52 protein-coding genes and 2 pseudogenes (2 of these 54 cut by a window edge) are annotated in these 57,671 nt (G+C 46.7%); 21 read left to right on the forward strand and 33 right to left on the reverse strand.

What is annotated here, in order from left to right; genetic code table 11:
* Positions 1 to 455: the 3' portion of a GH36-type glycosyl hydrolase domain-containing protein gene (locus tag LCF57_RS08660; RefSeq protein ID WP_226000329.1), read on the forward strand. Its footprint begins 2,986 nt before the window's first position; 455 of the gene's 3,441 nt are visible here — the last part of the coding sequence; the start codon falls outside the window, past its left edge; it ends in the stop codon at positions 453 to 455.
* Positions 456 to 589: 134 nt separating this feature from the next.
* On the forward strand, positions 590 to 1,594 hold the full coding sequence (locus LCF57_RS08665; RefSeq protein WP_226000330.1) for a LacI family DNA-binding transcriptional regulator: 1,005 nt from the start codon (positions 590 to 592) through the stop codon (positions 1,592 to 1,594).
* A gap of 60 nt (positions 1,595 to 1,654) precedes the next feature.
* Here the strand turns inward: LCF57_RS08665 and LCF57_RS08670 are convergent, their stop codons facing one another.
* The 6 genes from LCF57_RS08670 to LCF57_RS08695 all read right to left on the reverse strand — a co-directional run bounded on the left by LCF57_RS08670 (position 1,655) and on the right by LCF57_RS08695 (position 6,417).
* A complete protein-coding gene (locus tag LCF57_RS08670) occupies positions 1,655 to 2,332 on the reverse strand; it encodes a hypothetical protein (RefSeq protein ID WP_226000331.1) in 678 nt (225 codons plus the stop codon).
* 92 nt (positions 2,333 to 2,424) lie between these two features.
* Positions 2,425 to 3,645 (reverse strand): stalk domain-containing protein, encoded by a 1,221-nt coding sequence (locus LCF57_RS08675; protein ID WP_226000332.1) that lies wholly within the window; start codon positions 3,643 to 3,645, stop codon positions 2,425 to 2,427.
* Between the two features lie 359 nt (positions 3,646 to 4,004).
* The gene (locus LCF57_RS08680) at positions 4,005 to 4,490 is read right to left on the reverse strand and encodes a CcdC protein domain-containing protein (protein WP_226000333.1); all 486 of its coding nucleotides are present in this window, start codon (positions 4,488 to 4,490) and stop codon (positions 4,005 to 4,007) included.
* A 39-nt stretch (positions 4,491 to 4,529) separates the two neighbouring features.
* Positions 4,530 to 5,297 (reverse strand): ABC-2 transporter permease, encoded by a 768-nt coding sequence (locus LCF57_RS08685; protein ID WP_226000334.1) that lies wholly within the window; start codon positions 5,295 to 5,297, stop codon positions 4,530 to 4,532.
* Positions 5,294 to 6,007, reverse strand: coding sequence for an ABC transporter ATP-binding protein (locus tag LCF57_RS08690; protein WP_226000335.1), 714 nt, complete (start codon positions 6,005 to 6,007; stop codon positions 5,294 to 5,296). The genes LCF57_RS08685 and LCF57_RS08690 overlap by 4 nt, the downstream gene beginning before the upstream one ends.
* A complete protein-coding gene (locus LCF57_RS08695; RefSeq protein WP_226000336.1) occupies positions 6,004 to 6,417 on the reverse strand; it encodes a GntR family transcriptional regulator in 414 nt (137 codons plus the stop codon). The genes LCF57_RS08690 and LCF57_RS08695 overlap by 4 nt, the downstream gene beginning before the upstream one ends.
* Before the next feature lie 212 nt (positions 6,418 to 6,629).
* Between LCF57_RS08695 and LCF57_RS08700 the strand changes: the two genes are divergently transcribed.
* Positions 6,630 to 7,214: a hypothetical protein gene (locus LCF57_RS08700; protein WP_226000337.1), complete on the forward strand. Its 585-nt coding sequence runs from the start codon at positions 6,630 to 6,632 to the stop codon at positions 7,212 to 7,214.
* 203 nt (positions 7,215 to 7,417) lie between these two features.
* Positions 7,418 to 7,804: pseudogene (locus LCF57_RS08705) on the forward strand (N-acetyltransferase family protein); the annotation flags it as partial.
* A 2-nt stretch (positions 7,805 to 7,806) separates the two neighbouring features.
* Here LCF57_RS08705 and LCF57_RS08710 read toward each other — a convergent pair.
* Positions 7,807 to 8,136, reverse strand: coding sequence for a hypothetical protein (locus LCF57_RS08710; protein WP_226000338.1), 330 nt, complete (start codon positions 8,134 to 8,136; stop codon positions 7,807 to 7,809).
* A 187-nt stretch (positions 8,137 to 8,323) separates the two neighbouring features.
* Between LCF57_RS08710 and LCF57_RS08715 the strand changes: the two genes are divergently transcribed.
* Positions 8,324 to 9,148 carry an alpha/beta fold hydrolase gene (locus tag LCF57_RS08715; protein WP_226000339.1) on the forward strand — a complete coding sequence of 275 codons (825 nt, stop codon included), beginning with the start codon at positions 8,324 to 8,326 and terminating at the stop codon, positions 9,146 to 9,148.
* Between the two features lie 119 nt (positions 9,149 to 9,267).
* On the opposite strand, the gene LCF57_RS08720 is transcribed toward LCF57_RS08715, so the two are convergent.
* From LCF57_RS08720 to LCF57_RS08730, 3 genes are all read right to left on the reverse strand, one after another.
* Positions 9,268 to 9,483 carry a cold-shock protein gene (locus LCF57_RS08720; protein ID WP_007428291.1) on the reverse strand — a complete coding sequence of 72 codons (216 nt, stop codon included), beginning with the start codon at positions 9,481 to 9,483 and terminating at the stop codon, positions 9,268 to 9,270.
* Between the two features lie 131 nt (positions 9,484 to 9,614).
* The gene (locus tag LCF57_RS08725; RefSeq protein WP_007428290.1) at positions 9,615 to 9,815 is read right to left on the reverse strand and encodes a cold-shock protein; all 201 of its coding nucleotides are present in this window, start codon (positions 9,813 to 9,815) and stop codon (positions 9,615 to 9,617) included.
* 396 nt (positions 9,816 to 10,211) lie between these two features.
* Complete coding sequence (locus tag LCF57_RS08730; RefSeq protein WP_226000340.1) at positions 10,212 to 12,647, reverse strand: family 43 glycosylhydrolase; 2,436 nt, start codon at positions 12,645 to 12,647, stop codon at positions 10,212 to 10,214.
* Positions 12,648 to 13,046: 399 nt separating this feature from the next.
* Between LCF57_RS08730 and LCF57_RS08735 the strand changes: the two genes are divergently transcribed.
* The 8 genes from LCF57_RS08735 to LCF57_RS08765 all read left to right on the forward strand — a co-directional run bounded on the left by LCF57_RS08735 (position 13,047) and on the right by LCF57_RS08765 (position 19,396).
* Positions 13,047 to 13,391 carry a DUF805 domain-containing protein gene (locus LCF57_RS08735; protein ID WP_152380172.1) on the forward strand — a complete coding sequence of 115 codons (345 nt, stop codon included), beginning with the start codon at positions 13,047 to 13,049 and terminating at the stop codon, positions 13,389 to 13,391.
* 159 nt (positions 13,392 to 13,550) lie between these two features.
* The gene (locus tag LCF57_RS08740) at positions 13,551 to 15,146 is read left to right on the forward strand and encodes a spore germination protein (RefSeq protein ID WP_226000341.1); all 1,596 of its coding nucleotides are present in this window, start codon (positions 13,551 to 13,553) and stop codon (positions 15,144 to 15,146) included.
* Between the two features lie 40 nt (positions 15,147 to 15,186).
* On the forward strand, positions 15,187 to 16,392 hold the full coding sequence (locus tag LCF57_RS08745; RefSeq protein ID WP_226000342.1) for a Ger(x)C family spore germination protein: 1,206 nt from the start codon (positions 15,187 to 15,189) through the stop codon (positions 16,390 to 16,392).
* A 57-nt stretch (positions 16,393 to 16,449) separates the two neighbouring features.
* Positions 16,450 to 16,701: a hypothetical protein gene (locus LCF57_RS08750; RefSeq protein ID WP_226000343.1), complete on the forward strand. Its 252-nt coding sequence runs from the start codon at positions 16,450 to 16,452 to the stop codon at positions 16,699 to 16,701.
* Between the two features lie 15 nt (positions 16,702 to 16,716).
* Positions 16,717 to 16,893 (forward strand): GerAB/ArcD/ProY family transporter, encoded by a 177-nt coding sequence (locus tag LCF57_RS27850; protein ID WP_318840642.1) that lies wholly within the window; start codon positions 16,717 to 16,719, stop codon positions 16,891 to 16,893.
* Positions 16,893 to 17,618 carry a GerAB/ArcD/ProY family transporter gene (locus tag LCF57_RS08755; RefSeq protein WP_318840643.1) on the forward strand — a complete coding sequence of 242 codons (726 nt, stop codon included), beginning with the start codon at positions 16,893 to 16,895 and terminating at the stop codon, positions 17,616 to 17,618. The genes LCF57_RS27850 and LCF57_RS08755 overlap by 1 nt, the downstream gene beginning before the upstream one ends.
* Positions 17,619 to 17,635: 17 nt before the next feature.
* Positions 17,636 to 18,757, forward strand: coding sequence for an endospore germination permease (locus tag LCF57_RS08760; protein ID WP_318840644.1), 1,122 nt, complete (start codon positions 17,636 to 17,638; stop codon positions 18,755 to 18,757).
* Positions 18,758 to 18,997: 240 nt separating this feature from the next.
* Positions 18,998 to 19,396: a hypothetical protein gene (locus LCF57_RS08765; protein WP_226000344.1), complete on the forward strand. Its 399-nt coding sequence runs from the start codon at positions 18,998 to 19,000 to the stop codon at positions 19,394 to 19,396.
* Positions 19,397 to 19,474: 78 nt separating this feature from the next.
* Here the strand turns inward: LCF57_RS08765 and pyk are convergent, their stop codons facing one another.
* Entirely contained in the window at positions 19,475 to 20,890 is a 1,416-nt protein-coding gene (pyk, locus tag LCF57_RS08770; RefSeq protein ID WP_226000345.1) for a pyruvate kinase, read from the reverse strand.
* A 202-nt stretch (positions 20,891 to 21,092) separates the two neighbouring features.
* Between pyk and LCF57_RS08775 the strand changes: the two genes are divergently transcribed.
* Positions 21,093 to 21,881: a helix-turn-helix domain-containing protein gene (locus LCF57_RS08775; protein WP_152380168.1), complete on the forward strand. Its 789-nt coding sequence runs from the start codon at positions 21,093 to 21,095 to the stop codon at positions 21,879 to 21,881.
* A gap of 170 nt (positions 21,882 to 22,051) precedes the next feature.
* Here LCF57_RS08775 and LCF57_RS08780 read toward each other — a convergent pair whose 3' ends face one another.
* From LCF57_RS08780 to LCF57_RS08800, 5 genes are all read right to left on the reverse strand, one after another.
* Positions 22,052 to 23,470 carry a sucrose-specific PTS transporter subunit IIBC gene (locus LCF57_RS08780; protein ID WP_226000346.1) on the reverse strand — a complete coding sequence of 473 codons (1,419 nt, stop codon included), beginning with the start codon at positions 23,468 to 23,470 and terminating at the stop codon, positions 22,052 to 22,054.
* Between the two features lie 65 nt (positions 23,471 to 23,535).
* A complete protein-coding gene (locus LCF57_RS08785; protein WP_226000347.1) occupies positions 23,536 to 25,014 on the reverse strand; it encodes a glycoside hydrolase family 32 protein in 1,479 nt (492 codons plus the stop codon).
* 148 nt (positions 25,015 to 25,162) lie between these two features.
* Complete coding sequence (locus tag LCF57_RS08790; RefSeq protein WP_226000348.1) at positions 25,163 to 26,185, reverse strand: LacI family DNA-binding transcriptional regulator; 1,023 nt, start codon at positions 26,183 to 26,185, stop codon at positions 25,163 to 25,165.
* 169 nt (positions 26,186 to 26,354) lie between these two features.
* Positions 26,355 to 27,197 carry an aldo/keto reductase gene (locus LCF57_RS08795; RefSeq protein ID WP_226000349.1) on the reverse strand — a complete coding sequence of 281 codons (843 nt, stop codon included), beginning with the start codon at positions 27,195 to 27,197 and terminating at the stop codon, positions 26,355 to 26,357.
* Between the two features lie 31 nt (positions 27,198 to 27,228).
* Entirely contained in the window at positions 27,229 to 28,425 is a 1,197-nt protein-coding gene (locus tag LCF57_RS08800) for an MFS transporter (RefSeq protein WP_226000350.1), read from the reverse strand.
* A gap of 188 nt (positions 28,426 to 28,613) precedes the next feature.
* Here LCF57_RS08800 and LCF57_RS08805 point away from each other — a divergent pair, with 188 nt between their 5' ends.
* Positions 28,614 to 28,979 carry a winged helix-turn-helix transcriptional regulator gene (locus LCF57_RS08805; protein ID WP_226000351.1) on the forward strand — a complete coding sequence of 122 codons (366 nt, stop codon included), beginning with the start codon at positions 28,614 to 28,616 and terminating at the stop codon, positions 28,977 to 28,979.
* A 94-nt stretch (positions 28,980 to 29,073) separates the two neighbouring features.
* Here the strand turns inward: LCF57_RS08805 and adhP are convergent, their stop codons facing one another.
* On the reverse strand, positions 29,074 to 30,090 hold the full coding sequence (gene adhP / locus LCF57_RS08810) for an alcohol dehydrogenase AdhP (RefSeq protein ID WP_226000352.1): 1,017 nt from the start codon (positions 30,088 to 30,090) through the stop codon (positions 29,074 to 29,076).
* Between the two features lie 217 nt (positions 30,091 to 30,307).
* Between adhP and LCF57_RS08815 the strand changes: the two genes are divergently transcribed.
* A complete protein-coding gene (locus LCF57_RS08815; RefSeq protein WP_226000353.1) occupies positions 30,308 to 31,144 on the forward strand; it encodes a carbonic anhydrase in 837 nt (278 codons plus the stop codon).
* Between the two features lie 71 nt (positions 31,145 to 31,215).
* On the opposite strand, the gene LCF57_RS08820 is transcribed toward LCF57_RS08815, so the two are convergent.
* On the reverse strand, positions 31,216 to 32,502 hold the full coding sequence (locus LCF57_RS08820) for a Gfo/Idh/MocA family oxidoreductase (RefSeq protein WP_226000354.1): 1,287 nt from the start codon (positions 32,500 to 32,502) through the stop codon (positions 31,216 to 31,218).
* Between the two features lie 138 nt (positions 32,503 to 32,640).
* Here LCF57_RS08820 and LCF57_RS08825 point away from each other — a divergent pair, with 138 nt between their 5' ends.
* Positions 32,641 to 33,498: a helix-turn-helix transcriptional regulator gene (locus tag LCF57_RS08825; protein ID WP_226000355.1), complete on the forward strand. Its 858-nt coding sequence runs from the start codon at positions 32,641 to 32,643 to the stop codon at positions 33,496 to 33,498.
* On the opposite strand, the gene LCF57_RS08830 is transcribed toward LCF57_RS08825, so the two are convergent.
* From LCF57_RS08830 to LCF57_RS08880, 11 genes and pseudogenes are all read right to left on the reverse strand, one after another.
* Positions 33,488 to 34,318, reverse strand: coding sequence for a carbohydrate ABC transporter permease (locus tag LCF57_RS08830; protein ID WP_226000356.1), 831 nt, complete (start codon positions 34,316 to 34,318; stop codon positions 33,488 to 33,490). The genes LCF57_RS08825 and LCF57_RS08830 overlap by 11 nt on opposite strands.
* Positions 34,308 to 35,180, reverse strand: a complete 873-nt coding sequence (locus LCF57_RS08835; protein WP_226000357.1) for a carbohydrate ABC transporter permease — start codon at positions 35,178 to 35,180, stop codon at positions 34,308 to 34,310. The genes LCF57_RS08830 and LCF57_RS08835 overlap by 11 nt, the downstream gene beginning before the upstream one ends.
* 40 nt (positions 35,181 to 35,220) lie before the next feature.
* Positions 35,221 to 36,519: an ABC transporter substrate-binding protein gene (locus LCF57_RS08840; protein WP_226000358.1), complete on the reverse strand. Its 1,299-nt coding sequence runs from the start codon at positions 36,517 to 36,519 to the stop codon at positions 35,221 to 35,223.
* 239 nt (positions 36,520 to 36,758) lie between these two features.
* Positions 36,759 to 39,431 (reverse strand): pyruvate, phosphate dikinase, encoded by a 2,673-nt coding sequence (ppdK, locus tag LCF57_RS08845; RefSeq protein WP_226000359.1) that lies wholly within the window; start codon positions 39,429 to 39,431, stop codon positions 36,759 to 36,761.
* A gap of 295 nt (positions 39,432 to 39,726) precedes the next feature.
* Positions 39,727 to 40,284 (reverse strand): GNAT family N-acetyltransferase, encoded by a 558-nt coding sequence (locus LCF57_RS08850; RefSeq protein WP_226000360.1) that lies wholly within the window; start codon positions 40,282 to 40,284, stop codon positions 39,727 to 39,729.
* Positions 40,285 to 40,513: 229 nt separating this feature from the next.
* Positions 40,514 to 44,581 carry an S-layer homology domain-containing protein gene (locus LCF57_RS08855; protein WP_226000361.1) on the reverse strand — a complete coding sequence of 1,356 codons (4,068 nt, stop codon included), beginning with the start codon at positions 44,579 to 44,581 and terminating at the stop codon, positions 40,514 to 40,516.
* A 557-nt stretch (positions 44,582 to 45,138) separates the two neighbouring features.
* Positions 45,139 to 45,587: pseudogene (locus tag LCF57_RS08860) on the reverse strand (hypothetical protein).
* 68 nt (positions 45,588 to 45,655) lie between these two features.
* The gene (locus LCF57_RS08865) at positions 45,656 to 45,937 is read right to left on the reverse strand and encodes a hypothetical protein (RefSeq protein ID WP_226000362.1); all 282 of its coding nucleotides are present in this window, start codon (positions 45,935 to 45,937) and stop codon (positions 45,656 to 45,658) included.
* Between the two features lie 85 nt (positions 45,938 to 46,022).
* Positions 46,023 to 46,385, reverse strand: a complete 363-nt coding sequence (locus LCF57_RS08870) for a DUF1304 domain-containing protein (protein WP_226000363.1) — start codon at positions 46,383 to 46,385, stop codon at positions 46,023 to 46,025.
* 132 nt (positions 46,386 to 46,517) lie between these two features.
* Entirely contained in the window at positions 46,518 to 48,029 is a 1,512-nt protein-coding gene (locus LCF57_RS08875) for a PAS domain-containing methyl-accepting chemotaxis protein (RefSeq protein WP_226000364.1), read from the reverse strand.
* A 235-nt stretch (positions 48,030 to 48,264) separates the two neighbouring features.
* Positions 48,265 to 49,527, reverse strand: coding sequence for a cation:dicarboxylate symporter family transporter (locus LCF57_RS08880; protein ID WP_318840646.1), 1,263 nt, complete (start codon positions 49,525 to 49,527; stop codon positions 48,265 to 48,267).
* A 210-nt stretch (positions 49,528 to 49,737) separates the two neighbouring features.
* Here LCF57_RS08880 and LCF57_RS08885 point away from each other — a divergent pair, with 210 nt between their 5' ends.
* A complete protein-coding gene (locus LCF57_RS08885; protein ID WP_226000365.1) occupies positions 49,738 to 51,042 on the forward strand; it encodes a sensor histidine kinase in 1,305 nt (434 codons plus the stop codon).
* 4 nt (positions 51,043 to 51,046) lie between these two features.
* A complete protein-coding gene (locus LCF57_RS08890) occupies positions 51,047 to 51,976 on the forward strand; it encodes a response regulator (protein WP_025719678.1) in 930 nt (309 codons plus the stop codon).
* Positions 51,977 to 52,041: 65 nt separating this feature from the next.
* Here LCF57_RS08890 and LCF57_RS08895 read toward each other — a convergent pair whose 3' ends face one another.
* A complete protein-coding gene (locus LCF57_RS08895; RefSeq protein ID WP_226000366.1) occupies positions 52,042 to 52,560 on the reverse strand; it encodes a MarR family transcriptional regulator in 519 nt (172 codons plus the stop codon).
* A 76-nt stretch (positions 52,561 to 52,636) separates the two neighbouring features.
* Positions 52,637 to 54,157 (reverse strand): monooxygenase, encoded by a 1,521-nt coding sequence (locus LCF57_RS08900; RefSeq protein ID WP_226000367.1) that lies wholly within the window; start codon positions 54,155 to 54,157, stop codon positions 52,637 to 52,639.
* Between the two features lie 310 nt (positions 54,158 to 54,467).
* Between LCF57_RS08900 and LCF57_RS08905 the strand changes: the two genes are divergently transcribed.
* Positions 54,468 to 54,965 (forward strand): DinB family protein, encoded by a 498-nt coding sequence (locus LCF57_RS08905; protein ID WP_226000368.1) that lies wholly within the window; start codon positions 54,468 to 54,470, stop codon positions 54,963 to 54,965.
* Between the two features lie 260 nt (positions 54,966 to 55,225).
* Positions 55,226 to 56,425, forward strand: a complete 1,200-nt coding sequence (locus LCF57_RS08910) for an MFS transporter (protein WP_226000369.1) — start codon at positions 55,226 to 55,228, stop codon at positions 56,423 to 56,425.
* A 43-nt stretch (positions 56,426 to 56,468) separates the two neighbouring features.
* On the opposite strand, the gene LCF57_RS08915 is transcribed toward LCF57_RS08910, so the two are convergent.
* Entirely contained in the window at positions 56,469 to 57,290 is an 822-nt protein-coding gene (locus tag LCF57_RS08915) for an endonuclease/exonuclease/phosphatase family protein (protein WP_226000370.1), read from the reverse strand.
* A 5-nt stretch (positions 57,291 to 57,295) separates the two neighbouring features.
* Positions 57,296 to 57,671 carry the final stretch of a PTS transporter subunit IIBC gene (locus LCF57_RS08920; RefSeq protein WP_226000371.1) on the reverse strand. It continues 1,316 nt past the right edge of the window, so the window shows 376 of its 1,692 coding nt (coding positions 1,317–1,692); its start codon lies beyond the right edge, outside the window; its stop codon occupies positions 57,296 to 57,298.

Below are 57,671 nucleotides of genomic sequence, written 5' to 3' on the forward strand. Positions count from 1 at the left end.
ATGCCTATTTCAGCAGCTCGGACGGCAAATTCAATACCCGCTATGAGGCACAGGAACGGTTTAGTGAACTGCGTGAAGGAGCTGTACCTGTCAAAGGCGGCTGGAGAATTTACTCCAGCGGTCCGGGAATCTACATGAATCAGCTCATTTCGAATGTTCTGGGTATTCGTCAGTCGGGTGAGGACCTGATTTTGGACCCTGTACTGCCGGACCATCTTGACGGATTGGAATTTAAATTTTCCTTTGCCGGGAAACCGATCACCTTTGTTTACCGCCTGCTGCAAGAGCATCATAACGGTGAGCAAGGCCGTGCAGTATTGAACGGAACGCCACTGGAGAGTGAGCCCGCCGACGATAATCGCTACCGCTCCGGTGCCATACGCATCAAGCGTGACACCTTCGAGCAAGCGCTAGCAGATCATGATGGTGTACACCGTCTGGAGATTATTTTATAAATCAGGCATAGGCAACAAAGCGATGGCGATCTTGCGGGATCGCCCTTTGCTGCTTACCTGCGGGGCTACGATATTTCAAATAGATTTGTGGTTAATAACGAAAAAATAGAGACGGACGAAAAGGAGGTGACGATGTGGTCAGCATTAAAGACATAGCCAAACAGGCGGGCGTTTCCATATCCACCGTTTCATATGCTTTGAATGGCAGCGATAAGGTAACGGAAGAGACTTGCGCACGTATTCTGGCGATTGCCAAAGAGCTTAACTATGTGCCAAATGCCGCCGCACGTAATCTCAAGAAAAGGCAAACCAAAATTATTGGCGTTTTCCTGACTGATTTTCGTGGAGACGTTTATGGAGATTTACTGTATGGCATCAAGGAAATTTTGAACCGTAAAGAATATGACCTCATCGTATGCAGCGGCAAGCAGTCACACCGCATGCTGCCGGAGCGCATGATCGACGGTGCCATCGTGCTGGATCAGACGTTTGATAGTGAGGAACTGCTGAGCTACGCAGAGCGGGGACATAAAATTGTCGTACTAGACCGTGAGCTGAGTCACCCTAACATTAATCAGGTGCTGCTGGATAACAAAGCAGGTGCCGCACTCGCTGTAGAGCATCTATTAGAATTGGGACACCGCAAGCTGTATGTTGTCACTGGACCAGACGGTTCTTACGATTCATGGCAACGGATGCAGGCGGTCAAGCAAACCATTGAACGGAGCGGCATCGCCGAAATGGTCGAAATTCGTGGCGATTTTGAGAAATCGGGCGGCGAGCAGGCGGCTGAGATGATTTTGCAGCAGCATGTCAGTCCGGATTCGGGACCTGTAGCCGTCTTTTGCCTCAATGATGAAATGGCCGTAGGTTTTTACAATCGAATGGCTCAGTCAGAGCTAACGATCGGCAAGGATATTCATATCGTCGGCTTTGATAATATCGAGCTGACACAATATATTCAGCCCCGCCTGACTACTATTGATTACTCCAAGCGCAAATGGGGCGCTGTGGCTGCCGAGCAGGTTCTCAAAATCATTGCAGGGGAAGACGTGGACCATGAACGTTTGTATGTTACGCTTGTCCAAAGAGAATCCGCAGGTGCAGTATGTATCCCCCAAGATCAGCAGAATATGTAATGAAAAGAACTTCCACAGCCCCAGAATGCGGGTGGGAAGTTCTTTGGGTTATGCTCTCATTTAACCTAACAATTCCTCAATCAAATTCTTCAACGACCGTAAAGGATTGTCTATCGTTTGCCCCGTCTCCAGCTCTACCCGCAATGCAGCATCAACCATAGATAACTGCGCCACAGCCAGCCTTCCGCCTGGATCGACCTCCTTCAGCTCACGCAGTGAACGAACCAGCAATTCCGTATACTCGTCTTTGCGTCCTTGCATGATCAGCTCAAAAGCGTGCTCCACTACTTTGATCTCTATCAATGAGGAAATATCCGGCTTGCCTAACAGATCAGCCTTATGATAAAGACGCTTCATCGTTCCCTTTACGGTAGCCGGATTCGTGAATACTAGGGTCCGTGGCAGCGGATCATCGCATATCTCGTGAAAAAAAGGATCATCCAGCGCGATGATCGGTGTAGGTAGGGTCAGTTGAGCCTGTTCCGCCAAAACGATATAATTCGTGCACGTAATCAAAATAACGTCTACACCGCTTTGAGCTATCCATTCCAGCTGCTCTTCTGCCTTGCGACTGGCATCGGCCGTAGAAAAATGTGGATCCGATGACACCCGGTTCATGAGTCCAGGGTCCACAAAATGCTCCAATTCTACTTCATAAGAAGCAAAAGCCTGTTCCACATAAGCTATGTTCGAGTAATGCGCGTGCAAGCAGCCTACACGTTGCTTAAAGCCTTCCATCGTCCAACCCCCTGTTATCATGTTTGCATCATTTTAACAGGGACAGGCTGGTTGGGAAAGCGTCTCAACCTTGCCATGCTACAAGCGTATGTTTAAAACTTTCCGTTCGTATTTTTCCACTCTGCTTTAGCTGGAACATCCTGAACTACATCCCAATGCTCTGCGACTTTGCCGTTCTCTACACGGAACAGATCATAGACACCAGCCGAGCTTCCGTTTGGCGATTTGATTTCACTCACAACCAGCACGAAGTTGCCTTCTCCAATGACCATATGGACCTGATCATATCCAAAGGAAGCTCCCTGACTTCCCGCTGCGGAGAATGCTTGCTTCAGATTGGATACACCGTCACCAAAAAGAGGATTATGTTGAATGTATTGATCACCATTATAATAGCTTTCCAATGCAGCACGATTCTTGCCAACCAGCACATCATCCACAAATTTGCGGATTAACGTTTTGTTTGTCTCGGTTTGATTGCGATCTGTAATTTGTGTTGTTCCGTCAATCATGGTATGTCCGCTTGGATTAGCTAGGGCGGAGTCCTGAATATTGTCCCAATGCTCAACGATTTTGCCATTGCTATCGAAACGGAAAATATCAAAGACAATGCTTGATTTACCTGCGATGGACTCTTTATAATGAACCGCTACATAGTTGCCATCCTGAAGGACTCTTTGGATTTCAACCTGTGCATTAGCTCCCTTAAGTTGGCTAATCAATTGCAGCAAGCCATCTCTCCCGTTGGGAACGCTCAGATTGTGTTGAATGTACTGATCCTTGCTGATCCAGGTCTCGGCCGCTTTCGTATCTCCGGTTTCAAAGCTTTTCAGGATTTCTACGACCTTATCCTTATTGCTGACCCCGATTTGCACCGTTTGGCTGGCCGGGTCCCAAGTCACTTGCTTGCCCCACGCTTCTTTGACGACATCCACCGGAACATAAGTTACCCCTTGTTTAGTCAAGATGGTCGAGGTGGATAGCGGTACCTTAATCCCGTTGATTTGCGCTTCCGGGCTGCCTGATACCAGCACAACCGTCGCCTGGTCATAACGAATGGTCGTACTTTGACGCGCCGTATTGAACGTAATATGCTTGGCATCCAGCGGAATGCCTAAACTGGAAGCCAATTGTCTCAAGGGAATTAAAACCTGCTTATTTCTCACGATAGGCGCAATTTTATAAACCTCTTTTTTGCCATCTACCCAAACCTGGATACCTGTAGCGGGTTTCACCTCGGCTGCCAAGGCAGGTACAGCAGAAGATAGCACGAGCAGCCCAGCGAGCGCGGCAGTAACCGTATGTTTTTTCATGAATGTAAGCCCCTCTCATCTTGTAAAATAAAATGTAGAAAAAGTAATTTTATGTAACTATTATAGTTACAGCTAGTCACAAAAAGTAACCCTTCCCCGCCTACCTTATCTTTAAACCCCGTTTAAATCTTTTGAAACCTTAATATCCCTCCTTTCAAACTTTTATACGTGCGGTCGTTAAACAGCAAGCCACAACCTTAGAATAAAGGATATGGGGAACAATAACAATGTATGATAACTTGCTGACAAATGAATTTATGATGAAGCTGCGCGAAGCGGGTCCGATCGCCAAGCAAATGTATGCTTGTAAACAGGAGACCCGCTTCTTTACATAGCTATATCGTTATATAGTTATTGCGTTATATCGATAACGTTCTCCGAAACTTGATGAAGCTCCCAATTCGCCAGATTGAGATATATACCAGCGCCATCGTAATCGCCAGCATGCTAATTTCGCTCGTACCCAAACTGCTGAGATACTGGGTCAAAACGACGCGAATCAAAATAATGGCGATAATAATGTATTTAAAATATTGATTCGGCTTGGGATAAATAAGACCGTCATCCCGTCTTTCATACGCCGTATGCAGCAAAATGACATAACCAAACAGAGCCCCTAACAGACCGGCGACCAGCAGCTCCCAAAAGGCGGGAAGCGTATGCGTCTGGCCGGGAATATGCATTAATTGATATACGGATATCATCATAACCGGAAATGCGATAAACAAGGGAAGCAGGATCCGGATTCCGTTTCCTTTTACCGGTCCCCCTCTTCTTTTGGTTCTGAGCCAGATCATCAGCCCCACCAAAACAGCCATCAATACATATATGAATATCGTCGTCATGGTGAAATTCCTTTCTAATTATATAGTAATTTGTCTATGCTAAATCGACAGTTTTTTCTCCAACAAATAAGCGTTCAGGCGGATTAATACATATGCAGCAATCCAGCTGATCAACGCCGCAACCGGGAAATGCCAGGTAAAAGGAAACCACTGTCCGTTCTGAACATGGTCAAACTGCTCATAAATCCGCTGATCGCCTGACCAATAAAAGACACTCCCTCCACCCATCAAAAGAATCCACAGTATCGGGTTAATCGGCCGCAAAGTACTGTATTTGGTACTGGCCGTCAGTAGACCCAGCGCAATGACAAACGGTGTGAAAGCGATAATCATCACAAACCAGTTCAATCCGGCTATGATAAAGGATGCTGCATCCGCAAACGTATAAGGCTGTATAGTTGATGAGATAAACAGCGCGTACAGAGAACCGGCCACAAACAGGAACAGTATCACGACAATGGTTTGTAAAATAGCAGCAATCCATTTGGCGCTAATCAGCCACATGCGCGGATAGGGAAGGGTCAGCCACCACCCGTAGGTGTCATTTTCCCATTCTCTTCTCAGACTTCCCACACCCATGAAAATGATCATGTATGGCAAGCCCAGGGTGACATACCACAGCCTTGTCAATTCGAGTTGGTTGTGAAGCGCGAAGTATAAGGAAATAGCGAAAGCCGCAAGTAAAAATAGTGAGAAATACACAAGTCTCCACGATCTGGGCAGGCGATTGCCGCTCTGCTTTCTCCAGCTTCCTTTATTTCGAAATTCATGGCATACCAAATCTTTGAACAGCCCGGATGAATTCACGCCTTCCACTCCTTTTTGTACAAATTGCGGAACACCTGATTCAGCGAGCCATGCTCTGCACGCAGATCATCCGAATCACCGGACCATATTACCCGTCCGCGGTCCATCATGACCGTGTAATCAAATAAGCCTTCCACTTCCTGAATATCATGCGTGCTAATGAGTATCGACTGCTGCCGATCCTCCAAATAATCAATAATTCCGGCTACAATCGCCTCTCTGGAAAGGACGTCAATACCCGCAAACGGTTCATCCAGGATCATGAGCGGAACCTCACGCGCCAGACACAAAATCAGCAGCACACGTGCCTCCTGTCCGCGACTCAGCCCAGTCATTTTTAGCTCCAGCTCGACATCCATATGAGCAGCAAGCTTATGCGCATCCTTTATATTGAAGCCAGGCAAAAAGGACACTCCCCACTCCAGCGTCTGCTGAACCGTATGATTGGGATACCAACGGGCCCGGTCAGGAAGATAGGAAATGCCACGGTTGGTTTCCCAGCCGGGCTTTTGCCCTAACACGTGAAGCTCGCCCCCGTCCGGTCGAATCAATCCAGTGATCGCACGAAACAAGCTTGATTTCCCGCAACCATTGGGTCCAAGCACTCCTACAATGCGTCCTGCCGGAATGACCACATCCAAGTGGTCCAGTGCTTTTTTATTTTCATATCGCTTTGTCAGATGACTCGCAACCACAATAGATTCCGTCATGCCCTTTCGCCTCCTTTCTCATCATTTCCGCTCTGCTTGCTACTTATATACTGCTGTACATCCTCCCAGGACAGTCCCAGACTGCTCATTTGTCCGAGAAATTGATCGATATATGTCCTAGCCAGCTGCTCTCGAAAGCTGTTAATCCGCTCACTGGACGACGTGACATAGGTGCCCAGTCCGCGTCGCTTCTCTGTCAGTCCGTCCCGCTCCAGCTCCTGATATGCCCGCATCACAGTATTCGGATTCATGCGCAATTCCTGTGCCAGGTCACGAACAGACGGCATTTTACTTCCCATTTCAATCTCCCCTTTGGCGATGGAGCTTCGTACCTGATTCAATACTTGTTCATATAATGGTTGGCTAAAGTCAATTAAAAAACGGAACGAGCCAACCCGTTGTTCTTCCATGGGTGTTTCCCCCTAATCGGCTGCATCTATCGTGCCTGTAGTGTATTATATCACTTAATACACGTAATACAAGTTTATTTTAGTTGAAATTTCAGTCATGCCGTCCAATTTTCATTCAGTAAATCCTCAGCTTGCGCTCAGACAGCATTCAAGTTGATACCTTATGATGATTCCGTACCAAACAAACCATAACCGAAAGGTGGAAAATGAAGATGAAGATCAGCAAGAAAGCGATTGTGGCAGGAACGATGGCATTGGCATTTTTAGGAGGCGGAGCAATGTACTCCACTGGTGCAGCCTATGCTGCTTCAACTACACCTGAGAAGGCTCCAATTGTAGACAAAACTCAAGCACCTAAAGGTAACCCTGGCGACGCTAACGGCCCTGCCATCGTAGGAGGAAATTTTGCTGAGAACAAAGCTCTTCTGAAAGTATTGAAATTGTCCTCCAGCGAGTTGAATACACAGTTGAAATCAGGCAAGACACTCGCTGCAATTGCTAAAGCACAAGGCGTGAGCGTGAATTCCGTTATTGATGTAGTGGTCTCTGATATGAAAGCAAAGCTGTCTACGGAAAAACAAAACGGCAAGATTTCAGCCACCGAATATAATCAGCGCGTCTCTAATCTGAAGCAGATGATTACAGATATGGTGAACGGCGTTAAACCGTCCAAGCCACCAGTGGAAGCAGGTAAACCAGATGCAGCCAAAGCTCCTGCTAAAGCTGATGTAGCTAAAACTCCTGTTAAAGCTGAAGCTAACAAAGCTCCAGTTTTCCAAAAAGGTTTAGCTCAATAATTCACATTTATAAGAACCATTTGTTACTCAAGCATTGCCACTCCATGTAAATAAATTTCCATCCGGCTTCCCTGTACGGATCGAAAAAATTATGAGCCTGTCCTTTGCCGCCATACAGCAGCAAGGGGCAGGCTTGTGGTTCGTGTACACCAGGCAATATGTGGTAGACTAAACAAAAAGGAGTCCGCTATGAAAATAAACCAGTATTTTTAGTCGCAGTAGTTCGTGATAAAATTGTTGGTTTTTCAAGATGTGAAGGCTATGTTCTCAGCAGATTCGCTCATAAAGTAGAATTTGGCGTGTGCGTACTAAAGGATTATTGGGGTTATGGAATGGGGACAAATCTTTTAAGAAGGTCTATCTCCTGGGCTGACTCCAATGACATCAAGAAAATGACTCTACAGGTTTTGGAAGCGAATGATAAAGCCATTGAACTTTATAAAAAGCATGGATTTGAAATCGAGGGTATATTAAAAAACGATAAATTTCTTTTGGATGGTAAGTATTACAACACCGTTATTATGGGGAGATTTCCCAAAGATAAAAGATCCTGCTCTTCAGGATCTTTTATCTTTGGATCACCATATTGAACCTAGTAGCGATAATTATCATAATAATTACGATGATGCTGATCACGCGGTGGCTGAGCTGCGGTAATCATCAAAAAGATGCCTGAAAGCAAATGCATCAGCCAGCCCACAATCGGAATCCATCCAACAACCGAGGTCACAATTCCCAAGATCGATCCATAAAAGGACTCCCTGTTAGTCACCGAAAGCACTAATGTAACGATATGGAAAATCAACATAAAGAACAATACGGTATAAGCAGAATTTACGACGATCAGCCCGCCTAAAACGGGAATGGCCAGAAACAGCTCCAACCCGCCTGTAATCCATTTTAAAGTTTTTGATGGTGTCATTGTTCCACTCTCCCGTTGCTGTCTCATCCCATCATTATATCTTATCCCTATGCAGGATGACATACATTTTTTAACAATTATATGTTCATCTAGCGACTGTCTTATCCCTTTTTCGAATGGGCTGAGCCCTAACTACATATATGTGAGAGAGAACGAAATTTCGTGATTTCTAAAGGGGTGAACAGATTTGGGATATTATATCGAGGTGGAGCGTGGCGTCAAGCTATACGTTGAGGATATAGGAGAGGGCGTCCCTGTGCTGATGGTACACGGCTGGCCGCTGGATCATCGAATGTACGAATATCAAGCTGCCCTTTTGCCTGCCTATGGATACCGCTGTATTCAGGTAGATCTTAGAGGGTTCGGCAAATCGGATCGACCATGGCACGGCTACGACTATGACCGGCTGGCTGATGATCTGCTGGCCGTAATGCAGGCACTTCAGCTGAGGCAGGTTCGGCTGATTGGTTTTTCCATGGGAGGAGCTGTCGTCACACGCTACATGAGTAGGCACCGGGGATGGGGTGTTGATCAGCTGATTTTGATCGGAGCAGCCACGCCACGGTTCACCCCAACCAGCGACTTTCCTTATGGCACTCCTGTCGCAGAGGTAGATAAACTCATCAAACAAGCTTATACAGACCGTCCGCAACTGGTAACCTCATTTGGCGAACTGTTGTTTGCCAACCCCGTAAGCCAAAGCTTTCGAGACTGGGTACGTGATCAGGGCTTTGCTGCCTCTGTTCATAGCATGGCCTGCACTTTATATTCACTGCGTGATTCCGATTTACGCCCCGATTTACCGTGTATACACGTACCTACATGGATTTTACATGGTAAGCTGGATCGGGTCTGCCCTTTCCCTCTGGCAATACAAACTCAAAAGGGGATTCCTGGATCAAAGCTAATCCCTTTCGAACGAAGCGGGCACGGCGTATTTTACGAAGGACGACCTGAATTTAATTCCGCCTTGCTGAACATACTATCTCCAACTTCTCCAGGTCATAATTAAAAAACCTGATCATTCATATGTAAAGGCAACACCAGACGGAGTATTCTCCATAAAGCAAAAAAGACGCCTCAGCGCCGTTAGTGGCTATGGGGCATCTTTTACTATAAACATACATCCGCTTAGGATTGTTTCGTATGATTAAAGCTCGTATTATTTAATACAGCCAGCTTTTTCTCGCCCTTCACCATGGCAGAACCGCAAATGGGGCATGTCGGCTCGACAGAAAAAGCGAAGTTATCCCGCATCCATCCGTTGCACGTATCGCTGGCGCAATTCCAGACAGCTGTAATTTCCTCAGGAATCTCATCCATTGGCTTTTTCCGTGAATTGTACATAAACATCCCTCTTTCTTCATGATTTATAAAGCGAAAAGATGTAATCAGTTCAAAAACGGCCTTGTAAACAGATAAAAACAAATGCCCCAAACGCTATGTTCGGGGCATCTGAAGTAGGCTGTAATTTTAAATTACAGTTTTACAACGTTCTCAGCTTGTGGTCCACGGTTTCCTTCAACTACGTTGAATTCTACGCGTTGGCCTTCGTCCAAAGATTTGAAACCTTCGCCTTGGATTGCGGAGAAGTGTACGAATACATCACTTCCACCTTCAACTTCGATGAAACCGAAACCTTTTTCTGCGTTAAACCATTTAACTGTACCTGTTTGCATGGTATTACCTCCAAAATATATTTATATGACCTTTATTTTTTACAAATAAAAATTCACATATTGTACAAGGTTATTTCAACCTAAAACAATAACCCTCTACAATATGTGAATCTCAGGTCACAATTTCAATATACTCATATTACCATAAGTGTATTGAAAACGCAAGCACTGGTGAAATTAAATTATGCAGAGTGCCCTTGTCCTTTATTAACTTTAAGCTATTTTTTCAGTTGACGAAATCAGTCATCAACGCCTACCTAAAACATTATATCCACTGTTGTCTTTAATTATACCAGTGAACGAAAAATAAATACACAAAACATTTCGCAGAAGACGAACTTTTTTTAAAAAATGCCCGTCTCCTGCCTTTATTCTGCTCATATTACTTCATTGGAATCACAGCTCCGCTAATGCTTTAATTTCCTCCGCTGTCAGCGCTTTGCTATATATTTGAACCTCATCCAGGCTGCCGGTAAAGTAAGCATCGGCGGCAAAGCGGCTTTTGCCGAGATAAGCCTCGCTTGTCAGCAGCTCTTTTGGATTAAAGGTAATACTGTCATTAATGGCCACTTCTTCACCGTTCACATACAGCTTCCCGGTATTTCCCTCCAGTGTAACGGCTACATGCGTCCACTGGTTTAAAGGCAATGCTGATCTGGCAAGCAAGCTTTGATCCGTCCCCTCATGAATCGTAAACTGGAGCACACCGCTTCCTTGGGAAGGAGTCAGAAACATATGGCGGGCCTGACCATTTCCAAAGTCAAAAATCCGTTGCCAGGCTCCACCGCCCTTCCAGTTCACCCAAGCGGAAAAGATAAAATCGTCTGCATCTGTGACCGTGGCCGGTAGCTGCACGTAGCCATCCTTCCCGTTCAGCACAAGGGCGCCGCCAAGTTTTCCATCCTTGTCCCATGCGGCACCACCATAGGTATTGCCGTCGAAATGGTTATATGTGCTGTCTATGACTGTTGTCCCTTGATCTTCAGTCCATGAATAGCGTGCCAGCTGTGGACCTTGAGCCTGCTCAGGTACAGTGGCTATAAAGCTTTTCTTGGCTATTGCTTTGTCTTTTTTGATGGTCGCCGTCAATGTGACCGTTGCAGGCTGAGAGCCCGCCGCTGGACGGTACACTTCACCTGTCACGGAAATGTTCTCTGGACTTGAGGATTCCCATGAAATAGTGGTAGCTTGCGCAGCTTGAGTAGGCAGCGTCAGATTATATAAAACATTGCTTAAATCGCCCAGACTCAGATCCTTTTGCACAGCAGCCACGATCTTGCTGGCCTTCAGTTCAGACTTTAGCGTACCCCACACTGCAACTCCCTTGGAGGAAAGTGCAGTGAAAGCAAGCGTCTTTTGGCCCGTGTCTGGATCAACATGTCGCAGGAACACACCCTTATACTTCGTACCATCCGCTGTAATCTCCAGTTGGTTACCTGTGCCAAGCTTCCATGTACCAGTCGCTCCTCCAGACAGCTTGCCACCACTGTCCAAGCTAACGGTCACAGCTTGCTTAATATTGGCCGAAATTTCTTTCCCGTGATTTACATACGAGTATTGACCGAGGACATCCTTTTCCAACAACTTTTTCAGTGAGTCTTCATCACCCGAATAACGGTAAGGAGCAACTACAGGCCAACCGTCAGCGTTCATAAACATTTCATGCACCCGCACCTCAAACTGCTCGCCCCTGCCCGGGAAACGGGAGTGGAAAATCAGAAAATGCTTTTTCGTCTTGGGATCATAATAAGCCGAGTTATGTCCGGGTGAAACATAGCCTGTACCCAGTCCAGTACCCGGATCACCAATTTCTCTTGGAATCAGATAGTTGCCTATCAGCTTGACACCGTACGGCTCAATGGAAGCGTCATCAAAAAGAGGTTTGTCAGGGTTCGCCTTCACCTTGATCATATCGTTCCCTTCAGCATCGTAAAAAGGACCGTCCGGTGTTTTGGATCGAGCGACACGAAGATTGTATCCGCCATCTGCCGATAAGCCGCCATAAGACAGGAACAAGTAATAATAATCCGTTTGTGGACTGTACTGTATGTACGGCCCTTCCATACGGGCATGGTTACCGCCTGTCAGCTTCTTACCGTATCCTTGTCCAGGCAGCGGCTTCCCTGTTTGCTCGTCCATTTCCAGAATGAAAATTCCTCCTGAGTACGAGCCGTAAACCATCCACAGCTTGCCGTTCTTATCGTAAAAAGTGTCCGGGTCCACAACATTTGGGTGCTTGGTTGCGTCATAGATCGTTCCATCCTCACCCGGTTGGCCCCACATGCCGGATTTCAGGAAAATGCCTTTATTTTTATAAGGCCCTTCAATTTTATCGGCAACGGCTATACCCATTGCTGAACGCGGGGAGTCGCCTTTGCAGGCGTTATAGTACATGTAAAACTTTCCATCGGCCAGTTGAATAACATCCGCTGCCCACAGTGTGTCAGTCTGCGCCCAATCCAGCGCTTCTTTTAATTCCTCTTTGACGTTAGGAATCAATGCATTACCATTCGCTACTCCTGTGGCGACCGTATTCCAATTCATGAGGTCCTTGGACTTGGCAGCCGCAAGATGGGAACCAAAGATATAAAATGTATCTTTCACTTTCAGAATGGATGGATCATGTACGGAGGTTTCCTTAAAAGAAACAGTCCTTTTGCTTTGAATTGTAATGTTCTCCTGGCTTTGATCTTGAAGAGTAATCTGCCCCGCAGCTTGAAGTCCATCTGCATCCGGATTGAGCGTTTGTTCGGCGCCTGCAAAAGAGGCAGGCAACAGCAGCGCACCCACCAGAGAAGCGGCTGTTACCTTGCGAAAAAATAATTTCTTCATTAACTAATCTCCTCTCGTTTTTGAACATACCTGATAAACTAAGGCGCTATGAAGTAAAACGGTCTTTTAATTCATTGTTGATAATCACCTCCAATATTAATAAAAGCGCTTTCAAATTAATCAAAAAAATAAATCTCTTCTGTTAAGAAGGCCCCTTCAAACCTGGTGGTTAACCGTACCTTTATATTATGCAATGGATATAGGAAATTCAATATGCAATTTTATATTTTTATAAATTATTTATTTAATTATTAATGTTAATAAATGTATTGCGATATGTAAACTTTAAAGTTATAATTTTACAAGTAAAATTCTATATCTTTCCTGTCGATATATCTAAAAGAACAATTTTGAAAATCTTTATAGAAAATCTTTAAATTTTTGAGGAGGTGAAAATATATGCAATGGTATTTAAAAGGATTACAAAACTATGTGGGATTCCAAGGTAGAGCAAGACGTACAGAATACTGGATGTTTGTTCTGTTCAACGTAATCGCAAGTTTTATAATCGGTTTAATCGACGGTCTCTTTGGCCTAACACCGATATTGACTTACATTTATTCTTTGGCTGTCCTGTTGCCATCTCTGGCCGTTACGGCCCGTAGACTGCACGACACAGGTAGAAGCGGATGGTGGATTTTAATTGCCTTAATTCCGGTTGTGGGTACGATTATCCTGATTGTATTCACTTGCCAAGACAGTCAGCCTAACGACAACCAACATGGGAAAAATCCTAAATTGTAATGGTTGTAGATGCGTAAACCTCTTTCACTCCTGTGAAGGAGGTTTTTTCATACTCCCTCCTTCCCTTCCTCCCCCTCAAAATTCCAGCAATAAGTTTATCAGGAGCCTCCTACGTCCATACTGAATTAAAAAGTATCCTCAAGGAGAGGGAGAACGTTCATGCGTTTTCGGAAAAGAAGCACCCATAAAAAGTTAAATAAATTGCCTGTTCAGAACGCAGAAAATCAGCCTGCACATTCAAGGGAACCAATCAGTGCAAATCTTGGACAAAACCTTCAGCAGATCAGACAAACCGTGGGTAACAGTACCGATATCATCATCAGAGAAGTCCGCATTGGCAAGGACGGAGACCAAATTATCGCGATGCTCTATACCGACGGTTTGGCGGATAAAAATATAGTCTCCGATTTCATCATGGAGTCGATAATGCTGGATAGCAGCCTGCCTGAGGACGTGAACGACAGAATTCAACTGTCCTCCAATGTGCTGCAGATTTTAAAGGATTACGCACTGACCATCGGAGATATCCATGATATCACCGATTTTGAAAACCTATATAACGCGCTATTATCCGGAGATGCAGTCATTTTAATTGATGGTCAGACACAGGGAATCGTAGCCAGCGCGCGGGGATGGAAGGATCGAGGGGTTACAGAGCCTGCTTCTGAAAACGTCGTTCGCGGGCCGCGGGAGGGATTTTCAGAGACACTCCGCACAAATACGGCCTTGGTCCGGCGAAAAATAAAAGACCCGAACTTGTGGCTGGAAACCAAACAAATCGGCCGCGTAACCAAGACCGATGTGGCAGTCATGTACATCAAGGGGATCGCGAACGATAAGCTGGTCACAGAGGTGCACGAGCGCCTGAATCGTATTGATGTTGACGGCATTCTCGAAAGTGGGTATATCGAGGAGTTGATTCAGGATGAAACCTTCACCCCTTTTCCGACCGTGTACAACTCCGAACGCCCGGACGTCATCGCCGCCGAGCTTTTGGAAGGGAAAATTGCCATTCTGGTGGATGGAACCCCCTATGTGCTTATCGTACCTGCACTGTTTGTTTCCTTCCTGCATGCCGCTGAGGACTATTATCAACGTGCGGACATCAGCACCTTCATAAGGTTTCTTCGCTACATTGGAGTCTTTATTTCCCTGCTGGGCCCATCCTTATATGTGGCTATCACTACGTTTCATCAGGAAATGCTGCCAACTCCATTGCTGATCGGGCTAGCTGCACAACGGGAAGCCGTTCCGTTCCCTGCCTTTATTGAAGCGCTCATGATGGAACTGACCTTTGAAATATTGCGGGAAGCCGGCGTCCGCATGCCCAAGTATATCGGAGCGGCTGTCTCTATCGTAGGCACACTTGTCATCGGACAAGCAGCTGTCCAGGCCGGGATTATATCAGCGGCGATGGTCATTGTCGTAGCCATTACGGCGATTTCCAGCTTCGTTCTCCCTGCCTATAATATGTCCATTGCCTTTCGTATGCTGCGATTTCCTCTGATGGGGCTTGCTGCCTCATTCGGATTGTTCGGAATTATCGTCGGATGCATTGCCCTTATTTTGCATATGTGCAGCCTTCGTTCGTTTGGCGTTCCATATATGACCCCTTTTGCGCCTCTAGTTCCGTCAGACACCAAGGATACCTTATTTCGGCTCCCTCACTGGATGATGCTTTCCCGTCCCAGGTTAATCAACCAGAAGAACGTGAAACGCCGAAACAGTACCCCGCCCCGAAAATCACGGGAATGAAATAGAGAGGAGTGGCACAAATGGAAAGGAGTCAAGAATCGTGAAACGGAGAGCCGCCTGTCTGCTCCTGATTTTTACAATGACCTCGCTTCTCACTGGTTGTTGGAATCGCACGGAATTGAATGAGCTTGCCATCGCCGTCGGTATGGGAATTGATAAGCAGGGCGATCAATTTCAGGTTTCCGTCCAAGTCGTAGATCCAGGTCAGGTGTCAGCTAAAAGTGGAGGGGATGGCCGGGCTCCTACCACGTTATATACAGCCAAAGCCGAGACCATATTTGAGGCTGTTCGAAAAATGACGAAAATAAGTCCTCGAAAAATCTATTTTTCCCACCTTCGCATATGTGTGATTGGGGAATCTATGGCCACGGGCGGAATGGCAAAAGCTCTTGATCTTCTGTCAAGAGATCATCATTTCCGCACCGACTTCTACTTAGTGTTGTCAAAGGACGCAAGTGCAGAGGATATACTGAAAATCTTGACGCCTTTGGACCCGATCCCGGCGAATGACTTGTTCTCCTCCTTGGAGATATCTGAAAAAAACTGGTCACCCAGTATGACCGTAACCTTGGATGAATTGATTGCGGCTCTTACCAGTGAAGGAACAGAGCCTGTCATGACAGGACTTCGGATCATTGGCAATAAAGAAGCGGGGGAGAGAAAAGACAATGTCGAAAAGATCGCCCCTCCCACCCGACTAGAATATTCAGGACTGGCTGTGTTCAAAAAAGACAAATTAATTGGCTGGTTAAACGAAGTTGAAAGTAAAGGCTACAACTTTATTACCGGTAAAGTAAAAAGCTCCGTTGGTTTTGTAGCCTGTCCCCAAGGCGGCAAGGTTATCTCAGAGATTATTCGGACCCAAACCACTGTAAAAGGAAGATTCTACAGGGGAGAGCCCCAAATCAATATTAAAATGCGGGTTGAAGCCAACGTGGGAGAAGTCGAGTGTCCCCATCTGGATCTGACCAATGTGAGCACGTTTTATGACATTGAGAAGAAAGAGGAAGAAAAGATAGAAGAGGTTATGAAATCGGCCGTCAGAAAAGCTCAAAAATCGTACAAAGCTGACATTTTCGGATTCGGTGAAGCCATTCACCGTGCTGACCCAAAGGCGTGGAATACACTGAAAAGAAATTGGAGCAGTGAGCATTTTGCAGATTTGCCCGTAAATATCAAGGTCGATTTCAAGCTTCGGCGCTTGGGTACAATTGGCAGCTCATTTCTGAATGATGTTAAGGAGTAGATTCCCGCGCGGGGATCTGCCCCTATACTACTATCACGGAAAAGAAGGTGCTGAGTAATGCTGTCTCATATGGTAAGCGTGCTGGGAATATTGCTGGTTGCTGCTGTGATCTGCTTGTTAGAGGTCCCCTACATGTGGAAAAAGGCGTTAAAAAAAGAGCTGTGGTTGTTTTCCATCCTCCTTCTACTTGGAGTCGGGATCAGCAGCGTCAAGATATTAGCCTGGACAGTCCCCACTCCTTTGGACTGGATCACAGTCATATATAAACCATTCAGCGATTTCTTAATCCATATTGGATTAATTAAATAAGATGAGGTGAAAGCGGTGCCTGGACAGATCAAAATCTCCGCACGTCAGCTGTTGGTCTTAACAATTCTATTTACAATAGGAAGTACAATTCTCATCATCCCTTCAGGCATGGCGCTTGTAGCCAAACAGGATGCATGGATTGCCACGCTTGTCGGGGTTGGGTCCGGGCTTTCCTTTTTGCGCTTATTATAATGATGGCTGTTCGTCTGGGATTGGAGGTGCTGGCCCGTTCTGCGGAGATAATGTTTCCGTTATTTATCCTGCTTTACATTTCTTTTACGGGTTTGGTAGTGTCCAATATTAAGCTGGAAAACATACAACCTGTGCTGGAGGCGGGATTCGGACCTATCTGGTCTGCTGTCCTGACCTTTATCAGCACTGCGTATCTGCCTCATATCGTTTTGCTAATGATTTTCCCGGCCTCTGTAAATCGTTCTGATCAAGCCCGCAAAGCTTTTCTCATTGGGAGCTTGGTTGGCGGATTGATATTGGTCGTGATCGTTGCATTAGCTATATTGGTGCTAGGCCCTGACATAACAGCAAGAAACATATATCCAAGCTACGCGTTAGCCAAAAAAATCAGTATTGGCCATTTTCTACAGCGTATTGAAGCGATCATGGCTACCATGTGGTTTATTTCGCTTTTTTTCAGAACCACGATATATATGTACTCCATTGTGACCGCCATAGCCCAAATCTTTCAATTAAAAAGCAGTCAGCAGCTGGTGCTTCCTCTCGGATTCATTTTAGTCGTGTTGTCCATCGTCGTATATCCCAATGTCCCTTATCAGCAAAATTATGATACAAAGACATGGATTCCTTATGCACTTTCTATAGGATTGCTTTTCCCCCTGCTGCTGCTTGGGGTACATGCTCTAAAAAAGCTGTGGGCCAAGAAGTCAGTGTCAGACCAATAAAAGTGAGGTAGGTAAAGATGATGCCCAATTCTGTCAAAATTTCTCCACGTCAATTGTTGATCTTAACGATTTTATTTACAATCGGCACTGCAATCCTGATCATTCCTTCCGTTATGGCTGCCTCAGCCAAACAGGATGCATGGATAGCGTCATTCGTCGGTGTGGGAATAGGGCTGCTTTTGATATGGCTGTACAATACGATTACCATCCTGTATCCACAAATGACCCTGATTGAAATCATGGAAACTCTGCTCGGCAAGTGGTTAGGGAAGTCCGTTGCTCTTCTGTTTGTCATTACATTTTTTCTGAGTGGGCCTGCTGCGGTGTTATATGATTCAGGGAGTTTTTTGACGACTCAAATGATACCGGAAACGCCGGTTCAAGCGGTCAATATCCTTTTTGCGCTCATTGTATTGATGGGGGTGCGTCTTGGGATTGAAACGCTAGCCCGTTCAGCCGAGCTGTTGTTTCCCTTATTTATCCTGCTTTATACGGCTTTTGTCGTTTTGGTTGTATCTAATGTCAAGCTGGAGAACGCACAACCCATGCTGGAGAGGGGATGGGGCCCTATCTGGCCTGCTGTCCTATCCTTTATAAGCATTGCATTTCTGTCCCATGTAGTTTTATTAATGATTTTTCCTTTTGTAGATCACCCCGATCAAGCACGCAAGGCCTTTCTAATAGGAAGCCTGATTGGCGGATTGACTCTGGTTCTGCTCGTTACATTGGCAATTCTGGTTTTTGGTCCTGGATTGACGGCAAGAAATATTTACCCGAGCTATTTATTAGCCAAAAAAATCAATATTGGGAACTTCCTTCAGCGTATTGAAGCAGTTATGACCGCCCTGTGGTTTATTTCCCTCTTTTTCAGGCTGGTTCTGTACATATACTCCATTATGATAGCCATTACCCAAATCTTTAATTTGAAAGACTATCGTCCGCTGATTTCCCCTTTCGGGATGATCCTGGTCGTCATGTCAGTGATCATATACCCAAATGTTCCTTACCAGCAATCCTGGGATGCGAAAATATGGACACCTTATGTCTTATCTATAGGCCTTCTTTTGCCTGTGCTACTGCTCTGTATACATGGAATACGGAAAATGTGGTCAAAGGGAAAAACAGGATCCAAAGGGTAAAGTGCACCCGCATACATCATCTATGAATTTTTTTTGACGTTAGCTGTTTATAACGTCCTCTTTTAGTTTATTTTAAACGAGTATTAAGCTGGCGCTAAGATTGGGCGTGTATGATGTATTTAACGATCTGGTAACTACATAAGCCGGATGGTCTACAGGCATAAACATGATTCCCGTTGGATATCCATATACCATTCACACCCTGTCAGAATTTTAATGAACAAAAGGAGATTTACACTTATGAATCGAAAACGAATGATGGTCATCTGCACACTGTTGCTGGCGTTGTCGATTGGGCAGTCCTCTACATGGGGAAGTCGGGCTAATGCTGCTGCATTGGCTCCAGAGAGAGCCCTGCAGGTACAGGATAGTGAAGCATCCAAGGATGATGAACTGCTGGATACACTGGGTGTATCCTCAGATGAGCAATTGTATGATGCACTATATAACGGTCAAACCTTGGCGGATATTGCCTCGAGTCATCAACGGGACGCGCAGGCGGTCGTTGACTTGCAGGTAGCTCAGCTAACGGAGCAGCTCGATCAACGACTGGCCAATAAGAGCATTACGCTTGAGCAATACCAAGCTCATAAGGCAGAATTAACACAGGTCGTTGCTAAAAGTGTGTTCGGGCTGTAAGAAGTCTGGGACACGACAGGATATAAAAAGAGGCGCTGAACCCAAGGGAAATCAGCGCCTCTTTTTGATCTATTTATCCTATACTTGATGTACTCTGATCAGGTTCGTCGCACCGGCCTCTGCAACAGGAACGCCCGCTGACAGTACGATGGTATCCCCTTTTTGGATATACCCTGCATTCAGGGCATTGCGGATCGAGGATTCGAACATTTCATCCGTTGTCACTACTTTATCCCCTTTGACCGGGAATACCCCGGACAACAGACAAATTTTAGCGAATACCGTACTGTTCGGGGTAACCGCAATAATCGGAGCCTTCGGACGATATTTGGACACCATTCGCGCCGTGAATCCGCTGGCAGTCGAGGTAATAATCGCTTTGGCATCCAGCTCAAGAGAAGAGCTAACCGCACCTTGACTGATCACTTCGGTGATGTTCGTGCTTTGGCGTGCTCTACGCTTATCGAACTGCTCCTGGTAATCAAACTGTGATTCCGCTCTGGCAGCTACCGCAGCCATCGTACGAACGGACTCAACAGGGTATTTACCAGCGGCAGATTCGCCCGACAGCATCACTACATCGGCTCCTTGCATAACCGCATTAAATACGTCACTGACTTCAGCTCTCGTCGGGCGCGGGTTGACCTGCATGGATTCCAGCATGTGTGTAGCTACGATGACCGGCTTGCCGACCAGATTACACTTGTCGATCATTTCTTTTTGCATCACAGGCACGTCTTGAATCGGCACTTCAACACCCAAATCGCCACGAGCTACCATAATACCATCCGAAGCTTCGATAATATCATCCAGATTTTCCATGCCTTCGGCATTTTCAATCTTGGAATAAATTTGTACATGCTCAGCTTGATGTCCTTTCAAAATCTCACGGATTTCACGGATATCGTCGCCTTTACGCACAAAAGAAGCCGCAATCAGCTCGATACGCTGCTCCACCCCAAATTGGATGTGCTCCACATCGCGCTCCGTCACGCCTGGAAGAGTCGTATGAATCCCTGGCAGATTCACACCTTTTCTCGGTTTCAAAACACCGCCGCTTACAATATTACAAATCATTTCAGTACCCTCAACAGAGGTTACAGTCAGATCAACCAAACCGTCGTCAATCAAAATACGGTCGCCTGGTTTGATATCCTTTGGCATATCAGGGTAATTCACCGAAATACGGTGCTCATCCCCCAAAATCTCTTCCGTTGTCAGAATCAGCTGGCTGCCTGGTTTCAGCAGACAGGATGCTTCTTTCAGCTTGCCGATCCGTATTTCAGGTCCCTTGATATCCATCATGACAGGAATAAAAGTACCCAGTTCCTTGGCAGCCTGTCGCACATTTTCAATACGTTTAACGTGATCTTCGAGCTCCCCGTGAGCCATGTTCAAGCGGGCTACTGTCATACCGGCCTGAATCATTTCTTTTAATAATTGAATGGAGTCACAGGCAGGTCCCATGGTACAAATAATTTTCGTTTTAAGCATAGAAATGTCATCCTCCTGAATGTCTTTACTATTTGGTCGTAATTCCAGTATGGTTTCTATTCAACTCCACTTTGCTGCTCTATCTATTTAAACTTTTATGACTTTATTTTACCTATATCGGTGTGACAAGACTATGAACTATAGTATGATAACTGTATTATAGTACAGTACAGTGAATCTTTAAGACATGGAGAGTGACTTCATGATTACAATCACGAACGTGCGACAGGATCATGGCGTGGACTGGTACGAGAAGGCTGGTCCAGATAACGATAATGTGGACTACATGTTCATTTTGGTCACCTTTGGAAAATGTGTATATTGGGTGAACGATTGCAAGATTATTCTCGGCAAGGGTGAGGCTCTGATTCTGCCCGGACATCTGCCTTACTATGGCAAAAGTATTCCTACACTTTTTCATACCAAGTATGTGATACATTGCCGCAAAACATGTACGGATGACGTACTTCCCATACTGAACACGAACAAGCCGCTGTCGATCAAGCTCGGTTGCTATGATATGCTGCATGAACGGGTCAAGTCGGTGTATTACCAATGGACTGAGCGCCCAAGCTACTATGCGCTGATGGCTGACTGCCTGTTGACCGAGGCGATGATTTATATCAATCAGGAATGGGACAAAGGCGTCATTTCCAGCGATAAAGAACGGCTTGTGGAGTATATGAAGCAGTATATCCAAAATCATTATCGGGAAAAAGTGACGAAGGAGGAGCTTGGCGACGTCATCCGCAAAACGCCCAACTATGCTGCCACACTGCTTCGTGAGGTTACACGCCAAACCATCAGCGAGCATGTGCATACGCAACGTATTAAAACGGCCATCTACATGCTGACCGAGTCCAGGCTGACGATTCGTGAAATTTCAGAGTATGTCGGTTATAGTGATGTTTCCTATTTTCACCGAATCTTCAAACGGCTAACAGGCTGCTGCCCGTCCGAATTTTTGGATGAACGCTCTTCGATCATCTAGCCCAATAGCCACTGGAACAGAGCAAATATATCATAAAAAACGGTCACCCTACCTGAGAAGCCTTCTCTAGCAGCCCTTTTACAACAAGGACCGAAGAGTGCTCCAAAGTAGGGCGACCGTTACAGTTCATTCATACGCGTATGCGTTCTTATTTCTGCACCTAGTTGGTGTTAGCTGGAGGAACCTGCGGTTTTGACTTCCTCCAGCATTTTATCGTTATAGCCGAACATCCAGGTCAGGACAAACGCTACAGCCATAGCAGCCAGGTTCGCTAAAATGTAAAGCGGAAGCTGATGGTTCATATACAGCAGCGTGCCCGGAATAACCGTAATGGCCATACCTGTAGCCGCCAAATGGAAGATAGAGGCGATGAAACCGCCAACAGCCCCACCGACTAGTCCCATAATAAAAGGCTTCATATATCTCAGGTTAACACCGAAAATAGCCGGCTCAGTGATTCCCAGAAAAGCAGACAGCGAGGATGGAAGTGCCAATGCTTTCAGCTTGGCATTCTTCGTTTTCAGTCCAACCGCCAGACAAGCGGCACCTTGGGCAGCCATCGCGCAGGTAATGATCGCATTGAATGCGTTCACGCCAGTCTTTTCAAGCAGTTGAATTTCCAGAAAATTAAATATATGATGCACACCCGTAACAACGATAATTTGATGCAGGAAGCCGATGACAATCCCTGCGATACCGAAAGGCAAATCAAGTACAAATGTTGTTCCGTGCAGCACCCATTCTTCGAAGGAATGGAAAACCGGACCGATGGCAAACAGCCCGAGTGTAATCATGATCAACAGTGTTAAAAACGGTGTAAGAATCAGATCCAGCGCTTCAGGCACCCGTTTGCGCAGCGCCCGCTCCAGCTTGGCTCCGAGCAAGCCTACGAAGAAGGCTGGCAATACAGAACCCTGATAGCCCACTACAGGAATGAATCCGAACATCGTCAAGGCCTTAGCTGAGCCGTCTGCCACACTATAAGCGTTGGGCAGGGCCGGGTTCACCAGCATTAGACCGAGAACGATCCCCAGCACCGGGCTGCCGCCGAATACTCTAAAGGCTGACCAGGCGACCAGCGCAGGCAGAAAAGCAAAGGCCGTATCCGTTAATACCTGAGTATACAATAGAAAATTAGGTGAAATGTCCTGTGGTGTCATGCCCAGCAGAGCAAGAATTTGCGGCTGAGTGAGCAAGCCACGCAGTCCCATGAACAGCCCTGTAGCGACCAGCACAGGAATAATCGGTACAAACACGTCGCCAAAGGTACGAATGGAGCGTTGGAAGACGTTTCCTTCTTTTGTCGCCTGACTTTTCACCTCTTCTTTGGAAGATCCAGACATGCCAAGCTTTTCAACCTCTTCAAAAATCCGATTGACCGTACCCGTACCAAAAATAATCTGATATTGACCTGAATTAAAGTAAGCACCCTTGACCTTGTCGATCTCCTCAACCTTCTTCTGATCAATCTTATCCTTGTCATGCACCATAATCCGCAGACGTGTCGCACAGTGAGCAAAGGACGCAATATTTTCCTCCCCACCAATCGCTTGAATCACTTCTTTGGCAATTTCCCGGTTTTCCGCCATGATGTTCATCCCCTCGTTCGTTCCGTTATGTTATTGATGATTAACGATCCACTTGATGAATTAGCCTACTCAGTAAAACCCCATTTTACCGCTTGGAAGAGAGCCTCTCCCTTGTCAGCAAAAAAGTGTATTTCGTCACTCTCTGGGTGCGGAAAAATACGACTGGTGAACACCTCTTCCCCATCATTGACGAAAATCTCAACCGAAGACGTATCTACAAACAAATGAAGCTTGATATGGTCTTCATCCCATGCACACTGCCGTACCTCACCATACGAAGCTGCCACAGGCTCACCCGATTGTGAACGGTCCAGTACAAGCTTGCGGCTGACGGCATCATATTTAATGACCGTTCTCTCAGTCGCACTCGCGCGGAATTCAATACCAAACGCCTTGGCGCTCAATAGATCAACCTCACAAATCAGCTCATAGGCCGTACCCGTGAAGCCTTGATAGGTTTTTCTCTCTGACGATAATGTGTCAGCCACCCGATCCTCACGCTTTCTACGCAGCGCAGTCAGCTCGGGGATAGGCCGCTGCAAGAGTTTACCCTCATGAAGTGCAAGCTCCCTCGGCAGCGTCAGGCAATGAGCCCATCCATTCGGGTCTGTCGGATAGTCAATATCCGGCAATCCCATCCATGCTACCATAATACGCCGCCCCTGCGGATCAACCATCGTTTGCGGCGCATAAAAGTCAAAGCCTCGATCAAGCTCGCGGAACGCCCCATGCTCCAATGTCCTTGTCTCTGTATTCAGCGGCTTGCCGATGACGTACCCTGATTGATAAATATTGTGGTATTCATCCCCGGAAGGCTTTAAGCCCTGAGGAGACAAAACCAGTACCCCCGAGCCATTCAGTTCAAAATAATCCGGGCATTCCCACATGTAGCCAAACGATTTCAGCCCTGTACGCAATTCTCCCTCAAACTGCCACGAATGAAGGTCCGTGGATCGATATAAGACGACGCAGCCTGTTCTATCCGTTCTTTGGGCACCAATCACACAGTAAAAGCTATCGCCGTCCTTCCACAGCTTAGGATCACGAAAATGGTCTGTGTACCCTTCTGGTACATTTGAAATGACAGGATGCTCCCATTTGGTGATGAGACCGCTCTCATCCATCACAGCCATGCATTGATAAGGATGTCTGGTCCAGTTTTCATCCCGTGTATTTCCCGTATACAGCATATACAACTTGCCCTCATGCTCCAGCGCGCTGCCCGAGTAAGCCCCGTGTGAATCAAAGGTATCCCCCGGTGTAATACCGATGCCTGCACTGTCCCATGCAACCAAATCTTTGGACTTCAAGTGATACCAGTATTTCATCCCATGGTCGGTTCCCAAGGGGAACCACTGATAGAACAAATGGTATTCACCCTGATAATAGGAAAAGCCATTGGGGTCATTGAGCAAACCTGTCGGTGGCTGAATGTGAAACGTCTGCCGCCAATGGCATTGCTTGACTTTCTCCTCCAGGCTCGCTATTTCACCTGGCTCTGCCTGTTCAATAAGCCGATACTTCTGTTCGTTTGTCATTTTCATAGATGTACCTCATTCTTATTAAAAACTTGCGTAACAGGAACCGGTTCCAAATTGAATAAAAAAATATACTCATTCGTGGATTTGCAACCGATTCCATTTGTGCCCGAGTGTTATGGAACCGGTTTCGTAGAAATTATAATCCACTTATTCAGCGTTTGTCAACGCTTTCTCTTTCAATAAGAGTATAATTCATGACCGTCACTTGCTCTACCGGTTTATGCTCTACCAGCCGCATAATATTTTGTGCCGCTACACGTCCAGCCTCCATATACGGATATTGAACGGTTGTCAGCGCAGGATGAATGACCGCCGTAATATCGTACCCCCCAAAGCCGGTCACCGATAATTCCGACGGGATGGCAATACCTCTGGAGTAAGCCGCATTGATCACGCCAAGCGCAATATTATCCGTAGCACACACCATTAACGACGGCTTGAACTGATCTAAAATAGCAGAAGCAGCAATCCGTGCATCAGACATTTTAAATCCGGTTTCATAGTATCTGATATCATACCCGGCAGCCCACAACGCATCGTCCGTATGAGATCCCTCAGGCAATGCATCACGAACGGCCTGCTTAAAGCCCTCTTTGCGCTGTACGCCAACAGCAACATCCTTCTCCGTAACACCGACATAGGCAATTTCACGATGTCCTTGCGAAAGAACATAAGCGCCGATATCATATCCTGCATGGTAGTCATCATGGATCAGGCTATGAATCTGCTCGTGTTGCTGGCCCACCAGCAAAACCGGAATACGAATGTCACGAATAGCGGTCAGATGGTCGTCCGTAATTTGAGCAGCCAGCAAAATGATGCCGGAAATTTTTTGTCGTCCCAGGTCATAGAGGGCTTCTATTTCACGCTTTACATCCTGGCTTGTATTGGAGATCAGCATCTGATAATGCCGGGAACGCAGCTCCTCATCAATTCCCATCAGCGTATGTGATGTGGCAAAGGAGTCCAGACGTGGCACAACGGTTCCAATAATGTTGGCCCGCTTCGCCTTCAGGCTCTGGGCAAAGGTATTGGGCACATAACCCGTGGCCTTGACTACCTGTTCAATTTTACGCTTCGTATCCACACTGACAGACCCGCCATTCAAATAACGGGATACCGTACTTTTGGCCACACCGGCCATATGGGCTATATCTGCAATTGTCTTATTCATGAGGCCCTCCGGAGTGTTTTCATTTTCACAAGCTTCCAAACCGTCTCTTTTTCCATAACCCTATCATAGCATATGGCGAGGTTGGAATGCTGTGGCCCCAGACCCAATGCGGACAAAAACGCCGCTCCTTTCAACGAAGAAAGAAACGGCGTCTTATCAAAAACTGAATTTAAAAGTCAAAGTTATCTGGATCAGGACCTACCCGAAGATTGGCATTTAACGCCTGAATACGATCCATATCCTCATTTGTTAATTCAAAATCAAAGATGTCGGCATTTTCAATAATCCGATGTGCCTTGGTAGACTTGGGAATGGTAACAACTCCCTGCTGTACATCCCAGCGTAAAATCACTTGAGCCACCGATTTACCATACTTGCCTGCTATGTCTTGCAGCACCGGATGATCAAGCAGTTGTCCCTGCATGAGCGGGGACCAGGCTTCCATTTGAATGTTGTTCTTTTGACAGAATTGCAGCAGCTCGGCTTGTGTTAATTGCGGGTGAAATTCCACCTGGTTGACCATGGGTTTTATTTCGGCATCCTTCATAAGGTCCTCCAAATGATGAATCTGGAAGTTGCTGACTCCGATCGCCTTGATCCGTCCTTCTTTATACAAGGACTCCAAAGCTCTCCAGGCTTCCTTATACTTCCCTTGGACCGGCCAATGAATCAGATACAGATCCAGATAATCCAGACCCAACTTATCCAGGCTTGCCTCATAGGCCGCCCGTGTCTCCTCATAGCCCAGATCGGCATTCCACACTTTGGATGTGACAAACAGGTCTTCTCTCGACAGGCTATTCTCCTGAAGGGCTTCCTGAATGGCCTGCCCTACACTTCTTTCATTCGCATAGATTGCAGCTGTATCTATACTGCGGTAGCCATGCTTTACAGCAGCCTTTATAGCGTCGACTAGCTCCGAGCCTTCCTCTACTTTAAATACCCCGATGCCAAACCAAGGCATATGAACTCCGTTGTGCAAGGTTGTTGTGCTTTGCAAGTTTTGAGTCATTCTATATCTTCCTCTCTATTTTTAAAAAGTTTTAGCCTGTCAAGGCGGTTGTATCCCTTTTTTCAAGCATCCGACTCCAGCCTGTGAGCAGAACGGCCACGAAAACCATAATGGCGCCGATCCAGGTCGTATGAATGAGACCCAGCGAGTCAGTCACAAGTCCGCCTACATATGCTCCCATCGCAATCCCTGCGTTAAAGGCAGCAATATTGACGGCGGAAGCAACATCTACAGCTTTGGGGGCAAAACGTTCGGCCAACATGACTACATATACCTGTAGACCAGGCACATTCATAAATGCTAGCAAGCCCATAAAAAAGATTGTAATCAGCCCTGCTGCTTTAAAAGGTACGGTAAATAGCAGAAGGAACAAGACAACAGCTTGAATCAAAAACATATAAAATAAAGCTGAAAGCGGCTTGCGGTTTGCAGCTTTTCCACCCATAACATTCCCGATGGCAATCGCAATTCCATACAGCAAAAGAATGAACGTTACTGTATTTGGCTTAAAGCCGGTTATGTCGTGAAGTAATGGAGATAAATAAGTAAACACGACAAACGTGCCTCCATACCCCAAGGCTGTAATGATAAATGCGAGCAGCAGACGACCGTTGGTAACCAGCTTGACCTGCTCACGGAAAGGAGTTTTGTTCCCTTTGCGCAGAGTAGACGGCAGCAGAATCAGATTGGCGACAAGCGCCACTATACCCACGACTACAATCGCCATGAAGGCCGCCCTCCAGCCCCATTGCTGCCCAACGTAAGTGCCCAAAGGTACACCCGTGACCGTGGCTACGGTCAGCCCGGAAAACATGATAGAAATAGCACTGGCCCGCCGATCATTCGACACAAGGTCGGCTGCGATGGTGGAACCGATGGACATGAACACCCCGTGAGAAAATGCCGAGATGACGCGTGCAATCAGCAGCAAAGCAATTCCACTGGAGACGGCAGCAAGGCTGTTGCCTATTATAAATACAATCATGATCCACAGCAGCAGCGTTTTCCGGGGAACACTTGATGTTAGTGAGGTCAGGACAGGCGCGCCAATCGTCACCCCCAATGCGTACAACGTAACAGTGAGCGCAGACATGGTTACGGATATATGCAAGTCCTCAGCGATCAGGGGAAGCAGCCCCACGCTGATGAACTCAGTTGTTCCTATGGCAAAGGCGCTTATGGCTAAAGCCAGCAGCGGCCAAATACTTCGTTTTTGTTCTGACGACATGTTTTTCACCCCTATCTATAGAAATCTTCGACCAGCAGATGTTATTATGAATTACTCAAGCAAGTATGAACAGTACGTACTTTTTAGTAATATAGGTACCAAAAAGTACCCTAAATAAAGTTCTTTTAGATCAAAACAGGCTGTTAAGGTATGTATAACAGAAAGCGGCACACACGGAGGGATCATCATTGGAAAAGAAAAAATACAACATCTCGGTTGAGGCAACGTTAGAGGTGATCGGGGGAAAATGGAAGTGCGTGATTCTGTGTCATTTGACACATGGAAAAATGCGGACAAGTGAATTAAAGCGGTTAATGCCTTCCATTACACAAAAAATGCTGACTCAACAGCTTCGGGAGCTGGAGCAAGACGGCATTGTCAATCGAATCAGCTACAATCAGGTTCCTCCTAAAGTGGAGTACGAGCTTAGCGAATATGGATGTAGTCTGACAAGCATTTTGGATGCTCTTTGTGCCTGGGGAGAAAAGCATATTATTAAAGAATACGGGGATAAATCCGTTGTTTTGGAGGATAACATTCTAAATAAGCTGTAAAGCAAAAAGAGCGCCTGCAATAAATCAGCAGGCGCTTACACGCTTAGAAAGCTCCATTCCCATCTGTAATTATGGAGCCGTGATCGACATCATTTTATTTCGTGAAATCAATGACCATGCGTCCTTGGATTTTCCCCTGCTCCATCTCCTCAAAGATATGATTAATGTCTTCAATCGGACGTTTTTGTACAAGAGGGACGACTTTACCTTCTGCAGCGAACTGAAACGCTTCTTTAAGATCTTCACGAGTGCCGACCAAGGAGCCGATCACTTGAATGCCGTCGAGAACCAGACGTGGAATATCCAGATCCATTTTATCGGTTGGAAGACCTACAGCTACGACACGCGCGCCAGCCTTCACAACGTCGATTGCCTGGTTGAAAGGTGTTTTGGCAACAGCAGTAACCACGGTTGCATCCAGTCCAGCCCCGTTTGTTAACTCCTTGGCTCGAGCGACCGGATCTTCTTTCATGCTGTTAACGATATAGTCAGCACCGATTTTTTGGGCCAATTCGAGTTTCTCATCACTGATGTCAAAGGCTACAACTTTAGCATTGAATACATTTTTGGCGTATTGTACAGCCAGGTTACCCAAGCCGCCAATGCCGAAGATACCGATCCATTGTCCTGGTTTGATTTCACTTACTTTAACTGCTTTATAGGTTGTAACCCCTGCGCAAGTTACACTGCTTGCAGCGGCAGGGTCAAGACTATCTGGTACTTTGACCGCGTAGTCAGCTGTGACAATACATTGTTCTGCCATTGCACCGTCTACCGTGTATCCGGCATTTTTAACTTCACGGCACAGCGTTTCCCGCCCAGTTAAGCAATATTCGCAGTGACCGCAGCTTTCGAACATCCAAGCAATACTTACGCGATCACCAATCTTAAGACTGGTTACTCCTTCACCTAATTCAATGACTTTTCCAATGCCTTCATGCCCCAGAACTCTGCCTGTGACATCACCGAAATCTGCATTTTTTACATGTAAATCTGTGTGGCAAACCCCGCAATATTCGACTTGGACTAACGCTTCTCCATGTTTCAGGGAGCGCAAAGGTTTTTCTTCTATACTGACTTTCTTGTCTTTTGTAACAACTGCTGCTTTCATGTGATCTCTCCTTTAGCCTCTGTATGGAATTATTTTGAAATGCACACTCCATTATTATAGTAACTTTTACCCAAGGAGAGCAAATGTATATTTCAATCAAAGGTATGTAATCGAAAAACACTTCTTTCTAAGTCCTTGGACCCTTGTAGGAGCTTTGTACAATAATTTACAATGTAAAAAGTTTCACATAATCTATCTGGAAGAAGGATAAAGAGCCATGAAAAAAAACTGGAAAGGTTGCCTGTTCAGCATATTTGCCATTATCTTGGTTGTGTCGGTAACAGGATGTAATTCACAGCCCGCCATTTCTAGCACCACCAGCACTTCATCCTCCTCAGCTAACAACGCTCATGCAGTTGTTCAGAAAGGCCCACACTGGTCCTATGAGGGAGAGGAGGGACCCGAACATTGGGGAGAGCTGGAAAAAGATTTTGTTGCTTGTGGTAACGGCCACGAGCAATCTCCTGTCAATATAGAGCATACCCAGCTGGAAGCATCGCAAACGCAGCAGCCGATACAGGTTCACTACGACAATACGAAGGTATCCATTCTGAATAATGGGCACACTGTTCAAATCAATGCAGCCAGCCCCAGCAATTATATTGTACTGGACGGCACTAAATTCACCTTAAAGCAGTTTCACTTTCATCATCCCAGTGAACACCAAATAGATGGTAAAAATGCCGATATGGAGCTTCATTTTGTTCATCAGAGCGACAACGGCAGCACCGCCGTCTTAGGCGTACTCATTCAAGGCGGCAAGGAGAATAAGGCTTTCAGTCGTATTTGGTCCAAGCTGCCAAAAGATGTTTCCCAGGAAGCGGCTCTGGAGGGAGAACTGAATCTCGCTACTCTTCTGCCGAAGGATCTGCACTCGGTCCGCTACAACGGATCTCTGACCACCCCGCCATGCACAGAGCATGTGAACTGGACCGTGCTGGAGCAGCCTATTGAAATGTCGGCGGACCAAATCAATCAGTTCGCTGCCCTCTTTCCCGATAACCATCGCCCTGTACAACAACTGAATGCCCGTAAACTGACTACGGATAAATAATAAAAAAGAAGACCCCTCTGTTGATCTGCAAATACGGAGGGGTCTCCCTGGTTATTATAGTTGGTACCTCGCTACAAACGCACCAGTTCCTCCACCTTCACTGGCTGCCCTGTACGAATAGAACGGTTGGCGGCAATACCTGTTAAAATGGACCATGCGCCATCGATATGTGAAGCTGCACGATGGAAACGATCTTCTGCCGGCTTATCAAAAATATCGCGCAGCATGACCGGATCTCCTCCGCCATGACCACCCACACCTTCCTCTACTTCGACCTCATAGGGTGCTGCAAAGTGAGGATAAATCGTGATGGTCTTCTCTTTTAGCGCCCCCTCATCTGCCTTGCTGCCGCCGGAATTAACGTAGGATTGCTCGGATACCCGAACCTCCATCCGTCCCTTGGTGCCGTTAAATACGATGATAAAGCCCTCCCAAGGCATGTAAGCATTCAGCGAGTAGTTCATCACCGCCTTGTTCTTGTACTTCACCATGACACTGAGTGTATCCTCGATGCTGATATTGTCGCCAAATACGCTTTGATCACGCAGATAGCCATCCTCATGCTCAGCATCCAGATACATACTTTTCAGATGCTCGTTACGGTCCAGATGCAACGCAAAAGGATCATTTTCCGCCGCCTTGCTGCCGTAAGCCCGTTGGTAGAACTCCGTCACGCCACGCTGCTCGGCATTTTCCCGGCCGTAAAATTTCAGATCGCCCATCGCGTATACCGTCTCCGGCTTGGAGCCGAGCCAGAAGTTCATCAGGTCAAAATGATGCGTCGATTTGTGTACCAGCAGACCGCCGCTATTGCGCTTATCCCGGTGCCACCGACGGAAATAATCCGCACCATGCTGTGTGTTCAGCAGCCATTCAAAATTGACCGACAAGATGTCACCAAGCGTCCCGCCCATAATAATCTCGCGAATTTTCGTATTATGCGGCGCATAACGGTAGTTAAAGGTAACGCGCAGCTTCCGTCCCGTGCGGTCTATAGCGTCCATAATATCCTGGCATTTGTCCTCATCCACCGTCATCGGCTTCTCGGAAATGACATCACAGCCCAACTCCATCGCCCGGATAATATACCGATGATGCACCCGGTCAATGGTCGTAACAATGACAATATCCGGCTTTGTTTCCGCGATCATCCGGTCAAATTCATGGGCTTTATAGGTCGGAATCGGCTCATGGTCGTATTTCTCCTGCAACAGCCGATTGGCATAATCCATTCTCGTCTGATTGACGTCACAGAACGCGATCAGCTCCGAGGTACCTTTGAAAACGGTAACAACTTCACCGTAAAAAAATTCGGCTCTGCCCCCGGTGCCTACAAGTGCATATTTGATTTTAGCCAAATAGTTCACACCCTTTACATGAATTGCTTTTATTTTATAGTATAAAAAAGAGCAAAATCTTCACTTTTATTGTGAATTTATTCGAAAAGTATACATATATTATCCTCATGCATTCTTTTATGAAAGGAGACCGTTGATATGATTGCCACCCCACGTTTTTCCATCGAGCAAGCGCTGCGGACGGTACCGTTCAGCATGTCCGCCGACCATGTCCACCAAGCGCATGAAATCTACTATCTGCTGGCAGGAGAGCGCTACTACTACATTAATCAGCGTGTATACGCGCTACAGAAGGGCGATCTGATTTGGATCAGCAAACATGATTTTCACCGTACGAGTAACAAGGGTAGCGGTAGCCATGAGCGAATTTTGATCAATTTCGATGAAGCGTTTGTAGCCACGTCAATGCCTGTCGCTCCGTCCAGCGATCAGAACCCGCTTCTTCTGCCTGAGCAAAGCTTTCTGCTGCGACCTTCGGCGGAGGAACAATGCGAGCTGGAGCACCTGTTCCGGCAATTGCTGGATGAATACCATCAAGACCATGCCTGCCGCCATATGTATCTTCAAAGCTTGCTACTCCAACTGCTTATCCGAATCGGGCGCATCCAATCTGTCACTCCCGACACCATTGCGCCGGAACGCAGCGAGAAGCAGCAACGAGTGTATGCGGTCATCGAATACCTGCATGCCAACTATGCGGAGAGGCTAACTCTGGATCAACTGGCAAAGCATTTCTATATCAGCGGTACGTATTTGTGCCGTATTTTCAAGCAGACAACAGGCTTCACCCTGGTTGAATATCTTCAGGATGTTCGAGTCCAGCAGGCTCGGGCGTATTTGAGCGAAACGAGCTGGAAGGTGACCGCCATCGCTGAAAAAACGGGCTTTGACAGCATCGCCCACTTTGGCCGTGTGTTCAAGCAATTAACCGGACATACCCCGTTACAGTACCGAAAAAAATACAAAAAGGAGCAGGGAAACGCCCCTACCCCTTGATTCCAGTTAAGGTAATACCTTCAATAATTTGCTTTTGGGCGATGATATAGACGATCAGCACTGGAACGACGGAAATGGTAGTCCCCGCCATCATCAGTGACCAGTCTGCCGTATACAGCCCTTTGAAATTATTGAGCAAAAGCGGAACCGTGAATTTCTCCGGTGTATTGAGATAAATAAGCGGATCGAGGAAGCTGTTCCAGGCCCCCAAAAAGGTGAAAATCCCGATCGCCGCCAATGCTGGACGAATCAGTGGCAGAATGACGCTCCAATAAATACGGATATACCCCGCCCCGTCCATGACCGCTGCTTCCTCCAGATCGCGTGGAATGCCCATCACGAACTGGCGCAGCAGAAACACTGCAAATGCATTAAACAGGGCTCCAGGAACGATCAGCGACCAATGCGTATCCAGCCAGTCAATACGATCCATCACCAAGTACAGCGGAATCATCGTCACCTGCTTGGGCACCATCATCGTAGCGAGGAACAAAATAAACAGTATATTGGAACCCGGAAAACGGATTTTGGCAAAAGCATATGCCGCCATAGATGCACTAATCAGCGTTGCTGTCACGATAATGACCGTAATATAAAAGCTGTTCATGTACGCCTGCACGAAGGGCATGGCCTCCAGCGAAGCAGGATAGTTGCTCCAGACAAATGGATCGGGAATCCATTGGGGCGGGACGACAAAAATTTGAGAAATATCCTTTAAGGAACTGAGGACGGTCCACAGGAATGGAAAAAACATGATCATAGAGCCGGCAGCGAGCAACATATGGCGCAGGATCACCCTGCCTCTGTAACTAATCTCCATAATGCACCCACCTCTTCTGCATTTTAAATTGCAGTAGGGTAAATACAAGAATGATGATGAACAAAATCATCGCTGCAGCCGCACTTTCCCCCATCGTGAAATCAATGAAAGCCTGATCGTAAATGTGATACACAAGCGTATAGCTGGCCTTCGCTGGTCCTCCGTTCGTCATGACGAACGCCTGATCGAACACCTGAAAGGAGCTAATCACCATCATGATGGTGACAAAAAAGGTGGTCGGTGACAATAACGGCAGTGTAATATACCTTAACTGCTGAAGCTTGCTGGCTCCGTCAATCTCCGCTGCCTCGTAATAGTTTTTGGAGATGCCCTGGAGTCCTGCCAGAAAAATGACCATATTGTACCCCAGCCCCAGCCATATGCTCAGAAGAGCAATCGACGGGATCACCCAATGTGTATCGGTAAGCCACATGGGACCCATAATGCCAATGGCTCGCAGCAGATGATTGAAAATACCAAACTCGCCGTTCAGTATCCACATCCAAATGACTCCGACCGATACGGAGCTGGTCACCACAGGCATAAAAAAGAACAAACGATAGATCTCTTTGCCCTTCACTTTATTGAGCACAATGGCTACGAGCAGGGCCAGCGCTATCCCCGCCGGGATAACCAGCACCATATAGTACACTGTATTAATCAGTGCCTTCCAGAAATCAGGATCAGCTAATTGGCCTCTGAAATTATCCAAACCGACAAATACAGGCACGCCAAAGCCATCCCAATTCACAAAGCTTAAATAAAACGCATACAGCAAGGGCAGCAATGAAAAACATAGCAGGCCCAGAAACTGGGGGCCAATGAATAGATAGCCCCACAGCGCTTGATGCTTCCTCTGCATCCTGTCACCCTCCTCCCCGGTCACGGCTTGTATTCTGTGCCTACTTGACCGCCTTGGATATGATCTGATTCAGCTTCTCAATCGTTGCCGCAGCATCCTGCTTGCCCAGGAACATCAGGTCAATCGTCTCGGTGATATCCGAGTTTAATCCCGATACCTGAGCATCATAGGCCAGAGCAGAGCCATGCGCATGCCCTTTGTTGCGTCCTTCGGTCAAATAGTTGGAATGCTTAATCGTCGCCTTTTTCATGATGCTCTCATCTGCGGCGGCAAGCGTACCCATGGCATTCCCACCTTCAACGAGTCGAGCCTCCTGTCCCTTCACAGAGACGTAAAATGCTGCCAGCTTCATGGCCTCTTGCACATGCGGACTATTTTTGTTTACAGCTACATAGGCAACCGGAATGGCGACAGGCTCATTTTTGCCTGTGTTGGAAGGCCAGTAAATATAATCAAAGTCGAGGCTTTTATTTTGACTGAACAAGGGTTCCAGCCATCTTCCCGCCGCCAGCATACCGACCTGATTGGACATGAACATCGCATCTGCCCCTTGCCCCTTGGGAAGTGAACCGAGGTATACCGCATTTCCCTTGTGAACCATATCGTACATGAAGCGGAAGGCTTCCTGGCCCTTTTCATTGTGATCCAGTACGTACTTGCCTTGTTCATCAAAAATCCGGCCGCCATTCGACCACACCCATGAATACCAGTGAGCCCACCAGTTTTCCGCAATATAGCCTTGCTTTCCGGCAGCCTTCAGCTTCGATGTGACTTCCTCAAACGCATCCCAGTTCCACTTGCCTTCGTCATAATATTCCTGCGGTGTCTTCACACCTGCTTCTTTAAAGACTTTTTTGTTGTAATACATCACCATCGGATTCGAGTCAGGAGTGACCCCGTAGATTTCCCCATTACGCTTCGCCGGGCCCCATAATCCTTCCGGAAAATCCTCGGCTTTTACATCACTGGCATCACTTTTTAAAAATTCACCCAAAGGCTGTACCTGCTTCGCCCCAATCAAACGTGCAATCGTTGGTTCATACGAATAAAACACATCCGGTCCGCGACTTCCTTGAAGCTGTGTCAGCAGCTTTTGCTCATATTGGTCTCCCGGTACAGGCACCAGCTTAACCTCAATATTCGGATTCTCCTTTTCAAATGCGTCCAGTGCCCGCTGGTACACCTTCACCTCCGCCGGATTCCCCCAGACTTGCATCGTCAGCCGCACTTTTTCACCTTCCGTGTTCTCCAGCTTGGGAGAGCTACTGCATGCTGCTGCAAGTAAAAATAGAACGCTGAGAAAAAAACCAATTTTTATCCAGCTCATGTAATTGTCCATCTTAACCGCCTCCTGTAGCCTCGCATAGTTGTATGTCATCTTGATTTGAAGCGCTTACAAAAACGTTCCCTATCATCATATGTAGAAGGAAGAGACCCGATATCCCCATTTTCACGTATATCTAAAATTTTTTCTTCCCGACGAGATATGTGTGTAGAATATAATGCAAAACGAAGAAGGCAGCCTTGGGATCAAGGCCGCCTTCTTCGTTGTACACAATGTACTATTCAAATGTTCAGCTACAAAGCGAACAACGCTCCCTCAGGTTGCTCCGCTCTGACAAGCAAGGCTGCTTGGGCAGCAGCAATGCGGGCAAATGGCACCCGGTACGGTGAGCAACTAACATAGTCCAATCCGCTGCGGTGACAAAAGAGAATAGACTCACGATCCCCGCCATGCTCACCACAGATACCTGTCTCCAGAAAAGGTTTCTTGGCCCTGCCTTTGGCAACAGCCCATTCGATCAGCTTGCCTACGCCATCCTGATCCAACACCTGAAAAGGGTTCGCTTCCAAAATATTTTTTTCCATATAGGAGCCGAGGAATTTACCTTCGGCATCATCGCGACTGTAACCAAAGGTCATTTGTGTCAGATCGTTGGTTCCAAAGGAGAAAAAGTCGGCGTACTGGGCCACACTATCTGCCAGCAGGGCGGCTCTTGGCACCTCAATCATCGTGCCCACCCGATATCTGAACCCTTTGAATTCCTCACTAAGCACCTGAGCGGCTACCTTATCCACCAGCTCTCTCATTTGCTTGAGCTCATTGGAGTGGCCAACCAGCGGAATCATAATCCCCGGTCTTACATCCACACCCTTGCGCAGTGCTGCTTCCGCAGCCTTAAAGATTGCTTCAATCTGCATGTCGTATATCTCTGGAAATAGAATGCCCAGCCGAACACCGCGTAGACCGAGCATAGGGTTGATTTCTCGCAGTTCGTGTACCTTGGAGATGGTGTTTTTAAGACGTTTGAGCTCCTCGGTATGGTCGCCGGAAAGCTCAAGCTCCCGCTGTCGCTCTTGGAGCTGTTCCAGATTCGGCAGGAACTCATGTAACGGCGGGTCCAGCAGGCGAATCGTCATCGGTAAACCATCCATCGCACTAAACATAGCCTCAAAGTCAAATTGTTGCATTTTGAGCAGACGATTCAAATGAAGCATCCGCTCCTCCTGATCATCGGCCAAAATCATCGCCTGAACGATAGGCAGACGATTGCCCGAGAAAAACATATGCTCCGTCCGACAAAGCCCGATGCCTTCGGCTCCAAACTCTCGGGCTTTGACTGCATCGAGTGGCGTATCCGCGTTGGTGTAGACCTTCAATGTCCGAATTCCATCCGCAATCTCCAGCAGCTTCAGCAACTCCGGTGTAATGACCGGCTCGCTCAGCGACAGACTGCCTTGGTACACCTGCCCGGAGGTCGAATCAATCGAGATATTATCCCCTTCCTGAAAGGTCAGGTTACCGATGCTAACGCTCCGACGGTCCAGATCAATGCTCAGCGCTTCACAGCCGCAAATGCAGGGTTTCCCCATTCCTCTTGCAACCACAGCAGCGTGACTGGTCATCCCCCCACGACTTGTCAGCACACCTTCGGCGGCAATAATTCCATGAACATCGTCGGGTGAGGTTTCCACACTGACCAGGATGACCTTCTGCCCGTCTTTCGTCCAGTTCTCTGCCGTATCTGCATCAAATACAATACGCCCACTTGCTGCGCCGGGCGAGGCAGGCAGACCTTGGGCAATCGCAACCAGCGGTGTGGAAGTATCAATGGAGCGATGCAGCAGTTGATCCATGTGGGACGGCTCGATCCGTTGGATCGCCTCCTCTTGGCTGATAATCCCTTCCTCCACCAAATCTACAGCTATTTTTACAGCCGCTTGCGCCGTTCTTTTGCCGCTGCGCGTCTGTAGCAGATACAAATTACCTTTTTCAATCGTGAATTCGATATCCTGCATATCCCGGTAATGACGCTCCAGCAAGGAGGCCAGCTCCTCTAGACGATCATAAACTAGCGGCTGCTCCTCCAGAAGCTGGGCAATCGGATTGGGTGTTCGCACGCCGGCAACAACATCCTCGCCCTGGGCGTTCACCATATACTCGCCGTACAATTCCTTAGCGCCTGTGGAGGGATTGCGTGTGAATAGCACCCCGGTTCCACTGTCGTTGCCGAGATTGCCAAACACCATGGCCTGAATATTCACGGCTGTCCCTTGTTCATCTGGAATGCCGTAAGCCTTGCGGTACACCTTGGCACGCATATTGTTCCAACTGCGAAATACAGCCTCCACCGCCAGTTGCAATTGCTGATACACATCCTGTGGAAACGGCTGGCCGCTGTGCTCTGCGACAAGGTCTTTGTAATTTGCGATCAATTCCTTCCATTCTCCTGCGCTAACCTCCTGGTCACTGGCACGCCTGTTGGTTTGCTTATTTTGCTCCTGCAGCTGTTCAAAATGAATGGCGTCTATACCTAGCACGACCTCGCCAAACATTTGAATAAACCTGCGGTAACAGTCATAGGCGAAGGTTTCATTTCCCGTCTGTTTTGCGAGTCCACGCACGGTTTCATCATTCAGACCCAGATTCAGAATCGTATCCATCATACCGGGCATCGAGGTTACCGAGCCTGAACGGACAGATACCAGCAAAGGCCGCTCCGTATCTCCGAATATAGCCGACTGGGCTTCCTCAACGTCGTGCAGGGCAATTACGATTTCGCCCAATAAGCCCTCCGGGAGCTTGCCGCCGGAAGTAAAGTAGGCTCGACACGCCTCGGTAGTCACCGTAAAGCCGGGAGGGATCGGAAGACCCAGTGTCGTCATTTCCGCGAGATTGGCGCCTTTTCCCCCTAGTAGCGCTTTCATCCCCAACTTGCCTTCGTTAAATGAGTACACTCTTTTCAGCATTGAATTCATTCCCTCCACTTATCGAGATACATACCTGAATGGATCAATATGTCTATCTAAAGTTGTAACACAAATCAGGAGGTTATTTCAATATATATGACGTAATATATATTCATTAAATTCATTTATGATGTTTTAATTAATGAATAAACTTATTTATAAACACTTTAATTCGTAGTTAGACGTATATTCGAATAAAACCAATCTAAGATATTAAAGCAAAAGAGGCCGCCCCACCGTCATCTTTAGATGACTTCTGGGACAGCCCCTTTGCTCAGTTCTGGCTTAATTTTTCCTATACCTCTGTTAGCATCTTTTCAAAAATATTATAGCCGTCCGTTTCACCCTTATACGTATAGCCGCATTGTTGGTAAAACTGACTTAGCTTGTCATTCCCTGCAATACAATCTAACCGAATTCGATCCTTGCCTGTGAAACGGATGCCTTGCTCAATCCAATGCATCAGCTCACGGCCCAGTCCCTTCCCGGCTCTTTCCCGATCTACAACCAGACGATGCAAATATACTGAGGTTCCTTCCACGGAATCACCATCGTCTAACCCCCACAACCTACGGTCCCAGGCACTGGGCCGCTGTTGCAGGATCACTGCGCCTACCAATGCATCATCCTCTGATGTTCGGAAAATAATGACTTCTCCGCGTACAATAGCCCCTCCCAGGTTGTGGTCATCTTTTCCTTTGAGCAGGTTCCCCCATTGCGTAGAGCCTTTACTATGCAGCCATCTGGCCGTCTTTAAAATTAACTCCTGAACCTCTTCCTGATCTTTAGTGATTGCCTGAAAAGCCGCTAATCCTGGTTTGACGGATGATTCGACAATAGTCAATGATGTCATGCTGCACCTCAACTCTCCTTCATGATCTATGAAAACTATATCATAAAAACTCGTTTTGCCCATGTCTAGTTCACGTAGTTCCCACTGCATTAATCTCCCCTGGATTTCCACTATGCGAGCACCTATGTAATTAGAGATGGGCGTGTACCCAGCCGACAAGCGACTGTAAAACAGGGCTGTTCACAGATCATCTCCGATGAATTATGAAACAGCCCTTTTTCATTTATGACTACTTGCCATGAAGACGGTCCAGCAGTCGAGTAACCAATACGCACACTTCAGCACGGGTTATTTGACGATCTAGTCTCAACGTATTGTCTTCATATCCCTCTATCAGATGATTTTCAATAGAAAGTGCAATTTCATCGGAAGACCAATCTTTCAATGAAGCCGCATCTTTAAACTTCTTCAATTGATTTTCCGGGTTTTCGCTTTTTGGAATGGATTCACGATACTGTAAAGCCCTAACCAATATCGCAAAGGCTTCCTTTCTTGTTATTTCTTTATTTGGATAAAAATGATTATATACATCTCCTTTTGCAAGCCCCATCTTTCTGGCCAGTTTAATATAGCTGTAATACCAATCAGGATTGGTTACATCCTTAAAATCCGGTGTTTTATCCTGTGCAACCTCAGCAGATTCCCCCAAGGCGAGTACGAGCACTTTGACATATTCCGCTCGTGTAATGCTCTTTTTCGGTTTGAATTCCTTAGCCGAGTAACCGTTAATGATTTTCAAATTGTATAACTTTATGATAGCCTCGGTTGCCCATCGCGGATCATAAATGTCTTCAAACGTAAGTTGAATGATGCTGCCGCTTTGAGCGCCGCTTTTGCTTTCATTGTTGCCTTGGCCAAGCCTGCTTTCGTTACCACTGCTTGGATCGCTTCCTTTACTTTTGTTTTCACTGCCTTGACCAAGCCTATTTTCGTTATCCCTGCTTGGATCGCTGCCCTTGCTTCCATTATTGGCTTGCCCAGTGCTTTCGTTTTTACTGCCGCTCTGACTGTTGTCATTATCACCGCTCCTGGAAAGAGTGGACAAGATAATTTCCGTTGGCGTGCTCTCTCCATAATTATTGGAAGCCGTAACCGTAAAAGTATAGGGCGTATTACTGTTTAATTGCTCTACTAAATAATTGAGAGAAGTTACCTGAGCGATTTCTACTCCGTTTTGTTTAATTTTGTACTTGGTCGCCCCGGCAGCAGCATTCCACGTCAGAAGCACACTATTTTCATGCGGTTGGCCTGTGAGATTTTGCGGTGGCAAAGGCACTTCATACGTGTCCGTCGTCACCGTCAGCGTGCTTGCGTTGCCAACTCCATATGCGTTTTGCGCGGCGACCCAATATTCGTAACGTTCGCCGCCCGCAACTGTATCCGTGAACGTCGTATCGCTTCCCGTATAAATCACGGCGTTATCCCGCTTCAGTATGTAGCTTGTCGCCGTTGGAACAGCATCCCAGTATACGGACATCGTGACGCTGCTGATTTGAACCGCCGTGAGATGCCTTGGGCTGTCCGGGTACCTGCTGTTCATCACGAACGAAACGCTCTTTTCTTCGCCTTTACCGCTTGAATTCACGGGAACGACCGAATACGTATACGTTGTTCCATGCACAGGACTTGAATCTGTGTATTCGGTATCGGTTCCCGTGTAGATCGTCGTTCCGTCCTTTTTTAGTTCGTAGGAGGTCGCATAAGGGCTCTTTGTCCAACGAATTGTCGCCGTACTCCCCCCATATGTTGCGTTAATGTCTGAGACGGCGGGCGGCAGCGGGTCGAGATAAGAAATGGAAAATGAGCTTGCCGTAATATCCTCTAGAGGAGCATTTACCAGTCCACTTTTTTGAATGGTTACATAAGCATTAGTCACACTATCCGCTGCTGTATGCTGCGCTGCTTGTCCCGCAAATTGTAAAGTAAGCTCAGAAGCACTGTCTTTTGTAACCGTATATGTAATTCCGGCAGGTAAGTTACCCACATAAACATCACTCGTTACGCTGTCATTGAATTCATCTCCGGTTAAAGTAACGGTTAAAGTTCCAGCAACGGTCCCGTCATTGGTTGCCGTTTCTTTGACTGTGTTTGTGCCATACGAAATAGAAGGCTTGTCATATTGGGCGAATACGGGCACATTGCTGCTGACGGCGACGCCGTTGCCAAATTGTCCATATCCATTCCACCCCGCAAACAATGCATCACCAGATGCATTAATCAATCCCGTCTGGTTCAATCCGAAAGCAATGGCCTTCACATTGGGCACGTTGGCGTTTAATGGAGTGTTCAACGAAATGAAGCTGTTATTTCCAAGTTGTCCATATACGTTTCTTCCCCACAGCATCGTGTTCCCGCTTTTGTCTATAGCGCCACTGTTGAGATAACTCGCAAAAATATCTTGTGCACTTCCGATTCCGGAAACCGTTGCCGGAACATTCTTATTGTCATTCGTACCATCGCCTAATTGTCCGTAATTATTTAAACCAAAAGCAACAACCTTACCATTCGCTTTCAAAACCAAATTGTGCTCGTAACCAGCTGCAATCTTGACAGCATCAGCTATACCGTTCACCTGAACAGGAGTATTGGAATTTGCATTAGTCCCATTTCCTAACTGCCCTTCTGCTCCATTTCCAACAGTATAAACCGTTCCATCACTTTTAAGGGCAATGAGAGTGGCTCCATTGGCAGAGATAGCTTGTATCCCGCTCAGGCCCGGCATTTGGGTAAATGTCGATCTAGGAGTAAAATCACCCAGTCCCAACTGTCCTTTCGCATTGTCTCCGGAGGACCAGACATTTCCGCTCTGGTCAAGGACGTATGAGGCGTTATCGCCCGCGGCAATGTCTTTTATGTTAAACAAACCGTCACCGATTCGGCCAAAAGAATAAATATTATTTGTCGTTCCATCGGACAATTGCCCGAATGTGTTATTACCGGTTCCATATAATTCGATGACACCGTTATTGTCTGTCATTACCAGGGTGTGGGAGTTCCCTGAGACGACTTTCTTTACAGTCCCGGGAACGCTTGAAATTGGTTGCGGGGATTGTACATAAACCCCGCCGTTACCCAACTGTCCGATAAGATTGCTCCCCCAATTGAGCAACTCGCCCCTTTCGTTAATTTCGTTTACATGATTTAATCCCATGCTAATGGAATGAACGAACCCTTTTATTGTTGCAGAAAAAGAGCTGGTGTTTAAATTCGTTCCTATAGCAAGTTGCCCGTATCCATTCCAGCCGTTGCCAATCACTTTACCGTCAGAAGTTAGAATGGCGCTGTAAGATTCGCCGCTTATAACTTCTTTAGCGTTATGGATGTTGTTAAATAATTTCCAGTCTGTACTTCCCCAAGGACTTGATTGATTGGTTTGGCCGTAAAAGTTGGCCCCTGTGCCAACAACGGCGCCATCTCGTTTTACCGCAATGGAGTGAACGGACCCGGAGGCGGCGTCCATAAAATCGCCAACAGGAACGGGCGTCCTTGCATACGAAGTGCTACCATCCCCGAGTTGCCCGTTAGCATTATACCCTGCTGCATAGGTTGTTCCCGAACCAATGAAAAACGTAGAGTAGTACCCAAACGCGATCTTTGTGACGTTATGGATTGGGGATGCTGTCGGTGAATTTCTCGTAACATTATCTCCAAGACCTAATTGGCCGGCCCAGTTTGAACCCCAAATCATAACGGTATGGTCGGCCAAAATAGCTGCCGATGTTTTATTTCCCGCAAAAATTGAAGCAACCCCGTTCAATGACGATATTTTTGTAAAGTTAAGCCGCGATGAAAAATTCCCCAGACCTAATTGGCCGGCATCATTACTCCCGGATGCCCATACGTTTCCATCCATATCCAGGGCGAGTATATGATCCCTGCCAACGGCCACATTTGTGATAGGCGGCAAGCCAGTTATTTTCATAAATGATGATTTGTTAATGGTATCTCCTAGTCCAAGTTGGCCTTCGCTGTTTGCGCCTGTAACGTAAAGATCATTCGCTGCATCGACAAAGGCAGACTGATTGCCGCCCGCGCTAATTTCCCTGATTTCTTTCGGATGATCAACCCGAATAGCAATTTCCCGCATTCGAGTATCGCCAAGCCCCAATTGTCCGAATTCATTGTTGCCCGCTGCATAAACCTTTCCGGATTCCGTAAGGTACAATGTATGATTGTCACCCCCGGCAATGCTCTTTATTGTGACCAAGTCCGATGGAACAGCAAAAGTAGTAGAAGAGAATGCAATCAAAACAAACATGCATACCCAAAAAGCTATGGCAAATTTTCCTTTCAGCAAGCTAACCCCCCCAAATCTAACTTTCTCCAGCTTTAGAAGACTTTCATCTCGCAACATAAGCATTCACGTCCCACAGATAACATCCATATTTCGTATGTATTATTTAACATTCGCCAGGCGCGCGCTCAAATACATATATATCATCGGATTTTTACATTCAACCCCTTAGTGATTAAGGCAAAAAGAACATAAAGTTTTTGGCCCGACGGTGATTGCATTGCTTTTGGAAGATACCCTTTTCGATTGCGATTTCAACCGCTTTGTTGATCAACATATCGATAATAAATTATGGAAATACATGGTGCAATCGCAAGGGAACTAAAACAGCAAATTAGCTCCGGCATAAAATAAAATCCAAAAAAAGGAGGCTCATAAAAGGGCCCCCTGTTTTTTTGCTGGTAAGGATTGTGTATCGGGTCATAGAAAGATCATAAGTAAAAATAGACTTTGGCAGTGAAGAGGCTATTTCGTAGGAATCTTGGATTCAATGGTAACATTTAAAATACGACCTTCCACTTCTCCTGATTTTTCAGAACGCTCTCTACTAATATCACATACTATTCTGTACGGCAGACACGAATCCGGTACACTCCCACCGTACTGTCAGTCGCGGGCCGCAATTCCTGGATGCCCCAACCAAACGACAGCACACGCTCCAGCCGATCATGCTCGGCTTGCGTCAGTTCGATCGTAACGGCTTCGCTTCCTCCAGAGATAGCTCTGGCTCCCGCCCGAACGCAGCGGCAATCCACGAGTTGATCCCCCGTATCGTGTTGTACTTGATCTGATATCCGTCCGTTACCGCGCTGACAAACACCTTCGGCTCTTTGGACGCCAGCCCAGTGGCAAGCTCTGCATAATCAAAAACGGATGGTCCATCCGTTGGCAGCTCATTTTGCTGCACACGGCGGATTAACTCCTCATTGGACCAGCCTAATGAGCGTAATGATTCCAGCAAGAGCGCATCCCATTGGGAAATACGTACTCTTTTCGTCGAATTAGTCATCGTTTTTGCCTCCTTTTATGGTCACGTATACCGCACTCTGACCTTAACCTAACGGTTAACCGGGTACGCTACATAATGACCGGGACTGATCTCGCGTAGCTCGGTTGCACCGTTGCTATCCTTGTCCCATGACAATGAGTTGGCTGGTTGAGCGAAGCCTCTCCCCAGGCTTGCCTGCTCTCTGACCGTTTTCGGGTCAGGCACAGGGATAGATGACAGCAGCGCCTACGTATAGGGGTGAGCCGGCTGCTAAGCTGCGTAATCGTACTGGAGCGAATATATCTCACGTCTACGGATAAGTTACCGCCCGGAATGATAATGCGCAGCTTCAGCCCTTCGGCTCCAGCCAATTTAGCAGCTCCTTCGCCTTGTCATTAGCAGTTTATATATTATGTAATCGATTTTAGCAAAAAAGACACCCGTTAAGGGTGTCTTTTAGAAGACCAGTAAACTGATTAATGCCAGAATGGCGGGCAATCCTTGTTTCAATAAAATAGACTTATTGGACGTCAATGCACCATATACCGCGGCCACCACCACGCAAATGACAAAGAACAACTGAATTTGCCAGCCTATCGCAGCATTCGGGTAGCACAAGCCCCATACTAATCCAGCTGCCAAAAACCCATTGTACAGCCCTTGATTTGCCGCCAGAGATTTGGTTGCTTCCGCCAGCTCCTTCGAGGTACCGAACGTACGAATCGCCCGCGGAGTCGTCCACAGAAACATTTCCAGTATTAAAATGTATACGTGCTCCAGCGCAACAATTCCAACTAATATTGAACTGATCAAGTTCAAATATATTCCTCTTTTCCACACAAAGTTATTTACGAGGTAACATTTCAAATCCATCCTCAAAAAGTATAATTGATCTTCCAAAAACAGTAAAGAGACCGAGCCTAAAGCCCGGCCTTACTCCTGCACAAACCCTTACATCGTTCTCGCAAAATCAAGCAATGCTTTGGACATGCTGTTAATCTCGTCCGTAGCTGCATTCACTTGCTGCGTTAGCGCGGCCTGTGTCTGCGTCAACGTAGACATGTTGCCAATGTTATGCAAAATCCGCTCGATAAGCATCTTCATTTCGTCCAGACTGGTCTCGATATTTCCGGTCGCATCAGCACTGTGGATGGCAAGCTTTCTCACTTCATCTGCAACCACGGCAAAGCCGCGTCCCTGATCACCCGCACGCGAGGCCTCAATGGCAGCGTTCAGACCGAGCAGATTTGTTTGATTGGCAATCTCTTTAATGAAATTGGATATGTTCTGTGTCTCTTCTGCACTAACCTTGGCCTGATTCGCCGCCTCAGTCGATTGCTCTTGAGCCGTAGCCAGCTCCTGCGCCTGGTTGCTAACCGAGTTGACACCGTTCACCATTTCCGCAATGGAATCGGAGAGATGCTGAATTTTGAGCGTGAGTTCATCCGCAACAGCCCGCTTTTGTTTCTCCAACGTTACATCACGGATGGTACCTGCCATGCGAATTGGCACTCCCTTACTGTCACGTATGCTTCCCCCACTATTATAATACCAGCGGTATTCGCCATTTTTATTCTGCAAGCGGCAAGTTACTTCATAGGGAGTACGATCTGAAAAATCATTCAAATGGTCGTTCAACGCTTTAAACGCTATTTCAACGTCATCTGGATGCAAGCGTGAACTCCAACTGCTAAGCGCACTCGGAAAGTCTTTCTCATCACTAAAGCCCAGCGTTTTGCGAAATTGTGGTGACCACCAAAATTCACTATTTGGATTCTCTACATCTCCGTCAACCAGGATGATGTCGTATGGAGCTTCAATTAATACACGGTTAACAAGGTCATACCTTGTAACCATTGCTTCCAATTCCTCAGACTTGATCTTCTGGTCATGCACATCCAGCAAAGCTCCGGCAATACGTAGTGGAACTCCCTGCTGATCGCGAATCGTCGTTCCGGTAGCCCGGAACCAGCGGTATTCTCCATGTTTCAGCTTCAAGCGATACTGCACGTCATAAGGAGTCTTTCCCGTATAGTCCAGTAAATGATTTGACAAAGCTGCCAATGCCGAGTCATGATCTTCGGGGTGCAGACGGGATGCCCAGCTGTCCAATACATTCGGGAACTCCTTTTCGTTCTGGTACCCCAGCATGAAACGGAATTCATCTGTCCATATGAATGTATTATTCGGATTAACGGGATCACCTGCAATGACTTCCATATCCCATAAGCCGACTTCTATAGCCTTGGTAACAAGCTTCAAACGGATGTCAACATGTTTAGCATCATTTTTCATGGACTCAAGCGCTTGATTGACATTGTTTGCGATCTCTTGAAGCTCGGAGGATGCAGAGGACAGTTGTAGTGCGGTAGAATAATCCTTCTGCTGTATTCTTTGCAATAGTTTGCGGCTTTCTTCTACTAAGGGAGCAAGTGATTGGGTCTCATTTTTTTTGAAAATCATTTATGATCTTCCCTTCTAAGCCAATATATAAATCGGTATATTTTAATATCGGAATTTCATTAAGAATCATTATAAATAATATCAAAATCAACTAGGTAAAAAGAACCATTTTTGAACCCTATACCCCTATATATACATACATAAATTATCGGAATATGTCGAAAAACGAAGAGGATTAACATATTTGGTAACGAAAAGAACACCCTTGCATTCCTCGCATGGGTGTTCTTTTCGTTCATTGACTGTTATTTAAGGAAGCAGCGTACTCCTCGCCTTTTTCCTTATCATATTCGCCTTCCCATTTGGACATGACCACGGCGGCAAGCGAGTTGCCTAATACATTGACTACTGTACGCGCCATATCGAGAATACGATCAATACCAGCGATAAAGGCCAAGCCTTCCAGCGGAATGTGCACTGATCCCAGCGTAGCGAGCAAAACGACAAAGGAAGCGCCCGGTACGCCTGCCATACCTTTGGAAGAAATAATCAGCACCAACATCAGCGTGATCTGTGTAGTGATCGGCAGGTTAATACCATACATCTGGGCGATGAAGATCGCAGCCAGCGCCTGATACAAGGTGGAACCGTCCTGATTAAAGGAATATCCTATCGGAATGACAAAGGAAGTAATTCCTTTCGGGCATCCGAACTTCTCCATTTTCTCCATGATCTTGGGCAGGACACTTTCCGAGCTGGCCGTTGAGTAGGCAAGCAGCAGCTCGCTTTTCAAAATTTTGACCATAGTCCAAAGACGAGTACCGCAAAGCTTGGTGATAATTCCAAAAACAATCACAATGAATAGCAGCATGGCGCCGTACACCGACAAAACAAGCTTCAATAACGGCCACAATGAGGCCAGCCCAAACTTGGCTACTGTCGTTCCAATCAGTGCAAATACACCGAACGGAGCCAAGCGCATAACCTGATTGGTTACCCAGAACATAGCGTCGGCTACGCCTTCGAAGAAATTCAGCACAGGCTTGCCCTTGTTGCCAATCGCCGCTACCCCTAGTCCGAACAAGACGGAGAAAAAGATAATAGCCAGCATATCCCCTTCGCCCAGCGCTTGGAAAATATTAGTAGGAACAATATGGACAATCGTATCCATAAAGTTGTGGCCTGTACTTTCCGCCGTCTCCACATATTTATGGATATCACTCTTAGCCAGGTGGGACATATCCACGCCTTCCCCGGGACGAACCAGATTCGCAACGAGCAATCCGAAAAGGATGGCAATGGTCGTCACAATTTCAAAGTACACAATAGACTTTCCGCCGAGCTTGCCCAGCTTTTTAATATCTCCGACGCCGGCTACGCCAATAACGAGCGTTGAAATTACAATCGGCACGACAATCATTTTGATCAGACGGATGAAAATATCACCGATCGGCTTTAAGTAGACTTCCACCCCTGAATTGCCGTAAAATAAAGCGCCAATAATAATACCTAAAGCCAGTCCGATAAAAATTTGCATTGTCAAATTTATCTTTTTCACTTTGTGCCCCCCTGACTGAGTTGTATATTTTTGCAGTATGCTGTTCTTAATATTCAAATGATGTTATTTATACTACAATCTGAACTATGAAAACCGACAGTTATCTACACATGTATTTGTTTTTTTCTATAAATTCACAAACTTTAATGATGAGCCTGTGAATTTATCTTACATTGCCTTTCTGAAACAAATACCCGGAGGTGAATATGGATGAAACTAACTACACTTCTTTTCCTGCTGATGCTTATCTTTGTACCACTGGCAGGTGAGTTGAATATTCACCCGTTCGATAATACATTTCGTCTCAGCTTCGGTACGCCCGTATTTTTTTTCTTTCTGTTATCCATTCGTCATATTCCGCCTGCATTATCGGGAGTGCTTGCAGGAATAGCTGTAGTCGTCTTTCGCATTTCACTCAATCATTTCCTCCAGCCCGGGTCTTCCTTTGAAGAGTTGCTGACTTTGCATGGACCTACCTTTTTTTATTACATGGTCTACGGTCTGCTCTTCCAGGTTCTTAACATTAATGCTGAGCCTTACCGCGCACTCCGCGTAGGCATCCTTTCTGTGGGGATTGAGGTTGCCGCAAGTGTAGCGGAACTTAGCGTCCGGCGGAGCATTGACGGTGACATCTGGGATATCGTCAAGATCAGCAAGGTCGCTCTCATGGCCATGATCCGCAGCTTCTTCGTGCTGGGATTCTATAATATAATTCGCCTGAACCAGTCCGTCCAGCATGAAGAGGCACAAAGACAGCAGACTGAGCGAATTTTACTCATGGTATCGGACTTGTATGAGGAGTCCGTCCAGCTAGGCAAAACCCTGTCGCACGCGGAGCAAATCACTCGTGAAAGCTACGGGCTGTACCGTGAGCTGCAGCAGGATGAGTCTTTAAAGGACAGAGATCATTACGCCAGCCAGGCACTTCGTATTTCCGGACAGGTCCATGAGATTAAAAAAGACAGCCAGCGGATTTTTGCAGGTTTGTCCAAGCTCATTGATTCCGAAAGTGAAGTGCATTATATGACTTCGCAAGAGCTTGGCGAGCTGATCGTCCGCACGAACAGCAAATATGCCCACTCGCTGGACAAGTCCATTCGTTTCACGCTGAATTTCGATCCTTTATTGCCTAAGCTGCATGTTTATACAGTCCTGACCCTGATTAATAACCTGACATCCAATTCAGTGGAAGCGATGAAAGACAGCGGAAGGATTGACGTGTCCATTCACTTTTTTCCAGAAAAAGAGGATGTAGTATCCTTTAGTGTCACCGACAACGGCCCAGGTATTCCTCCGCGCAAACGGGAAATGGTCTTCACACCAGGGTACACGACCAAGTATGATGAGGAAGGACAGCCTTCGACCGGCATGGGATTGTTTTATGTGCGCGAGGTCGCGGAGAGCCTTGAAGGAACGATTGAACTTCAACAGAATGAAGAAGAGAATACTGGTAGGGTACAGACTACTTTTAGAATCATATTGCCTTTACGGAAACTGACGGAGAAAGGAAGATAGTCCGATGCGTTTTTATATTGTAGATGACGATCAAGGGATTCGTTCTATGTTGGCAGACATCATTGAAGACGAAGGTCTGGGGGAGGTCGTCGGGGAAGCAGAGGACGGTTCCTATGTGAATAGTGGCCTGCTGGAGCTGAACCGGATTGATGTATTATTGATTGACCTGCTGATGCCGCTTCGTGACGGCATTCAGACGGTGCGCGCGCTCGGTGATCAATTCAGTGGAAAAATCATTATGATTTCACGAATTGAATCCAAAAACATGATCGGCGAGGCCTACTCGCTCGGTATTGAATACTATGTTGCCAAGCCCTTGAACCGATTGGAAATTATTGCGGTCATTCATAAGGTGGCCGAACGTCTGCGAATGCAGCAGTCGATTACAGATATCCAGCGCACACTGCAAGGGTTGTCGATGTTCACATCAAACAGCCCATCAGCAACGCTAGAACCGACTCGAAACATTGTGACTTCCGGACAGTTTCTGCTCTCCGAAATGGGAATGATCGGCGAAGCGGGAAGTATGGATTTGTTGGACATGCTCGAATATCTGGACCAGTATGAGGAGGAAACAGGTAATCTATCGCCTCATCTGCTCCCACCGCTGAAGGATATATTCGCTAATGTAGCGTTGAAACGGTTGGGACCCTCGGCCTCTGCGGCAGAGCTAAGCAAGGAAATCAAGGCATCGGAGCAGCGTGTCCGCCGCGCTATTTTCCAGACACTAAGCCATATCGTATCACTCGGATTGACCGATTATACTCATCCAAAATTCGAAAATTATGCATCCAAATTTTTTGATTTTACGGAAATTCGCAAAAAAATGCTGGAGCTGCAAAACAATGTGGAGCCTTCTCTGTCCCAAGCCCGAATTAATACAAAAAAGTTTGTACAAGTGCTCTATACGGAAGCCAAACGGCTATTACACTAAAAGCAAAAGCACCTGTATCCCCCATATGTGTCTATCACAGAGGATTAAACAGGTGCAAATCGCTCTTATTTCATGTCCCTTGGCTCCAGACTCTTGTCTTGCCACTCTATAGCTTCCAGGAAGCCAATGCCATCGGACAGCATACGCTTCAAGACATCCAGTTCCTCCGAACTGTAGCGACTTAAAAATTCAAATAACTGATGCTGTACCTTAACATGCAGCCGTTCATGCACGAGAAAGAGCTTTTTCCCCAACGGGGTTAGCCGAAAATAAATTTCTTTTTTATTGTCGTTAAGCTGGGCTCTGCGAATCCAGCCTTCCTTGATCAGCTTGGTGCTGACTTTCGAAACCGTACCTTTGCTCAGCTCAATCCGATCCGCTAATGTCGTCACATTAATCGGCTCATGTCTCCCGATACAGTCAATGACATGGACATCGGTGAGGTTGAGTGAAGCTATCCCATCAAAATGCTCGTGGATTTCTTCGAGAAAAGACAAGCCCTCTCTCTGCTGATGCTGCTCCAGCTGGTGATTCATCTTAATAAGCAAATCATAGACATACTGAACTGCTGCGGTTTTTTCCATACAAACAAATGGTCACTCCTTTGGCATACTCCTCCCTTCATTATAGCCCATGTTTGTTTCACCGGAAACAATATAGTTATAGCAATACCGGCTCTCCACCACACCAGCGTGCGATGCCCTTCCCAATGACACTTGGTATACCTGCTTGTTCCACGGAAATGGCCCATGCAATATAACCATCCGGGCGTATGAGCACTGTATGGACATCGCTCCAGCCTACGGGCAATTCCTCGGCTACAGCCTCCACATATGACAGGTGCGCAAGCGGGATATTGCATAGCTCGCCCGCTACTTTAGCATCCTGCGCCAGATGGAGCAGTACAAAACGGCCCTCATGGAGGAGATCATAGGCATACGATTTCGTTCCATCATTCATCAGCAGTGGAAAATCGGCAAACCGTTGCCCGTTCAGTGGATGCTGTGGCACATCCTCAACTGCCGGATAAAATACATCCAATGCACTCACTTGCTCTGCCATGGAACTATTGATTTCCGGATAACGGAACCATTCCTCCTGTAGCTGACGGTGCGCCAATACAGCAGACGTAAAGCCCAATAAGTGAGTTTGAATCTCCGTATTCCGCAGAAACTGCGTGTTAACAGGGTAACGTTCGTCATGATAGCTATCGAGCAGCGTGTCTGGAGCCCAACCACGGATTACTCCCGCCAGTTTCCATCCAAGATTCGCAGCTTCTTGTAAACCTACATTCATACCCTGTCCTCCTGCCGGGAAATGAATATGCGCAGCATCCCCCGCTAACAGGATTCTCCCCTTGCGATATGTTTCAGCCTGCCGCGTAGCATTCCCGAACCGGGATAGCCAGCGAGGATTGGATATTCCAAGGTCTGTACCCAATACATAGCGCAGTTCTGTCTTAATTTCTTCCAGCGTTACAGGCACGTCTTTCGGGACACGCATCAAATGGGGTGTAGTCAAAACAACCCGATAAACATCCGGTGATACGGGGACAATCATCACTCCCCCCCGCTCTGTGTATTCGGAACGCATCCCATTCTCAGGAGGAACAGTCAGCTCTACATCCCCCAATACGGCGGTCAGAGTGGTATCTGTGCCCGGAAAAGCAATGCCCGTCTGCTTCCGTACGATACTGCCTGCCCCATCGGCTCCTACGACATAAGCCGCAGTCATGACCGATACATTCGCCTGCGGGCCGGACACGTGTACACTGACCACTTCCACACCCTGATCCTGCTCCCGTACAGATACCACCTCCTCACCACGACGAATGACAACTCCCAACGCTTTTGCATGCTCTTCGATCACCTGCTCTGTCATGACCTGCGGGATAAACAAAGTATAATTAGATGAACTATCAAGCATCGAAAAATCTAAACGAGTATCCAGCATTGCAAAATGTCCTGTACTTATAGGTCTGCCATGCTGCATAAACCGTTCCTTCAATCCACGCATATCAAACATCTCAAGTGTGCGTGGGTGTAGCGTAAGCGCGCGTGATTGAGAAACAGGCTCCTCTAAACGTTCTATTACACAAACGCTTACCTTAGCCAAGGCCAGCTCAGCAGCTAGCCACATCCCAACAGGACCGCCGCCTACGATAATCACTTCATAATCCATGCTTCACACTCCTTTGTATACGTTCATGTCCACCACCTAATCGTTTCATTCGAAACAATATATACATACGAAAATCTCCCCTATAACATTTTCGTATCCATATAAAATCATATCTGTCTATGACATTTTGTTTCTCTTGAAACAATTTTATTTTAGTTCAATTGATAATAATTATCAACTGTTTTTTTAAAGTTTATTCCTCTCTCCCACACCATTAATAACATTTTTATTTTTGAAAATTAAATTGTATAATCGTTAAATGAACAAGAGCAAGCCAGGTATAGGCTCTCTATAGAAGGGATGATGACGCATGTCAGATGCAAACCAATTATTCGGTCAAGCACTGGTTAAATCGCTGGTTGGTGAACGCGGACATATTCGAGTGGCCCGGGCATTACCGGACATCGATGTCGAGCTGGCAGGGAAGAAAAATGCAGAAATGCCTTACAGCATTTATCAGCTATTGAAGCACATGATCTACTGGCAGCAATTTATGCTGGAGCATTTGGAAGGCCGGAAGCCCCAGCTTCCCGGCAATGTCATGGAAAGCTGGCCTGAAGAATCCGGACCGCAAAGCGAAGAGGCATGGCAGGCTGTCATTCAAGAATTTTTACAGGGTGTAGATCGAGCGGTACAGATTGCCGAAACCGCGCAGCTGGATGATTCACTGGCTCATTTCCCCGGTGAAACGAAAGCGGGCCTACTGCGAAATATCGCTTCTCACAACTCCTACCACTTGGGCGAAATCGTCCTGCTGCGCCGTATTTATGGAGCTTGGCCACCACCAGGAGGCGGCTTTCCCGCATAACGGAGATACCAAGCTCTGGTCACACAAACAGAGCATAATTTAAGCAGGAGGATTTCTCCAACCAGAAGCTTCGCCCCCGTAATTGCATTGGGGATTTAGGCACAGCGGGGAATGCATCCGCGTATCCTATGAGGAACCCGTTCCCCTTGTGCCCTGCTTACTTCATATTCATCCTAGCTTGATTTGCAGCCAATCTTGCGTCATCAGGACTATTCGACCAACGGTTCCCATCATGCAAGGTTAAGAGAGGTTCCGATGATATGAAAAAGCACTTATATTTAAATCGCAATCTCATCTGTATGATTGTTATTAGCCTTATTGCCAACATGAGTGGGAGTATGATTCTTCCGCTCTTTGCTATTTATGTAGAGCAATTCGGGATATCTGCATTCCGTATGAGTATTTTATTTTCTCTATTTTATGTGGGGAGATTTGTAGGTGGAGGCCTGGCAGGACGGATTTACGAGAAGGTTGGCGCCAAACGCCTAGGGTTGAGCTTACTCATCGCTGAAATCGTTTGTATGCTTCTGTTCCCGGTTGCAGAAAGCTTTATCATGTTATCCATCCTTAGATTTCTTCAAGGCTTGGTGGCTGTAGGATTAACAGTCTTTGTAAGAGTCACTATCAACCACATCAGTACCATGGAAAATAGAGGAACGCTCAATGGATATATCAGCAGCAGTGAAGGTGCGGGTATGATTTTAGGCCCCCTTATGAGTGGAATGATCGTTTCTTATTTTTCTTTAGCGGTTCCGTTTTATTTCGTTGCTCTTTTATCCTGTATATCCTTCGTAGCTGTTTCAAGAATGACTTTCTTCCATTCCCCCTCACAACCTCAACAACAGCATTCGCTCCCTCAGAAATCCAAAAGAAAAACCATGTTAACGAAACAGCTACTTCTCTATTCCACCGTTCATTTCCTTGAAATGAGTGCATTCGCTATATTTTTAACGTACTTCTCCATATATGCAACCTACAAACTACATTGGAGTCCAGCAGAAATCAGCTTAGCTTTTACAATCATCGGCATATCGACCTTTGTATCAGCACCCTGGATTGGCAAAATATCCGATATCCTCAAAGACCGCTTAATCCTCTGTATGATGGGGCTGTTATTCATCATGGTAGAAATCGTTTTATTTCTTTGGTTCACGGAGCAGTGGATTGTTTACTTGGGGATGTTCATAGGAGGCATTGGCGGAGCCAGTTATCTGGATTCATTTTACTCGCAGCTGGGAGACGTTATTCCTGAGGAACATAGGAGCTTATTTATCGGCAACGTCGTGTCTTTCTCTGAATTGGGGGCCATTGTTTCTCCGATCGTCGTAGGTGCGCTCCTTGAACGCTTTAGCATAAACGCCCCCTTTTATTACAATATTATTTTGGTGTTTATTGCGATTGTTATCCAATATTTCATGCGATTAAGGTCGCGAGCCTCAAAAAACAGGCCACTTGCATAAACAAGCGACCTGTTCCTTTACCTGTGATTACTTTACCTATTGTTTACAGCACCAATTCCACAGCAACTCCAAAATGATCAGATACAACCGATCCCGTCTTCCCGTTCAACACAACGGCTGAAGATCGAACCTGCACGGCCTGATTGGAGAAAACATAGTCAATCCGCAGCGGCTCCGCGTTACCTTCCCAGCCTGCAATGGCTTTGATGACGGTATGGCCCTCATCATGCACTGCTGCGTTCGAATAAGTATCCAACCAACCGGATTGCAGTACATAGTCATATCCTTCTCCGCGCACTTCGGCAGCATTATTGAAATCTCCCATCATGAAAACAGGAGTGGGCGACAAAGGGTTCAATATTTCCGTAGTACGATCCCAGAGTCCACGGAAGGATTCCTCATCATTCCACCAGTTATAGTGTCCACTGACAAACCATGCCGGTACCCCGTCCACCACAGTCTGAATACCCACAATTTTACGCGAGCGATAATTGTCATAATCGCGAAGCGAGGAAACATATTCGTTCACCGTATCTGTAATCGGTGTCCTGGACAAAACCGCCAGACCCTCGTCGTATTTGGCAAAACCAATATGTGCGGGCGCCCACGTCCAATGATAGGCATCGGACAATAACCCATTCAGCACATAAGCATAGTTATCACGCTTAATGACGATTTCAGGATCAGCGCTATAGTAAGAGCCCAAATCGTCCGATGACAAAGGCGCTTCTTCCATGGACTGATTCACTTCCTGCAAAGCAATGACATCAAACTGCTGTTCTTCAATAAAAGCAGCCAGTTGCTTTAGCTTTTCGAGCTGGTTTTCTTCCATCCAAGCATGTGCATTTAAGGTTAACAATTTCAAACTAATCACCTGTTGAGTATGTCTTGTATATCTGATTTAAGTACATCGGCCTTCGGTCCGTAGACCGCTTGAACTCCATTGTCTACTTTAATCAAGCCCAGAGCACCCAGCGCCTTCCACGTCTTTTCGTCTCCGACGGCATTCGTGTCTTTCACCGTTACACGCAGACGGGTCATGCAGGCATCCACCTCGACAATGTTCTGTTCTCCCCCAAGCGTCTTGATGATATCGACAGCCAGTTGATTCTGCGTGTAAGCAGCAGCCAGTTGATTCTGCGTTAATGCAGCCGCCACACCCTCTGTCTCCGTAGTTCCTGCTTCGGAAGCCTGCTGAGGCTCTTCATCTGTATAGTTCCCCAAGCGTCCCGGTGTAGCCATTTGG

The sequence above is a fragment of the Paenibacillus sp. BJ-4 genome (genome assembly GCF_020404765.1).
Taxonomy (GTDB): Bacteria; Bacillota; Bacilli; order Paenibacillales; family Paenibacillaceae; genus Paenibacillus.

Coding starts and splice junctions, on each gene's coding strand:
- LCF57_RS08760 (WP_318840644.1), top strand. CDS start 17,636: ATGATGCCCAATTCTGTCAAAATTTCTCCACGTCAATTGTTGATCTTA.
- LCF57_RS08710 (WP_226000338.1), bottom strand. CDS start 8,136: ATGACACCATCAAAAACTTTAAAATGGATTACAGGCGGGTTGGAGCTG.
- LCF57_RS08890 (WP_025719678.1), top strand. CDS start 51,047: ATGCGTTTTTATATTGTAGATGACGATCAAGGGATTCGTTCTATGTTG.
- LCF57_RS08775 (WP_152380168.1), top strand. CDS start 21,093: ATGATTACAATCACGAACGTGCGACAGGATCATGGCGTGGACTGGTAC.
- LCF57_RS08785 (WP_226000347.1), bottom strand. CDS start 25,014: ATGAAAATGACAAACGAACAGAAGTATCGGCTTATTGAACAGGCAGAG.
- LCF57_RS08765 (WP_226000344.1), top strand. CDS start 18,998: ATGAATCGAAAACGAATGATGGTCATCTGCACACTGTTGCTGGCGTTG.
- pyk (WP_226000345.1), bottom strand. CDS start 20,890: ATGCTTAAAACGAAAATTATTTGTACCATGGGACCTGCCTGTGACTCC.
- LCF57_RS08690 (WP_226000335.1), bottom strand. CDS start 6,007: ATGACGGAATCTATTGTGGTTGCGAGTCATCTGACAAAGCGATATGAA.
- LCF57_RS08850 (WP_226000360.1), bottom strand. CDS start 40,284: ATGACATCATTGACTATTGTCGAATCATCCGTCAAACCAGGATTAGCG.
- LCF57_RS08740 (WP_226000341.1), top strand. CDS start 13,551: ATGCGTTTTCGGAAAAGAAGCACCCATAAAAAGTTAAATAAATTGCCT.
- LCF57_RS08815 (WP_226000353.1), top strand. CDS start 30,308: ATGAAAAAAAACTGGAAAGGTTGCCTGTTCAGCATATTTGCCATTATC.
- LCF57_RS08730 (WP_226000340.1), bottom strand. CDS start 12,647: ATGAAGAAATTATTTTTTCGCAAGGTAACAGCCGCTTCTCTGGTGGGT.
- LCF57_RS08675 (WP_226000332.1), bottom strand. CDS start 3,645: ATGAAAAAACATACGGTTACTGCCGCGCTCGCTGGGCTGCTCGTGCTA.
- adhP (WP_226000352.1), bottom strand. CDS start 30,090: ATGAAAGCAGCAGTTGTTACAAAAGACAAGAAAGTCAGTATAGAAGAA.
- LCF57_RS08885 (WP_226000365.1), top strand. CDS start 49,738: ATGAAACTAACTACACTTCTTTTCCTGCTGATGCTTATCTTTGTACCA.
- LCF57_RS08670 (WP_226000331.1), bottom strand. CDS start 2,332: ATGGAAGGCTTTAAGCAACGTGTAGGCTGCTTGCACGCGCATTACTCG.
- LCF57_RS08840 (WP_226000358.1), bottom strand. CDS start 36,519: ATGGACAATTACATGAGCTGGATAAAAATTGGTTTTTTTCTCAGCGTT.
- LCF57_RS08735 (WP_152380172.1), top strand. CDS start 13,047: ATGCAATGGTATTTAAAAGGATTACAAAACTATGTGGGATTCCAAGGT.
- LCF57_RS08780 (WP_226000346.1), bottom strand. CDS start 23,470: ATGGCGGAAAACCGGGAAATTGCCAAAGAAGTGATTCAAGCGATTGGT.
- LCF57_RS08910 (WP_226000369.1), top strand. CDS start 55,226: ATGAAAAAGCACTTATATTTAAATCGCAATCTCATCTGTATGATTGTT.
- ppdK (WP_226000359.1), bottom strand. CDS start 39,431: ATGCTGAAAAGAGTGTACTCATTTAACGAAGGCAAGTTGGGGATGAAA.
- LCF57_RS08800 (WP_226000350.1), bottom strand. CDS start 28,425: ATGTCGTCAGAACAAAAACGAAGTATTTGGCCGCTGCTGGCTTTAGCC.
- LCF57_RS08695 (WP_226000336.1), bottom strand. CDS start 6,417: ATGGAAGAACAACGGGTTGGCTCGTTCCGTTTTTTAATTGACTTTAGC.
- LCF57_RS08830 (WP_226000356.1), bottom strand. CDS start 34,318: ATGGAGATTAGTTACAGAGGCAGGGTGATCCTGCGCCATATGTTGCTC.
- LCF57_RS08750 (WP_226000343.1), top strand. CDS start 16,450: ATGCTGTCTCATATGGTAAGCGTGCTGGGAATATTGCTGGTTGCTGCT.
- LCF57_RS08825 (WP_226000355.1), top strand. CDS start 32,641: ATGATTGCCACCCCACGTTTTTCCATCGAGCAAGCGCTGCGGACGGTA.
- LCF57_RS08790 (WP_226000348.1), bottom strand. CDS start 26,185: ATGAATAAGACAATTGCAGATATAGCCCATATGGCCGGTGTGGCCAAA.
- LCF57_RS08900 (WP_226000367.1), bottom strand. CDS start 54,157: ATGGATTATGAAGTGATTATCGTAGGCGGCGGTCCTGTTGGGATGTGG.
- LCF57_RS08905 (WP_226000368.1), top strand. CDS start 54,468: ATGTCAGATGCAAACCAATTATTCGGTCAAGCACTGGTTAAATCGCTG.
- LCF57_RS08725 (WP_007428290.1), bottom strand. CDS start 9,815: ATGCAAACAGGTACAGTTAAATGGTTTAACGCAGAAAAAGGTTTCGGT.
- LCF57_RS08680 (WP_226000333.1), bottom strand. CDS start 4,490: ATGACGACGATATTCATATATGTATTGATGGCTGTTTTGGTGGGGCTG.
- LCF57_RS08835 (WP_226000357.1), bottom strand. CDS start 35,180: ATGCAGAGGAAGCATCAAGCGCTGTGGGGCTATCTATTCATTGGCCCC.
- LCF57_RS08720 (WP_007428291.1), bottom strand. CDS start 9,483: ATGTACAATTCACGGAAAAAGCCAATGGATGAGATTCCTGAGGAAATT.
- LCF57_RS08875 (WP_226000364.1), bottom strand. CDS start 48,029: ATGATTTTCAAAAAAAATGAGACCCAATCACTTGCTCCCTTAGTAGAA.
- LCF57_RS08700 (WP_226000337.1), top strand. CDS start 6,630: ATGAAGATCAGCAAGAAAGCGATTGTGGCAGGAACGATGGCATTGGCA.
- LCF57_RS08755 (WP_318840643.1), top strand. CDS start 16,893: ATGATGGCTGTTCGTCTGGGATTGGAGGTGCTGGCCCGTTCTGCGGAG.
- LCF57_RS08795 (WP_226000349.1), bottom strand. CDS start 27,197: ATGACTCAAAACTTGCAAAGCACAACAACCTTGCACAACGGAGTTCAT.
- LCF57_RS08895 (WP_226000366.1), bottom strand. CDS start 52,560: ATGGAAAAAACCGCAGCAGTTCAGTATGTCTATGATTTGCTTATTAAG.